The organism is Streptomyces sp. NPDC029674, from assembly GCF_044903205.1.
Classification (GTDB): domain Bacteria; phylum Actinomycetota; class Actinomycetes; order Streptomycetales; family Streptomycetaceae; genus Streptomyces.
On sequence record NZ_JBJDPY010000004.1, the window covers coordinates 411762 to 467853 of the forward strand.

At 70.0% G+C, this 56092-nt stretch carries 55 protein-coding genes and 2 pseudogenes (2 of these 57 only partly in view); 35 read left to right on the forward strand and 22 right to left on the reverse strand.

The annotated features are described in order from the left end of the window. Window positions 1–738, reverse strand: the 5' portion of a protein-coding gene (locus ACI2L3_RS12400) for an alpha/beta hydrolase family protein (RefSeq protein WP_404752285.1). 216 nt of this gene lie to the left of the window's left edge; the window shows 738 of its 954 coding nt (coding positions 1–738); it begins with the start codon at window positions 736–738; the stop codon falls past the left edge of the window. Between ACI2L3_RS12400 and ACI2L3_RS12405 the strand changes: the two genes are divergently transcribed. Then, complete coding sequence (locus ACI2L3_RS12405) at window positions 692–856, forward strand: hypothetical protein (RefSeq protein ID WP_404752523.1); 165 nt, start codon at window positions 692–694, stop codon at window positions 854–856. The two genes, ACI2L3_RS12400 and ACI2L3_RS12405, sit on opposite strands and share 47 nt — an antisense overlap. A gap of 244 nt (window positions 857–1100) precedes the next feature. Here ACI2L3_RS12405 and ACI2L3_RS12410 read toward each other — a convergent pair whose 3' ends face one another. Next, window positions 1101–2453 carry an ABC transporter substrate-binding protein gene (locus tag ACI2L3_RS12410; protein WP_404752286.1) on the reverse strand — a complete coding sequence of 451 codons (1353 nt, stop codon included), beginning with the start codon at window positions 2451–2453 and terminating at the stop codon, window positions 1101–1103. A 323-nt stretch (window positions 2454–2776) separates the two neighbouring features. Here ACI2L3_RS12410 and ACI2L3_RS12415 point away from each other — a divergent pair, with 323 nt between their 5' ends. Next, window positions 2777–4120, forward strand: coding sequence for a polysaccharide lyase family 1 protein (locus tag ACI2L3_RS12415; protein WP_404752287.1), 1344 nt, complete (start codon window positions 2777–2779; stop codon window positions 4118–4120). 112 nt (window positions 4121–4232) lie between these two features. Here ACI2L3_RS12415 and ACI2L3_RS12420 read toward each other — a convergent pair whose 3' ends face one another. From ACI2L3_RS12420 to ACI2L3_RS12430, 3 genes are all read right to left on the reverse strand, one after another. After that, window positions 4233–4787, reverse strand: a complete 555-nt coding sequence (locus ACI2L3_RS12420; RefSeq protein ID WP_404752288.1) for an AAA family ATPase — start codon at window positions 4785–4787, stop codon at window positions 4233–4235. A gap of 81 nt (window positions 4788–4868) precedes the next feature. Beyond that, window positions 4869–5777, reverse strand: coding sequence for a GlxA family transcriptional regulator (locus tag ACI2L3_RS12425; RefSeq protein WP_404752289.1), 909 nt, complete (start codon window positions 5775–5777; stop codon window positions 4869–4871). A 10-nt stretch (window positions 5778–5787) separates the two neighbouring features. After that, window positions 5788–6387 carry a cysteine hydrolase family protein gene (locus ACI2L3_RS12430; RefSeq protein ID WP_404752290.1) on the reverse strand — a complete coding sequence of 200 codons (600 nt, stop codon included), beginning with the start codon at window positions 6385–6387 and terminating at the stop codon, window positions 5788–5790. Between the two features lie 315 nt (window positions 6388–6702). On the opposite strand from ACI2L3_RS12430, the gene ACI2L3_RS12435 reads away from it, so the two are divergent. After that, on the forward strand, window positions 6703–6951 hold the full coding sequence (locus tag ACI2L3_RS12435) for a DUF6199 family natural product biosynthesis protein (RefSeq protein ID WP_404752291.1): 249 nt from the start codon (window positions 6703–6705) through the stop codon (window positions 6949–6951). A 28-nt stretch (window positions 6952–6979) separates the two neighbouring features. Here the strand turns inward: ACI2L3_RS12435 and ACI2L3_RS12440 are convergent. Beyond that, a pseudogene (locus ACI2L3_RS12440) lies at window positions 6980–7643 on the reverse strand (transposase). A 411-nt stretch (window positions 7644–8054) separates the two neighbouring features. Between ACI2L3_RS12440 and ACI2L3_RS12445 the strand changes: the two are divergent. Together ACI2L3_RS12445 and ACI2L3_RS12450 are read left to right on the forward strand one after the other, a co-directional pair. Then, a pseudogene (locus ACI2L3_RS12445) lies at window positions 8055–8234 on the forward strand (winged helix-turn-helix transcriptional regulator); the annotation flags it as partial. A 130-nt stretch (window positions 8235–8364) separates the two neighbouring features. Then, window positions 8365–9324: a threonine/serine dehydratase gene (locus ACI2L3_RS12450; protein WP_404752516.1), complete on the forward strand. Its 960-nt coding sequence runs from the start codon at window positions 8365–8367 to the stop codon at window positions 9322–9324. 88 nt (window positions 9325–9412) lie between these two features. On the opposite strand, the gene ACI2L3_RS12455 is transcribed toward ACI2L3_RS12450, so the two are convergent. Continuing rightward, entirely contained in the window at window positions 9413–9727 is a 315-nt protein-coding gene (locus ACI2L3_RS12455) for a hypothetical protein (protein ID WP_404752292.1), read from the reverse strand. A gap of 6 nt (window positions 9728–9733) precedes the next feature. Here ACI2L3_RS12455 and ACI2L3_RS12460 point away from each other — a divergent pair, with 6 nt between their 5' ends. Next, window positions 9734–10279 (forward strand): hypothetical protein, encoded by a 546-nt coding sequence (locus ACI2L3_RS12460; protein WP_404752293.1) that lies wholly within the window; start codon window positions 9734–9736, stop codon window positions 10277–10279. On the opposite strand, the gene ACI2L3_RS12465 is transcribed toward ACI2L3_RS12460, so the two are convergent. Next, window positions 10269–11081, reverse strand: a complete 813-nt coding sequence (locus tag ACI2L3_RS12465; RefSeq protein WP_404752294.1) for a polysaccharide deacetylase family protein — start codon at window positions 11079–11081, stop codon at window positions 10269–10271. The two genes, ACI2L3_RS12460 and ACI2L3_RS12465, sit on opposite strands and share 11 nt — an antisense overlap. Here ACI2L3_RS12465 and ACI2L3_RS12470 point away from each other — a divergent pair. After that, window positions 11076–11363 (forward strand): hypothetical protein, encoded by a 288-nt coding sequence (locus tag ACI2L3_RS12470; RefSeq protein WP_404752295.1) that lies wholly within the window; start codon window positions 11076–11078, stop codon window positions 11361–11363. The genes ACI2L3_RS12465 and ACI2L3_RS12470 overlap by 6 nt on opposite strands. A 431-nt stretch (window positions 11364–11794) precedes the next feature. On the opposite strand, the gene ACI2L3_RS12475 is transcribed toward ACI2L3_RS12470, so the two are convergent. Then, window positions 11795–12355: a hypothetical protein gene (locus ACI2L3_RS12475; RefSeq protein ID WP_404752296.1), complete on the reverse strand. Its 561-nt coding sequence runs from the start codon at window positions 12353–12355 to the stop codon at window positions 11795–11797. A 274-nt stretch (window positions 12356–12629) separates the two neighbouring features. On the opposite strand from ACI2L3_RS12475, the gene ACI2L3_RS12480 reads away from it, so the two are divergent. The 6 genes from ACI2L3_RS12480 to ACI2L3_RS12505 all read left to right on the forward strand — a co-directional run bounded on the left by ACI2L3_RS12480 (window position 12630) and on the right by ACI2L3_RS12505 (window position 18990). Next, on the forward strand, window positions 12630–12899 hold the full coding sequence (locus ACI2L3_RS12480) for an acyl carrier protein (RefSeq protein WP_404752297.1): 270 nt from the start codon (window positions 12630–12632) through the stop codon (window positions 12897–12899). After that, on the forward strand, window positions 12889–14112 hold the full coding sequence (locus ACI2L3_RS12485) for a beta-ketoacyl-[acyl-carrier-protein] synthase family protein (protein WP_404752298.1): 1224 nt from the start codon (window positions 12889–12891) through the stop codon (window positions 14110–14112). The genes ACI2L3_RS12480 and ACI2L3_RS12485 overlap by 11 nt, the downstream gene beginning before the upstream one ends. Before the next feature lie 49 nt (window positions 14113–14161). Beyond that, complete coding sequence (locus tag ACI2L3_RS12490; protein WP_404752299.1) at window positions 14162–16276, forward strand: MMPL family transporter; 2115 nt, start codon at window positions 14162–14164, stop codon at window positions 16274–16276. Beyond that, window positions 16276–17394, forward strand: a complete 1119-nt coding sequence (locus tag ACI2L3_RS12495; protein ID WP_404752300.1) for a type III polyketide synthase — start codon at window positions 16276–16278, stop codon at window positions 17392–17394. The genes ACI2L3_RS12490 and ACI2L3_RS12495 overlap by 1 nt, the downstream gene beginning before the upstream one ends. 57 nt (window positions 17395–17451) lie before the next feature. Then, complete coding sequence (locus ACI2L3_RS12500; protein ID WP_404752301.1) at window positions 17452–18384, forward strand: acyl-ACP desaturase; 933 nt, start codon at window positions 17452–17454, stop codon at window positions 18382–18384. A gap of 72 nt (window positions 18385–18456) precedes the next feature. Beyond that, on the forward strand, window positions 18457–18990 hold the full coding sequence (locus ACI2L3_RS12505; RefSeq protein ID WP_404752302.1) for an isoprenylcysteine carboxyl methyltransferase family protein: 534 nt from the start codon (window positions 18457–18459) through the stop codon (window positions 18988–18990). Here the strand turns inward: ACI2L3_RS12505 and ACI2L3_RS12510 are convergent, their stop codons facing one another. After that, window positions 18991–19839, reverse strand: a complete 849-nt coding sequence (locus ACI2L3_RS12510; RefSeq protein WP_404752303.1) for a helix-turn-helix transcriptional regulator — start codon at window positions 19837–19839, stop codon at window positions 18991–18993. It lies immediately after the preceding gene. A 139-nt stretch (window positions 19840–19978) separates the two neighbouring features. Here ACI2L3_RS12510 and ACI2L3_RS12515 point away from each other — a divergent pair, with 139 nt between their 5' ends. Genes ACI2L3_RS12515 through ACI2L3_RS12525 form a run of 3 tightly spaced genes read left to right on the forward strand, consistent with a single transcriptional unit; the run spans window position 19979 to window position 21891 of the window. Continuing rightward, a complete protein-coding gene (locus ACI2L3_RS12515; protein WP_404752304.1) occupies window positions 19979–20236 on the forward strand; it encodes an Atu4866 domain-containing protein in 258 nt (85 codons plus the stop codon). Between the two features lie 59 nt (window positions 20237–20295). Further along, window positions 20296–21054, forward strand: a complete 759-nt coding sequence (locus tag ACI2L3_RS12520; RefSeq protein ID WP_404752305.1) for an SDR family NAD(P)-dependent oxidoreductase — start codon at window positions 20296–20298, stop codon at window positions 21052–21054. 60 nt (window positions 21055–21114) lie between these two features. Beyond that, entirely contained in the window at window positions 21115–21891 is a 777-nt protein-coding gene (locus ACI2L3_RS12525) for an SDR family NAD(P)-dependent oxidoreductase (RefSeq protein WP_404752306.1), read from the forward strand. Between the two features lie 92 nt (window positions 21892–21983). Here the strand turns inward: ACI2L3_RS12525 and ACI2L3_RS12530 are convergent, their stop codons facing one another. Then, entirely contained in the window at window positions 21984–22289 is a 306-nt protein-coding gene (locus ACI2L3_RS12530; protein ID WP_404752307.1) for a helix-turn-helix domain-containing protein, read from the reverse strand. 64 nt (window positions 22290–22353) lie between these two features. Here ACI2L3_RS12530 and map point away from each other — a divergent pair, with 64 nt between their 5' ends. Next, window positions 22354–23130, forward strand: coding sequence for a type I methionyl aminopeptidase (gene map, locus ACI2L3_RS12535; protein WP_404752308.1), 777 nt, complete (start codon window positions 22354–22356; stop codon window positions 23128–23130). A gap of 157 nt (window positions 23131–23287) precedes the next feature. On the opposite strand, the gene ACI2L3_RS12540 is transcribed toward map, so the two are convergent. Further along, entirely contained in the window at window positions 23288–23902 is a 615-nt protein-coding gene (locus ACI2L3_RS12540; protein ID WP_404752309.1) for a class I SAM-dependent methyltransferase, read from the reverse strand. Window positions 23903–24103: 201 nt separating this feature from the next. After that, window positions 24104–24232 (reverse strand): hypothetical protein, encoded by a 129-nt coding sequence (locus ACI2L3_RS12545; RefSeq protein WP_404752310.1) that lies wholly within the window; start codon window positions 24230–24232, stop codon window positions 24104–24106. Window positions 24233–24380: 148 nt separating this feature from the next. Between ACI2L3_RS12545 and fxsT the strand changes: the two genes are divergently transcribed. Further along, window positions 24381–28091, forward strand: a complete 3711-nt coding sequence (gene fxsT, locus ACI2L3_RS12550; RefSeq protein WP_404752311.1) for an FxSxx-COOH system tetratricopeptide repeat protein — start codon at window positions 24381–24383, stop codon at window positions 28089–28091. 30 nt (window positions 28092–28121) lie between these two features. Here fxsT and ACI2L3_RS12555 read toward each other — a convergent pair whose 3' ends face one another. After that, window positions 28122–29024 (reverse strand): LysR family transcriptional regulator, encoded by a 903-nt coding sequence (locus tag ACI2L3_RS12555; protein WP_404752312.1) that lies wholly within the window; start codon window positions 29022–29024, stop codon window positions 28122–28124. A gap of 187 nt (window positions 29025–29211) precedes the next feature. Here ACI2L3_RS12555 and ACI2L3_RS12560 point away from each other — a divergent pair, with 187 nt between their 5' ends. Beyond that, the gene (locus tag ACI2L3_RS12560) at window positions 29212–29526 is read left to right on the forward strand and encodes a DUF1330 domain-containing protein (RefSeq protein WP_404752313.1); all 315 of its coding nucleotides are present in this window, start codon (window positions 29212–29214) and stop codon (window positions 29524–29526) included. Window positions 29527–29566: 40 nt separating this feature from the next. Here ACI2L3_RS12560 and ACI2L3_RS12565 read toward each other — a convergent pair whose 3' ends face one another. Continuing rightward, complete coding sequence (locus ACI2L3_RS12565; protein ID WP_404752314.1) at window positions 29567–30007, reverse strand: DUF6010 family protein; 441 nt, start codon at window positions 30005–30007, stop codon at window positions 29567–29569. A 94-nt stretch (window positions 30008–30101) separates the two neighbouring features. Beyond that, window positions 30102–30788, reverse strand: coding sequence for a DJ-1/PfpI family protein (locus tag ACI2L3_RS12570; RefSeq protein ID WP_404752315.1), 687 nt, complete (start codon window positions 30786–30788; stop codon window positions 30102–30104). A 201-nt stretch (window positions 30789–30989) separates the two neighbouring features. Here ACI2L3_RS12570 and ACI2L3_RS12575 point away from each other — a divergent pair, with 201 nt between their 5' ends. From ACI2L3_RS12575 to ACI2L3_RS12595, 5 genes are all read left to right on the forward strand, one after another. Then, the gene (locus ACI2L3_RS12575) at window positions 30990–31928 is read left to right on the forward strand and encodes a GlxA family transcriptional regulator (RefSeq protein ID WP_404752316.1); all 939 of its coding nucleotides are present in this window, start codon (window positions 30990–30992) and stop codon (window positions 31926–31928) included. Between the two features lie 243 nt (window positions 31929–32171). After that, window positions 32172–32990, forward strand: a complete 819-nt coding sequence (locus ACI2L3_RS12580; RefSeq protein WP_404752317.1) for an SDR family NAD(P)-dependent oxidoreductase — start codon at window positions 32172–32174, stop codon at window positions 32988–32990. 95 nt (window positions 32991–33085) lie between these two features. Next, the gene (locus tag ACI2L3_RS12585; protein WP_404752318.1) at window positions 33086–34321 is read left to right on the forward strand and encodes a cytochrome P450; all 1236 of its coding nucleotides are present in this window, start codon (window positions 33086–33088) and stop codon (window positions 34319–34321) included. A gap of 135 nt (window positions 34322–34456) precedes the next feature. After that, window positions 34457–35656, forward strand: a complete 1200-nt coding sequence (locus tag ACI2L3_RS12590) for a hypothetical protein (RefSeq protein ID WP_404752319.1) — start codon at window positions 34457–34459, stop codon at window positions 35654–35656. Between the two features lie 7 nt (window positions 35657–35663). Further along, entirely contained in the window at window positions 35664–36260 is a 597-nt protein-coding gene (locus tag ACI2L3_RS12595; RefSeq protein ID WP_404752320.1) for a hemerythrin domain-containing protein, read from the forward strand. A gap of 101 nt (window positions 36261–36361) precedes the next feature. Here the strand turns inward: ACI2L3_RS12595 and ctaD are convergent, their stop codons facing one another. After that, window positions 36362–38074: a cytochrome c oxidase subunit I gene (gene ctaD, locus ACI2L3_RS12600; RefSeq protein WP_404752321.1), complete on the reverse strand. Its 1713-nt coding sequence runs from the start codon at window positions 38072–38074 to the stop codon at window positions 36362–36364. A gap of 267 nt (window positions 38075–38341) precedes the next feature. Between ctaD and ACI2L3_RS12605 the strand changes: the two genes are divergently transcribed. The 11 genes from ACI2L3_RS12605 to ACI2L3_RS12655 all read left to right on the forward strand — a co-directional run bounded on the left by ACI2L3_RS12605 (window position 38342) and on the right by ACI2L3_RS12655 (window position 48957). Further along, a complete protein-coding gene (locus tag ACI2L3_RS12605) occupies window positions 38342–38788 on the forward strand; it encodes a DUF4383 domain-containing protein (protein ID WP_404752322.1) in 447 nt (148 codons plus the stop codon). 5 nt (window positions 38789–38793) lie between these two features. Then, a complete protein-coding gene (locus tag ACI2L3_RS12610; protein ID WP_404752323.1) occupies window positions 38794–39261 on the forward strand; it encodes a hypothetical protein in 468 nt (155 codons plus the stop codon). Then, window positions 39258–40433, forward strand: coding sequence for a zinc-dependent alcohol dehydrogenase (locus tag ACI2L3_RS12615; RefSeq protein ID WP_404752324.1), 1176 nt, complete (start codon window positions 39258–39260; stop codon window positions 40431–40433). Before ACI2L3_RS12610 ends, ACI2L3_RS12615 begins: the two co-directional genes overlap by 4 nt. A gap of 132 nt (window positions 40434–40565) precedes the next feature. Beyond that, window positions 40566–41660 carry a glutamate--cysteine ligase gene (locus ACI2L3_RS12620; protein WP_404752325.1) on the forward strand — a complete coding sequence of 365 codons (1095 nt, stop codon included), beginning with the start codon at window positions 40566–40568 and terminating at the stop codon, window positions 41658–41660. A 72-nt stretch (window positions 41661–41732) separates the two neighbouring features. Next, the gene (locus ACI2L3_RS12625; protein WP_404752326.1) at window positions 41733–42131 is read left to right on the forward strand and encodes a DUF2267 domain-containing protein; all 399 of its coding nucleotides are present in this window, start codon (window positions 41733–41735) and stop codon (window positions 42129–42131) included. 150 nt (window positions 42132–42281) lie between these two features. Further along, a complete protein-coding gene (locus ACI2L3_RS12630) occupies window positions 42282–42794 on the forward strand; it encodes a DUF6069 family protein (RefSeq protein WP_404752327.1) in 513 nt (170 codons plus the stop codon). A gap of 221 nt (window positions 42795–43015) precedes the next feature. Next, window positions 43016–44263: a sensor histidine kinase gene (locus ACI2L3_RS12635; protein ID WP_404752328.1), complete on the forward strand. Its 1248-nt coding sequence runs from the start codon at window positions 43016–43018 to the stop codon at window positions 44261–44263. Then, entirely contained in the window at window positions 44260–44925 is a 666-nt protein-coding gene (locus ACI2L3_RS12640; protein WP_404752329.1) for a response regulator, read from the forward strand. The genes ACI2L3_RS12635 and ACI2L3_RS12640 overlap by 4 nt, the downstream gene beginning before the upstream one ends. 219 nt (window positions 44926–45144) lie before the next feature. Beyond that, window positions 45145–46002: a cytochrome d ubiquinol oxidase subunit II gene (locus tag ACI2L3_RS12645; RefSeq protein ID WP_404752330.1), complete on the forward strand. Its 858-nt coding sequence runs from the start codon at window positions 45145–45147 to the stop codon at window positions 46000–46002. Then, window positions 45999–48380 (forward strand): MMPL family transporter, encoded by a 2382-nt coding sequence (locus tag ACI2L3_RS12650; RefSeq protein WP_404752331.1) that lies wholly within the window; start codon window positions 45999–46001, stop codon window positions 48378–48380. The genes ACI2L3_RS12645 and ACI2L3_RS12650 overlap by 4 nt, the downstream gene beginning before the upstream one ends. A 130-nt stretch (window positions 48381–48510) precedes the next feature. Next, entirely contained in the window at window positions 48511–48957 is a 447-nt protein-coding gene (locus ACI2L3_RS12655) for a nuclear transport factor 2 family protein (RefSeq protein ID WP_404752332.1), read from the forward strand. 4 nt (window positions 48958–48961) lie between these two features. Here the strand turns inward: ACI2L3_RS12655 and ACI2L3_RS12660 are convergent, their stop codons facing one another. The 5 genes from ACI2L3_RS12660 to ACI2L3_RS12680 form a co-directional block, all read right to left on the reverse strand. Next, window positions 48962–51247 (reverse strand): protein kinase, encoded by a 2286-nt coding sequence (locus ACI2L3_RS12660; RefSeq protein ID WP_404752333.1) that lies wholly within the window; start codon window positions 51245–51247, stop codon window positions 48962–48964. A gap of 18 nt (window positions 51248–51265) precedes the next feature. After that, window positions 51266–53806 carry a protein kinase gene (locus ACI2L3_RS12665; protein WP_404752334.1) on the reverse strand — a complete coding sequence of 847 codons (2541 nt, stop codon included), beginning with the start codon at window positions 53804–53806 and terminating at the stop codon, window positions 51266–51268. Window positions 53807–53940: 134 nt separating this feature from the next. Further along, window positions 53941–54753 carry an SAM-dependent methyltransferase gene (locus tag ACI2L3_RS12670; protein ID WP_404752335.1) on the reverse strand — a complete coding sequence of 271 codons (813 nt, stop codon included), beginning with the start codon at window positions 54751–54753 and terminating at the stop codon, window positions 53941–53943. Window positions 54754–54872: 119 nt separating this feature from the next. Further along, entirely contained in the window at window positions 54873–55454 is a 582-nt protein-coding gene (locus ACI2L3_RS12675; RefSeq protein WP_404752336.1) for a DUF6328 family protein, read from the reverse strand. A 253-nt stretch (window positions 55455–55707) separates the two neighbouring features. Further along, on the reverse strand, window positions 55708–56092 hold the 3' portion of the coding sequence (locus tag ACI2L3_RS12680; RefSeq protein WP_404752337.1) for a DUF3140 domain-containing protein. 14 nt of this gene lie beyond the right edge of the window; the window shows 385 of its 399 coding nt (coding positions 15–399); the start codon falls outside the window, past its right edge — the gene reads right to left on this strand; its stop codon occupies window positions 55708–55710.

The following is a 56092-nucleotide window of genomic DNA, read 5'->3' on the forward strand; positions in this document are numbered from 1 at the left end:
CTGGTAGAACGGCTCCGAGTGCGAGGAGACCGGGGCCACGGTGTCGCCGTCCGCTCCGATGACCAGTGTCGGAGTCCGCAGTTCGGGCCAGGTCTTGTCGAGGTTCCATCCCGTCAGCGGGATCGCGGCCCGCAGGGACGGCCGGCTCTTGGCGGCCTCCAGCGTTCCACCGCCGCCCATCGAGTGCCCCATCACGCCGAGCCGGGTGGCGTCGACCCGGTCGCGGACGCTGCTGTGCTGTGTCAGGTGGTCCAGCGCTGCCAGCAACTGGCGGCCACGGCTGGCCGGCTGGTCGTAGGTGCTGTTGGTGTCGATGGTGAAGACGACGAAGCCCTGGGAGGCCAGGCGCGGGCCGAGCCAGGCGATCGAGGACTGGCGTGCGGTGTAGCCGGGGGAGATGGCCACCGCCCCGAAACGGCCCTCGGCGGTAGTGGTCGGGTAGTAGATGGTGCCGCCGCCGAAGCCGGTGGCGGAGAACGAGGGGACGGTGGTGCGCGAGACGGTGTACGGGCCGCTCGCCGCCTCGATGCTCGCGGGGGTGGGGGCGGGGCCGCGCTCGTAGGGGTTCTCCGCGGCGCTCGCACCCGGTGACAGCAAGGCAGCAAATCCAACAAGAGTCACCACGCCGACCAGAGGGGTCTTCAGCGGGCCGAACCGGCGTCGGCGGTGCCGAGGGCGCTGGGGAGTTTCCGTGCTCGGCGAGGTCACGGATCTGCGGGCGAAGAGATTCACGAGCATTCCTTTCATCGTGGTGGACGGCAGCAGGCTTGGTGGCGGGACGCGAAAGGTGCCGCTGTTCCCGCAGGTTGACGCGCGTCACCAGCAGGGGCCGTCGTTCAACGGTTCGGGAATATAAGCGGAGGAGGGCAGCCGGGTCGCGTGCCTGTGGGTTTCCGCTCACCGGTTGATACGGGTCCGTGCCGAGCCAGGTGACCGCATGATCACCAACCGTGAACCGGTGCGGTGAATGGGTAGCGAGAGGCCCGGTTCACCCCGAAATCATCGTCGACTTCTGATGAAGTTCGTGGGATTCTGTGTGTTCCATTTCATACGTGGCGTCTCACGTGTTGGACGTCGCGCAGCCAGTGGTACGTCGTCCGTCAGCCGTTCCGTTGCTTCCAGTCGGCCTGCGCGGTGTTGAGCTGGTCGGCGAGGTCGTCCAGGAAGTCCTTCGCGCTGGTCTTTCCGAGCATGACCTTCTGGAAGGCGGGTTCGTTGTCGGCCTTGGAGATCGTGTTCCAGTCCGGCAGGTAGTACGGCAGTTGAACGATGGTGGTGGCGGGGGAGTTGAGCGCCTCGGCGGCCAGGCGTGTCGGCTCGGACTTGTCGACCCAGGCGTCCTTGGCCGCCGCGCTGTTGGCCGGGATCAGGCCCGCGGACTCGTTGAACTTGGAGCTCGCCTTGTGGGAGGAGGCGTACTCGATGAACTTCCAGGCGGCCTTCTTCTTGGTGCTGGTCTTGAAGATCGCCAGTCCGTCGATCGGGTTGGACACCTGGACGCGCTTGCCACCCGCGCCCTTCGGATTCGGGAGGCCGCGGAACTTTCCGGTGCCGAGGGCCTTCACATGGTCCTGGTAGGAGCCCAGGTTGTGGCTGAGCATGCCGATCTGGCCGCCGTCCCACTGGGCGACCATCTGCGTGAAGTTGTTGTTGAGGTCGGCGGCCGGCGTCGCCTTCTTGTAGAGGGCCGTGTACTTCTCGAGAGCGGCGACGTTCCTCGGGTCGTTGACGGTGGTCTTCGTCTCGTCGGCGTTCCAGAAGGACTTGATGCCGCTCTGCCCGTACATCGCGTCCAGGGCCTGGGCGATGGACCCCACGCCGCCGCGAATGGTGTAGCCGAACCGGTTCTTGTCCTTGGCGGTGAGGCGGTCCGCCGCCTCGTAGAACTTTTTCCAGGTGGTCGGCGCGTCCAGGCCGGCGGCCTTGAAGAGGTCGGTGCGGTAGTACATGACCCCGTTGTTCGCGGACGTCGGGACCATGAACAGCTGAGAGGTGCCGCCCGCCGAGGCCGTCGACTTGAGCATGCTCTCGCTGAGCTCGCCCTCCAGCGGGCTCTCGGCCAGCCGGTCCCGCAGCGGCTCCAGGGCGTCCTGCGCGGCGATCCCGGCGAGCATGGCGGCGCCGACGCCGCCGACGTCGGGCAGGCCGCCGCCCTGGATGGCTGTGTCGTACTTCGACTGGGCGTTCTCGGCGGGAACACCGACGTACTGGACCTTGATGTCGGGGTACTTCTTCTCGAAGTCCCTGATGATCTCCAGCCAGATGTCGCGGCGGACGGCCGTGTTGTTGTCCCAGAAGGTGATGGTCCCCTTGCCGGAGCCCTCGCCGCCCTCCCCACCCGCGATGGCGGAGCCGTTGTCACCGCACGCGGTGACGGTGAGGCCGAAGAGGGTGGTCAGGGTGATGACTGTCGGAGCGGATCGGCGGGTGCCCTTGCGGGTGCGGGAACGCATGATAGGTCCTCTTCTCCTCTGAACAGCCCCTGCCCAGGGCGGATGCGCGTTCGTGTACGGCATACCGCGTCTCATATATGACATATGAAACGTGGCGAGTTGAAGCTAGGAGCAGGTAGGTAGAACGTCAACGCATCTGACAAAACTCGTGAGTTCAACTTCGGCCCGTGAGGCGGGAGGGGACCGTTGATCCGTGGTTCAGCCCATGCGGCGTGGTGTGGGCGGGGGAGTGGAGGAAAAGGTTCCCCGTACGCGGCAACCTTTCACGGGCCGGCGGCCACTGATGGGACGTAACCCCCGTTCCTCCCCTGTAAGGAAGCCTCGTGGCTGCTCGTTCCCACCGCCGGTCCCTCCGCTCCCGTCGTGCCGCCGTCATCTGCGCGGCCGTCGTGGCCGCAGGCGTCGGCACCGGTGTCGTCGTGATGAACGCCAACGCCGGGACCGTCGACCTGTATCACCAGACGCTCACCGCCAAGGACGGCTGGGCGTCCTCCGGCACGGGGACCACCGGTGGCGCGAAGGCCGACGCCGCCCACACCTTCACCGTCTCCACCCGTGCGCAGCTCGTGAAGGCGCTGGGCTCGGTCTCGGACACCACGCCCCGCATCATCAAGATCAACGGCATGATCGACGCCAACACCGATGACAGCGGAAAGAAGCTGACCTGCGCCGACTACGCCGCCGGTACCGGCTACTCGCTGCCGGCCTACCTCAAGGCCTACGACCCGGCCGTCTACGGCCGCTCCAAGCTGCCCTCCGGCGCCCAGGAGAAGGCGCGAGCCGCCGCCCAGGCCAAGCAGGGCAAGAACATCGTCTTCAAGGTCCCCGCCAACACGACCATCGTGGGAGCCCCCGGCACGAACGCGGGCATCACCGGGGCCATGCTCCAGATTCAGAACGTGGACAACATCATCGTCCGCAATCTGACCTTCGCCGCCACCGAGGACTGCTTCCCGCAGTGGGACCCGACCGACGGCGACGACGGCAACTGGAACTCCAACTACGACTCGGTGTCCCTGCGCGGCGCGACCCACGTGTGGGCGGACCACAACACGTTCACCGACGCGCCGCACTACGACGGCGCCAACCCGAAGTACTTCGGCCGCGAGTACCAGATCCACGACGGCGCCCTCGACATCACCAAGGGATCCGACCTGGTGACCGTCTCACGCAACCAGTTCACCAACCACGACAAGACGATGCTGATCGGCAGCAGCGACACCGACAGCGGCGGCAAGCTGCGCGTCTCCATCCACCACAACGTGTGGAAGGGCATCATGCAGCGCGCCCCGCTGGCCCGCATAGGCCAGATCCACATCTACAACAACTACTACGACGTCACGCCCCTCAACGGGTACACGCCGCAGTACAGCATCAACTCCCGTGCCAAGGCCCAGGTCGTCGCGGAGAACAACTACTGGAAGCTGCCGTCCGGCGCGAAGGCCGCCAAGCTCCTCAGCGGCGACGGCACCGGTTCAGTCAAGGGCTCCGGCAACCTCGTCAACGGCACGGTGACCGACCTCGTCGCCGCCTACAACGCCGCCTCGTCCAAGGACCTGAAGACCACGGTCAACTGGACCCCGACCCTCACGACGGGACTGGAGGCCTCGGCGAGCAACCTGCCGGCGTCGCTGGCGACGACGACGGGGGCGGGCGTGCTCAAGTAACACCCGAGACACCCGAGGCACGCGAGGCACCCGAGGCACCTGAGGCACGCGAGGCACGCGAGGGTCGGGAAACCATGAACCCCGGCCCTCGCGTACCCATGCCGCGCCGCGGTCATGATCTGTGAGCGAGGTGGGGCCCGGCCCAACCGGTGGCGGCAACCACCTCCCGCGCGATGTCGACGACGAGCCGTCCGTCCGTCGCCACTCGCACGGTCTCCGCGGGGGCCCGCTGGTCCAGGAGCCGTGCCTTGCGGACACTCGCTTCCAGTTCTTGTTCCAGCTCTGAGCCGAGTTCTCGTCCGACCAGCCGTTCGCGGGCGGTGGCATCGGAGGCGGTGAGCAGGACTCGTGTCATCCCCACTCCGGCCCCCATGGCACGCTCGAACATGCCTGCCGTCTCCGGCAGCACACTCATGGTGTTCGTATAGATCAGGCGTCGGTAGCCGCGCCGGGCGAAGTTCGCCCACACGGCGGTCAGATTGCTCTCGGTGATCTCCGCGCGGTGAGGGTCTCCCTCGGGAGCCGGATGAACCTGCCCCATGAAGTCCCCATCGATGATCGCGTGAGCGACCGCCTCGGAACGTAGTAGAGCCGAAACCTCCCATCCCACCGTCGTCTTGCCGACACCGGCCCGTCCTCCAATGAGCACTACTTCCGCGTGATCCATGAGGGCAGCGTGCCAGCGGGCGACCACCTCACGCGATCCAGTATCGGTTCATAGGCGTTCGACCACCTGTTGCCGCCGACGTCAAGCCGTGCGGGCGCGAAGTCGGCGCAGCATGCGCGGGTCTTCGAAACCGACTGAGCGGGCGGCGACGTCGATCGTCGCGCCGTGGCTGATCAGGTGTTGGGCGCGTTCGAGGCGGAGAGTCTGCTGGTAGCGGAGCGGGGTCAGTCCGGTGGCGCGGCTGAAGAGGCGGGTGAGAGTGCGTTCGCTCACGCCGACGGCCGATGCCAGGGCGGGGAGCGGGAGCGACTGGTCGAAGCGGGCGTCGATGAGGTCCTGGGCGCGGTGCACGGTGTCGTCGAGATGGGACCGGTTCCGGAGCATCGCGCTGGACTGCGGCTCATGGCCGTTGCGGCGAGCGTAGACGACCATGTCGCGGGCCACCTGCGCGGCGACGGCCGGGCCGTGCCGGGTCGCGACCAGGTGCAGGGCCAGGTCGATGCCGCTGGCGATGCCCGCCGAGGTGATCACCCGGTCATCGGCGGTGAACAGGACGTCGCGGACGACCAGCGCCCCTGGGTGGCGCAGGGCCAGCTCGTCCTGCACGTCGTGATGGGTGGTGCAGTGGCGGCCGTTGAGCAGGCCGGCCTGGCCGAGTGCCTCGGCTCCGCTGCAGACGCTGGCCACGGTCCCGCCTGTGGCGTGGTGGTCCCGGAAGACCTGCAGCGGGGCGGCGCCGATGGCTGGGGCGTCGGCCAGGGCGGCTGCCCGCCAGCCGGGCACCACGATGAGATCCTCGGGCCCGAGCTCGGGCCAGTCGAGCTCGGCCACCAGCGGCAGCCCCTGGGCCGTGGAGACCTGTGGCTGCTCGGCGACGTACGAGAGCGTATAGGGATGCCCGAAGTCGGCGGCCGTGGAGAAGACCTGCGCGGGGCCGGCCAGGTCCAAGAGGTGGACTCCGGGCAGCAGGAAGAAGACGACGTGACTCACGATCCGGTCATCATGCCGGAATTCCTGCCACGGCCTCCAGCCGGTCGACCGTCGTGATGGTGGCGAACCGTCCGGCGAGGGCGTACTCGGTACGTCTGATGACCTCTTGGGCGGGCAGCGTGCGAGGGTCGGCCAGCAACTCGGCGACGCTCTGGTCGGCGGGAGCGGCGCGGTGCGGGATGGGATTGGTCGCGGTCGCGTCGATGGCGACGGTGACCCGGTAGCCGAGGTCGCTGGCGACGCGGGTGGTCGTCTCCACGCACTGCTCGGTGCGGATGCCGCACACGGTGAGGTCGCGGATGCCGCGCTCCGTGAGGAGTTGCTGCAGGTTGGTGGTGGTGAAGGCGTTGTGCGAGGTCTTGTGGATCAGTGGCTCCCCTTCCGCCCTTTCCAACTCCTCCATCAGCCGTACGTGGCCGAGGGCCGGGTCGAAGACGTCGCTGGTGCCGGGCTCGGAGTGCAGCACCCACACCACCAGGTCCCCGGCCTGACGGGAGAGCCGGACCAGTCGGTTCACCTGGTCAGTGATCTTCAGGTTGGAGGTGGTCGCCCAGAGTGGACGGGCGCGGAAGGACTCCTGGACATCGATGACGATCAGTGCTCGGGTCATGCCCCTAGCCTGAGCCGCCGGACGGGGCGGCAACAGGCCGCATCGAGTCCTGAAGCGGACCGATCCGGTCAGCGGGGAGGGGCGGGGAGGGGGGCGGGCAGGTGTACGGGCACCTGGTCGGTCTGGTCGAGTTCGAGGACGACCATCCTGTCGTAGGCGAACACCGAACCAGCTCAGCGGCTGCTGCGAAATGGCTTCGCGGTGCTCGCTCCGACTGCTGCTGCACACACATGATCCAGACGCTTATTGGAGCTGATATTTAACAGGACCGTTCACGGGCATACGGTTTATGCGGCCGGGGCTGGAGACGGCAAGGTGAGCCAGAACTGGAGATCGTTCATGGATGCCCTGAGTGTTATATTCTTATGCCTGTTCATAGCTGTTGGACTGGTTCAGGTTATTAAGCCACAACTGCTGTGGAGGATTAACCGGCCCCTCCAGGCGCCCTTCGTCAAAGATTACAATGCCACCGTGCCTTCTCCTGCTGGCTATGTGATGATGCGTGTTGTAGGTGGTCTGGTCTTGGCGGCCGGGCTGACGATGCTGGTTTTCGTCCTCCGTTAATCGCCCTGTAAGAGCTTCTGTCACGCCCTTAGAGGTCCTGGCAAAGGCGTTGGACATGGCGGTGGGTGATCAGGCAGACGACGGCGAGTGCGAGGAAGGCTTCGTGGAGGTCGTCGCGTCGTTCCCGGCGGATGCGCAGGCGGCGGAAGCCATGCAGCCAGGAGATGGTGCGTTCGACGACCCGGTGGAAGGTGCCCAGGCCGGAGCCGTGTGGCTGTCCTCGTTCGGCGAACGCCGGGCGGATGCCTCGCTCGCGCAGGAGCTGGCGGTACTTGCCGTGGTCGTAGCCGCGGTCCGCGAACAGCATGTCGGGTCGTCGAGGCGGCCTGCAGACAGCTCCGCCCTCGACCAGTCCAACTGGTTCTTCGACCGCGGCTTCTTCAGTAGCAGCGCGTGTAGTTGGTTCCAGACGCCGGCCTCGTTCCAGGCGGCCAGGCGCCGCCAGCACGTCATGCCCGAACCGAAGCCCAGCTCCGGGGGAGGTATTCCCACTGGATGCCGGTGTGCAGGACGAACAGGATGCCGCACAACGCCTGCCGGTTCGGCACCCGCGGCCGGCCCTCGACCCGTTTCGGCCCCGGCTTGGGCAGCAACGTCTCGATGAGCGGCCAAAGTTCACCTGAGATGATCCACGGCCGCGACTGTCTCTTCCTCACGGCCACACCAACGATCCGGCAGACCGACAGCCACATGATCAACGGCTTTTGTTAGAGCCAGTTAAGGCCTCCCTCAACGCGTGCGCCTCGATGTTCTCCGCCACCTCACGCTGAACTTTCGCGACAAGCTCCGTGACGCTGTCAGCAGGCAGGTCGATGACCCTGTCCGGGTCGTGGTAGGCGGGACCCCCGAACGTCCAGCCCATCGTCCCGGTGCCGTTCGGACGGGCATGAATATCTCGTTTCCACTGCAAGACAGTCCGATTCCCTTTACTGCTGTTGCAACTCCGGTATGCCGGGACGATGTTGGTGACGTCGTCCCGCCCGCCGCTGTCCAGAAGCGCATGCCGGCCACTCGCCGGCGCGCACGCGCGCCTCCACGATGGTGAGCACCTCGGGACCGCCCAGCGTCTCCTGGGCGATACGCGCACGACTCGCATGACTCGGGCCCCGCCCCGCGTCGAGTACGAGCTCACCGAACTCGGGGCGACACTGATTGATCCGATCCACGTGCTCACCGAGTGGGCGAGGGCGAATGGCGACGCACTGCTCGATGCGCTCGACGCCGACCGGGCGCAGCGGGGCCTCGCCGCCCGTGTCAGCCAGAGCACGGTCGGCGTAGGATGATCGAACTGCCGCGCGGTTGATCGCCGTGTGGGCGGCGCCCACGCGGTCGCCGCCCCTCTGCCGTGGAAGATGCGGAAGATACGGAACCCGACATCCCTGCGGCTCGAATCATCTGACGGAGGCGAATGTGCTGATCACTGTCGCGGACGTGGAAGCCGCAGCCGAGCGGATCACCGGGCACGTCATACGGACCCCGACGGTGCCGAGCCCCGGTCTGTCCGCGCTCCTGGGCGCGCAGGTCACCGCGAAGCTGGAACTTCTGCAGCGCACCGGCTCCTTCAAGGCACGCGGTGCGGCGGCGAAGCTCCTCACACTCACCGAGGCCGAACGGGCCGCTGGCGTCGTAGCCGTGAGCGGGGGCAACCACGCCATTGCGGTCGCGGTCATGGCCGGTGCGTTGGACATCAAGGCGACCGTCGTCATGCCACGGTCCGCCCCCAGCCGCGCCGTGGACATCGCCGAGGCCGCCGGAGCGAGCGTGACCGTCGCCGACACCATGGACGGCGCGTTCGCCCTCGTGGACGAGCTCCGGGCCAGGGGGCTCACCCTGGTCCATCCCTTCGACGACCCCGTCGTCATCGCCGCCCAGGGGACGGTCGGCCTGGAGTTCGCGGAGGATGCCGGGGACCTCACCGATGTGCTCGTCAGCATCGGCGGCGGTGGGTTGATCTCCGGGGTCGCCGCCGCGCTGCACGCGCGCCGTCCCGGCGTACGGATCTGGGGCGTGGAGACCGAAGGCGCGGGAGCGATGTCGGCGGCGCTGTCCTTCGGCGGACCGGTGCGGGCCGAACTCTCGTCCATCGTCTCAACATTGAGTGCCCCCAGCGCCTCACAACTCACCTACGAACACGTCTCGGCGCTGGTCACCGATGTCCTCACGGTGACCGACGCCGAGGCCGTGCAGGGCACTCTCGACCTGGCCGAACACGCGAAGGTCTGGGCCGAGCCGGCCGCCGGATGTCTGCTGCCCGCGGCACGCCAGGTGCTGGAGCGCGTCGGGGAAGGCGCCAGGCTCGGCCTGGTGGTCTGCGGTGGCAATTCGACGACTGCCGATGTGACTGCCTGGGCCGAGCGTTTCGGCCTGCGCTGACCGTGCCCCACCGTGCTGTGCCACCGTGCCCGCTGTCCCGTCTGCGCTGGGCCGTGCCAAGACGGTCAGATGTTTGCTGTCAGGGCTCTCATTGAAGGTGTGTTCCGCATTCGCTATGCGGTGATCTCAGGGTTCTGGTCAGGACGTCCTCTGTGGTCTGCCAGAGCCGGGGCAGGAAGCGGGTTACTTCTCCGGCCCGGCGGAGGAGGTCGTCGGTGGAGCTGATGCGGAGGTCGGCGAAGGCCGCCCGGAACGGCGGGGCGAGGGACTCCTGCAGGTGGGGAGCGTCGGTGGCGAGGGCTTCGCACGCGGCCGGGTAGCGCAGGCGGACGGTGGGGTTGCGCAGGGCGGCGGCGAGAAGCACGTGGCAGGTCACGCCCGTGGGGAACAGCCAGGCGGCCACCTGCTCGTGGAACGGTTCACCGCACGGCTGTATCCGAGGACATCCACCGGCCCCGGTACGTACGGGTTCCTGCTCGGGGACGCCGCCAACGCCATCCACTTCTGGCGGGGGCGCCCGTTCCGCGACGCGGACTTCGTCCGCCACGAGGCGGCCATGTCGATGCTCCAGTACCGGCACAAGAGCCGCGCTTGGAACTCCATGATCACTACGGATGAGCACGGGGTGACGCGAGCCATCAAGGACAAGATCCAGGAGAGCCTTTCGGAGTCCCTGGAGCAGGGGCGTGCCCTGGACCGGGACGCTGACCTCGAAGCGCTCATGCGGCAACTCCGGGCGATCCGCGACCGCTTGGCGCCCCGAGTCCCCGGCATGCCGGACGACGCGACGCTGCTGAAGCACCTGGACACGCTGCACAGTCAGACCCTGTACACCTTGGTCCGCAGCGGTGCGTGGGACACCCGGATCGTGGACGGCGAGGAGGTCGACATCGACATCTTCTACCCGGCGGAGCGGCTGGACCGTCCCCGGAGCGGCGAGTGGTTCAGGGCGTGAGCAGAGTGCGCAGGTCGACGACGCGGTAGCCGCGGGCGGTGATCGCGTCGAGGATATGGGGCAGGGCCTTGGTGTCGATGACCTCGGTGCGGCCCTGCGACGCGCCGACGTGCATCTGCAGGATCGCTCCCGGACGCAGGGCGTCCAGTGCCCTGCGCACTGCGCGGTCCACCGTCATGCCGCCTTCGGTCCCCTTCCATCCGTTGGTGTCGGTGGTGAACTCGATGTCCGCGAACCCGAGAGCGTTGACTTCCCTGATGTGAGCGGGACTGGTCTCGCCGTACGGGAACCGGAAGAACGGCGTCACCGCGTGGCCCGCCCCGGCCGTGCGAAGGGCCGCATCCGCCGCCACCACTTCACGCTGTCGTCCCGCCTCGTCCAGGTCCTTGAAGTAGGGGTGGCTGTAGGAGTGGTTGCCCAGCCCGTGGCCGGCTGCCGCGATCTTCCTCACCACCGCGGGGTGGCGGTCGGCGAAGTCGCCCGTCAGGAAGAACGTGGCGGGTGCGCGACGGCGGGCGAGGTTCCTGAGGATGCTGTCCAGGCCGGCGTCGTTCCAGGCCGCGTTGAAGGTTACGGCGATCACTCGCTCGCGCGTACGGATCACCCGGTTCTCCGATCCGAACAACGCTCGTAGCCCCTTGCTGTCCGCGGTCGCCGCCAAGTGCGGCGTGACGGCCTTGGCAGGCGGGGCCACTGGACTCTGCGCGAGGGCCCACAGCAGGACGGCGGACAGTCCGGCAACCGTCCCGAGCAGGCGTCGGGCGAGAGGGCGGCGATCCCTGATCGCAGAAAGTGAGTGCATGCCCCAGCCATCGGCCAACCACGTCGCGCCCTTGAGTGCTCACCGGGTCGGATCGGACAAGACGACTTCGCCGCCCAGACGCCGTGGCTGGAACAGGTCACATTCCAGTGCACGGTCGGAGCGCGCGTCATCCTCATCCCGGACGGCGACATGTTCAGCGCCCGCGCCGGTTTCCTGATCACCACCGGCTCCACGGCCGAGATCGCCCGGGCGCGAGCCGACGAGGCGCTGGGCCACCTGACCCTCTCCGTCGAACCCCAGTCGTCCGCACCCGCCGCGTAATCCGCGCGCGCTACCCCCTCTTTCCTTTTGCCCCGTCTGACGTCCCTCGCTGAAGAACCCCTTACCTACCCAAGTCGTCTTCGCGTCGAGCGCCACACTCGCGTCCTCGGCGATGTCGACCCCGCCGCCCCGACGGATGTGCCCACGACCGACAGCACCACGACCGAAGGAGACGTCTACGTCCCCCGTGCTGCCTCGCCGACCTCGGCCCCGCCTTCGAGCCCGTAGCGGGCTGGGAGCGCAAGCCGGTCGAGCGTGGCTGGGTCGAATTAGTTCGATGGCGCCGCGGAACATGCGGGCCAGCAGCGTGCGCAGGCCGTCGGGGAGTTTGGCGATGACGGGGCCGGCGGCGGCGTAGTCGGCCGAGGGTGTGAGGTCCTGTTCTGTTGCGGGGTGGTCGGGGCGGCCCAGGCGGATGTTCATCGCGGCGGTCACGGGCCAGCGCTGGAAGTCCTGGGTGAGCAGGGAGACGCGCTGGAAGACCTGGGTGCGGTCGAGGCCGGTGAGGTCCGCCTCGCCCCAGCGCAGCGTGCCGGAGGCGGGCAGCAGCATGCCCGAGAGGACGCCCCGCCGGCGGGCAGCGTCCGCCGGCCGGCCTCGGCGAGGAGGCGGCCGTGGTCGGCGAGGAGGCGGCCGTGGTCGCGGACGTAGAGGCTCTCCTCGTGGAGCTGGTTGATGTTCATGACCAGCGGGCCCAGGCTCGCCGAGCCGGTACGTCCGGTGATGACGGCGGTCCCGGCGACAGCCAGGCTCATGTGCCCGGCCGGCGCGACGATGCGGTTGCCTTCGACGGCGGCGGTACGGGCCAGCTCCAGCACCACACCGTTGTTGCCGTGCCCGCCGGTCATCTCCTTCCCGTCACACCCGTCACCGGCCCGCAGGCTCAGCAGGCACCGGAGCTGACTCAGCGGTACGAGCTGCTTCGACGCCTGGGCGTGCCCACCGTTGGCAGCGAGGACTTCGACGAGTTGGCCCGCGCCGTCAACTCGCACCTCGCGGGCGGGTCGGGACGGGCGGGTATGGCTGGCACGGCTTTACGGGTCCTAACGAGTGACAGATCGTTCCCCACGCCCCTCGTTGGTGTTTACACGGCGGCGCGCAGTTGAAGCTGGGTGCGGCCGGGCGGCCGGGCGGCAGGCGCAGGACCGGCTCGGTCGGCACGTGGAGTGGCTCGAGACGCGAGGTTCCCGCGTGCGTGGCCTTTGGACGGATGAACGCGGGCAGCGCCGCAGGGCCTCTCGCAGCGAGGAAACAGGAGACCCAGGCATGACGCAGGCGGCGGAAGACGCGATGGAGTCGGCCCTTCCCGAGGAGTTGGTGGCCCTGCTGACCGGCCACCTCAATGTCAAGGCGGATGCCGGTGAGTTCTCCGGCAGGACGACGTTCGAGAGTCTCGGTCTGGACTCGCTGTCGCTGATGGAGCTGGTGGTGGCGGCGGAGGAGGAGTACGGGATCGTCCTGCCCGAGAACACTCTGGACCTGCGCCCGTCCTCGACCCTGGGCGAGGCGGCTCGGGCGTTCGAGCATGCACGCTGAGATCGCGGTCACCGGGCTGGGCCTCGTGACTCCGGCCGGGCACACGGCGGAGGCGAACTGGACGGCCCTGTGCCGGGGACGCTCGCTGGCCGCGACGGATCCCGACCTGTCAGGGCTGCCGGTCGACTTCTCCTGCCGGGTGACGGACTTCGACGCCGAGACGGAACTCGGCCGGGCGTCGGCGCGGCGCGCAGACCGCTTCATCCAGTTCGCCCTCGTCGCCGCCCGGCGGGCCGTCGCGGACGCGGGCCTCGATCGTCGTACCTGGGAAGCGGAGCGGGTCGGTGTCGTACTGGGTGTGGGATCGAACAGTTTGAGTACGTACGTCACTGAGTTCGCTCACCTCGGCGCCGGGCGGCCGGAGCGGGTCTCGCCACTCGCGCTCCCGCGCAGCGTCCCGAGCATGGCCGCGGGCGAGGTCGCCATCGACCTGGGCGTGCGCGGCCCCAACTTCACCACCGCCAGTGCCTGCGCGTCGGGCGCCACCGCGATCGGAGTGGCCCGGGACCTGCTGCGGTCGGGCACCTGTGACGTCGTGCTGGCGGGCGGGAGCGAGTCGGCTCGCTCGCGCATGACGGCCACGTGCTTCACGCGGATGCGCGCGCTGTCCCGGCGCGGGGCTGAACCGGCCCTGGCCAGCCGGCCGTTCGACGCGCAACGCGACGGCTTCGTCCTGGGCGAGGGCGCCGGCATCCTCGTCCTCGAACGCGCCTGCGCGGCTCGGGCCCGCCGGGCTCCCGTCCTGGCGCTGCTGCGGGGTTACGGTGCCGGCGCCGACGCCCACCATCCCGTCGCCCCGCACCCGCGGGGCGACGGCGCGGCCCGCGCCATCCGCACCGCTCTCGCGGATGCCGGGTGCGGACCGGGGGACGTCGGCCACGTCAACGCGCACGGCACCTCCACCCCGCTGAACGACGCGGCCGAGGCACAAGCCCTCGTCCGCGTCTTCGGTGACGACGGGCCGCCGGTCACCGCGTCCAAGGGCGTGATCGGGCACGCGCTGGGGGCGGCCGGGGCGATCCAGGCGGCGTACACGGTTCTCGCGCTGCGCCATGCGGCCGTCCCGCCGGTGGCGAACTTCGACGGGCAGGACGGGGCCCACAAGCTGGACATCGTCGCCGGGCTTCCCCGCCCCACGCGCGGCGAGGCGGGGATCAGTTGCTCCTTCGGCTTCGGCGGCCAGAACGCCGTTCTGCTGTTCACGGCTTCCTAACGGGAGCCGGACGAAGCGCCCGGGTCGGATGCAAGACGGAGGCACACGGATGGATGCGGTGCGGCGCCGGGCCTGGCTTGTGGTGGTGAGTGCCCTGCTGGCGGCGGTGTGCGCGGGGGCGCTGGCCCCGGTTGCCTTCTCGGCGCTGAGCACGGGCGGCGCGGTTGCGACCGACACGGAGGCGACGCGCGCGAGGCGGCAGGCGGAGCGGCTCGGCGTGCCCTCGCCCGATCTGCTCCTGGCCGTTTCCCGGCGCACCGGCGATGCACGCGGGGCCCGCGTCCGGGACGGCACCACGGCGGTGACGGAGAAACTGGCCGGACAACGGGACGTCAAGGCCGTGTGGTCGGCACAGACCACCGGTGACACATGGCTGCGCTCCAAGGACGGACGGACCCAGCTGGTCGCCGTACGGCTGAAGGGGACGGACAAGGAACGTAAACAGGTGGCGCCCGGTGTGGTGGCGGCGGCCCGCTCGGCCGTGCCGGGGATGCGGGTGGAGCCCAGCGGCGAGGTGTGGGCCAACCGGGAGATCGACGAGGCCATCGAGCGCGATCTGAGCCGGGCCGAACTGCTGGCCGCGCCGGTCCTCTTCGTCGTCCTGGTCTTCGTCTACGGGTCCGTGGTGTCCGCGCTGCTGCCCGTGGTGGTGGCCGCGCTGGCCATCGGCTGCACCATCCCGGTCCTGGGCCTGCTGGCGCAGGTGGCCGACGTTTCCCGGGTGGCGGTGAACGCCGCCTCGACGATCGGTTTCGGCCTGGCCGTCGACTACAGCCTCTTCCTGCTGGCCCGCGTACGGGAGGAGACCTCGCGGGGCACGGACCTTCACACGGCGCTGGCGGCCGCCCGCCGCTCCAGCGGCCGTTCGGTCGCGTTCTCCGCCGCCGCCGTGACCGTATGCCTGGCCAGCGCCTTGCTGGTGCCGGTGCCGATGCTGCGGGCACTGTCCCTGGCGGGCATGATCGTCACCATGCTGGCGGCGGTTGTCGCCCTGACCGTGCTGCCCGCCTGTCTGCGGCTGCTCGGCGCCAAGGCTCAGGCGTGGGACCCGCTGGCGCGGTGGCGGCGTGCCCATACCGGGGACGTAAGTCGCTTCTGGCATCGCACGACGTCCACGGTCACCGCACGGCCCCTCCTGGCGGGCGGCCTGGCGGTGCTGCTGCTGACCCTGCTGGCCCTGCCCTTCACCCACGCCCGGCTCGGCATTGTGGACGAACGCACGCTGCCTCCGTCGGCTCCGGCCGCCGCCGCGGCCGAGCGTGTGCGCGCCGAGTTCACCGCGCCACCTGAGCGGCTCCTCTCCGTGGTCGTCACCGGGCCGCGGGCGACGGACGGTGCACCGGCGTACGGCGACCGACTCGCCCGTGTCCCGGGCATCACCGGCATCCGCGTGGTGCGTGCGGCTCCGTCCGGCGAGGCCCTCGTGCTGCTGGCGGCCACGTCCGCCGCTCCGGGCACGCCGGAGGCGCACACCGTGGTGCGCAAGGTACGGCAAACCCCCGCACCCGGGAGCGCGGCGGTAGGCGGGCGAGCCGCGGAGGTCGTCGACACGGCGGACGCCGTCCTCGGCGCCCTCCCGTGGTGCCTGTTGCTGCTGGCTGTGGGGCTCCTGGCCCTCCTCAGCGCCTTCACCCGCACCCTGGTCGCCCCCCTGAAAGCTTTGATCGTGGCCGCCGCCAGCCTCGGGGCGAGCCTCGGCGCGCTCGTCGTTCTCTTCCAGGACGGCCACGGCAGCGCGGTACTCGGCCACTTCACGGCGACGGGAACACTGGACGCTTCGACCCTGCTGTTCGTCCTGTTCATCACGCTCGCCCTGTCGGTGGACTACGAGGTCTTCCTGCTCGGCCGCATCCGGGAGGAGTACGACCGCTGCGGAGACAACCGCACCTCGATCATCGAGGGCGTCGCCCGCACCGGCCGGCTGATGACGTCCGCCGCGGCAGCCGTGGCGATCTCCACCGCGGCCATGGCCACTTCCCAGGTCGCCCTGCTCAAGTTCATCGGCATCGGCGTCGCACTCGGCGCGCTGGTGGACGCCGTCCTGGTGCGGGGAGTCCTGGTGCCCGCCGTGATGGCGGCCCTCGGTCCGGCGAACTGGTGGGCTCCGGCCCGCATCAGGTCCCCGTTGCTGATCACTACACCTGTGAAGAAAGGCGGAAGCTGATGCCGATGCGTCAGGCGACACATGACCGCACCCGGCAGTCGGCGGTCGCCGGCCCACAGGTGGTGGCGATCCGGACGGCCTTCCCGCCGTATCAATACCGGCAGGAAGAGATCCTGGCCGCCCTGGCCCGCACGACGCTGCTGGAGTCCGAGACGGGCGCTCTGGTACTCCGCAAGATCCGCGCCAGCTCGGGTGTGGAGACCCGCTCGCTGTCCCTGCCGTTGGAGAAGCTCGTCGATCTCGCCCACCGGGAGGACTTCACCGAGCAGAACCGCATCTGGCTCGACACCGCCATGGAGCTGGGGGAACAGGCGCTGACCGGCGCGCTGCGCACCGCAGGCGTCCGGCCCGAGGAGGTCGACGCGGTGATCAGCACCACCGTCACCGGTCTTGCCGTGCCGTCGCTGGAGGCTCGGCTCGCCCACCGGGTCGGGCTGCGGCCGGACGTCAAACGTATCCCGCTGTTCGGCAACGGCTGTGCCGGAGGCGCCGCAGGTCTGGCCCGGCTCCATGACTACCTGCGGGCCCACCCCGGCCAAGTGGCCGTCCTGCTCGCCGTGGAACTGTGCACACTGTCGCACCAGCGCAAGGACGGCTCCGTGGCGAACATCGTCGCCGGCAGCCTCTTCGGGGACGGTGCGGCCGCCGTCGTGGCCTTCGGAGCCCAGCGGGACGGCAGCCCCGCCGGGCCCGAGCTGGTGGACACCCACAGCCTGCTGGTCCCCGGCACCGAGGACGTTCTCGGCTGGGACATCGGCTCCCACGGCTTCCGGATCCTGCTGTCACCCGAGGTACCGACGCTCACGGAGAAGCACTTGCCCACGGCCGTCCGAGGGCTCCTCGCACGGCACGCACTGGCGCCGCACCAGATCGAGAGCTGGATCATCCACGGTGGCGGCCCGAAGGTCTTCACCGCTGTACAGCAGGCCCTTGACGTGCAGCCCAGCGCCTTGGCGCTCACCCGGCGCTCCGTGGCCGAGCGGGGCAACCTCTCGTCCGTCTCCGTGCTGGACATCCTGCACGCGGCCATGGAAACACCGCCTCCCGCCGACACACCCGGCCTGGTCGCCGCCATGGGGCCGGGGTTCGCCATCGAACTGGTCCTCCTCCGCTGGTAGGGCCGCCCGCCGTCACCGGAACCTGCCGACCGCATGACAAGGAAGGTGTCACGGGCCGTGCCCGCCATCCCCGCAGACGTACGCATCCTGATCGACCTCGAACCGGTGGTCACCGACGCCCTCGACACGCATTTCCGGACTACCGTCGACTGGTACCCGCACCAGTACGTCCCGTGGAGCCAGGGCCGTGACTACGACGGTCTCCTCGAAGGGGAGCCGTGGGACCCCTCCCAGCAGAAACTGAAGGCGGCCGCCCGGGACGGCCTCGTCTACAGTCTGCTCACCGAAGAAAACCTGCCCAGTTACCACCGGGTGATCGGGGAAATGCTGTCGCTGGACGGCCCTTGGGGTGTCTGGGTCAATCGATGGACCGTGGAGGAGGCCAGGCACGGCACCGCCATCCGTGACTACCTCGTGGTGACCCGCAGTGCCGATCCGGTGCTTCTGGAGGACGCCCGCGCCGCGCATGTGCAGCACGGCTACGACATCGACTACCGCGGCGACCTCATCGCCTCTTTGGTCTACGTCACCGTCCAGGAACTCGGCACCCGCGTCAGCTACCAGGGAATCCGCCGGCTGTGCGACGAGCCGGTGTGCGGGGCTCTGATGCAGCGCATCGCCCACGACGAGAACCGGCACATGCTCTTCTACCGGACCACCCTCCAGGCGTGTATGCGCATGCACCCCGACCGGACGCTTCAAGCTGTGGCGAAAGTCCTCAAGACATTCCGTCCGCCCGGCCACGCCGCGCCCGGCTTCGGCCGTCTGGTGAGCTCCCTGGCCAGGTCGGGCATCCTCTCACCGGAGACCTACTACAAGGACATCGCGCTTCCCTTCGTCCGCATGCTCGGCGCCCTCGACACCACCGGACTCACACCGGTCGGACAGCGCGCCCAGGAGGAGATCGGCGCGCACATGGAGGAATCAGCGGACCGTGCCGGCAGATTCCGCGTCCTGGCCGAACGCCTCAACCGGCTCGCGAACGCTTGAGACGAAAGAATCCGCCGCCGTCCGGGAGTGGGAAGGACGATTCGACATGTCAGTGGGTTGGGTGATGACCGGGTGACGATCCCCGTAAGTCTGTACGTTCTCGTGACCGCGGTGGCCGTCGTGCGCCTGGTCGAACTGACAACCGCCCGTCGCAACGCGCGATGGGCCATCGACCGCGGCGGCGTCGAGTACGGGCAACGCCACCACCCCGTCATGATCACCCTTCATGTCTGTCTGCTCGTCGGGACGGTTGCGGAGGTGGCCCTCACCGACCGTGCCTTCGTCCCTTTGATCGGCTGGCCGGCGCTGGCCGTCCTCGTCCTCGTGCAGGCAGGCCGCGCCTGGTGCATGAGGGCGCTCGGCCCCCGATGGAACACCCGCGTCATCGTCGTGCCCGGCCTGCCGCCGGTCACCACCGGGCCCTACCGCTGGATGCGGCACCCCAACTACCTCATCGTCCTGTTCGAAGGCATCGCCCTGCCCCTCGTCCACACCGCATGGATCACTGCCGTGCTCTTCACCATCGCCAACGCGCCTTGGCTCGCCGTCCGCGTCCGCACGGAGAACGCGGTGCTATGGCCTGCGTCTCCTTGCTCACCGCGTTGATCAGCAGTGGGGCCGAGGGGCGGGCCGGTGGCGGGTGGCGTGGATGGAACCGAGCAGGTTGAGGGACTGGGCGCTGGGGCTGCCCGGTTCGGCGTGGTAGATGACGAGCTGCTGGCCGGGAGCGTCGCGTACGTCGAAAGCCTGGTAGGTGAGGGTGAGAGGGCCGACGTCCGGGTGCAGGAAGTGCTTGGCGTCCTGGGTCTTGCCACGCACGGTGTGGGCGTTCCAGAGACGGTCGAAGTCCGCGCTGTCCTCGGTGAGGGTGCGGACGAGCTCGCGCAGCCGCGGGTTGTCCGGGTCAAAGCCGGTTGCCTCGCGGAGGTTGGCGACGGTGGCCTGTGCCGCCCGGTCCCAGTCCGTGTAGAAGGTGCGGCCTGCGGGGTCGAGGAAGGTCATGCGGGCCAAGTTGCCCGCCGGATCGAACGGGGCGTAGAGGGCATCGGCCAAGGCGTTGACGGCGAGGAGGTCCAAGGTCCGGTTCATGACGAACGCCGGAGTGTTCGGGTAGCCGTCCATCAGCTGTCGCAGCGCTGGGCTCACCTGCTCGGTGGCATGGGCGGAGGGCCGGTCGTTCGGCGTGGCCCCGGCCAGCCGGTACAGGTGCACGCGGGCCTCCGTGTCGAGGTGCAGTGCGCGGCTGAGTGCGTCGATCACCTGGGCTGAGGGGTTGCGCTCGCGGCCTTGTTCCAGGCGCGTGTAGTAGTCGGCGTTGACTCCGGCCAGGACGGCGACCTCCTCGCGGCGCAGTCCGGCGACTCTGCGGGGCCCGTGACTCACCATGCCGACGGCCTCCGGCCGCAGGTCGGCCCGGCGTGCGCGCAGGAAGTCTCCCAGGTGGTTGTCGTCCATGTGTTCAGGCTAGGGGAGCGCTCGATGTGCTGCCTGGGTGTGCCATGCCCAGGCAGCACGCGTCCTGGTTGATGGCCGGTGACCTGCCCAGACTCGGTGGAGCGGGAAGAACCGCATCGTACGAGGAGAGGGGTCCGCCATGGACGAAACCGTTGAGGGCGAGCAGGTCGACGTGGTCGGGGTGTGGGCGACCGCGGATGGACACATCCGGCAGGAGCTGCTGCCGGACGGCCGCTACGACGAAGCCCGCGGCGGGCGGGCCAGCGCGTACACCGGCCGCTACACGGTTGCCGGCAGCCACCTTGACTACGTCGACGACACCGGCTTCACCGCCACGGGCGACATCCGCGACGGAGTGCTCTATCACGAGCACCTCGTGCTCTACCGGGAGCAGTAGCGGTCGAAGTCCCGACGTAACAGTCAGTCAACAGCAACGAGAATTAGGGACCAATACCCATGACAGGAAAACGACTTGACGGCAAGGTCGCGCTGATCACCGGCGCGACCGGCGGCCTCGGCGCAGCGACCGCCGAGCTCTTCGCCAGGGAAGGCGCCCGGCTGGTGATCACCGATGTCGCCGAAGGCCCCCTGCGGGAGCTGTCCGACCGGATCGCGGCACGCGGTGCCGAGGTCGTCGCTGCCCGCCTCGATGTCTCCTCCGCACGGGAGTGGGACGAAGTGATCACCGTCGTACGCGACCGGTTCGGGACGCTGGACGTGCTCGTGAACCTCGCCGGCATCGTGGACTGGCCGGGCATCGAGGACACGCGGGAAGAAGCGTGGGACCGCGTCATCGACGTGAACCAGAAAGGCACATGGCTCGGCATGAAGGCGGCGATGCCGCTCCTGCGTGCGAGCGGCAATGCCTCAGTGATCAATACGTCGTCAGTACTCGGCCTGGTGGGAAGCGGTGCGGCTGCGGCCTACCAGGCGTCCAAGGGCGCCGTGCGCCTGTTGAGCAAGACCGCCGCGGTCGAGTACGCCCGGCAGGGAGTGCGGATCAACTCGGTGCATCCCGGGGTGATCGCCACACCGATGATCCAGGACCTCCTGGACGACCAGGGCGACCAGCAGCCGGACATCCGACGCACCCCCATGCGCCGGGCCGGCCGCGCCGACGAGGTCGCTCCCGCGATCCTTTTCCTGGCCTGCGACGACTCCTCGTTCGTCACCGGCACGGAGCTGGTGGTCGACGGTGGGCTCACCGCGCACTGAACGACCCGCAACCGGACCGTATGACGTCCACGCACACTCACCTTCTCCAGGGACCGCACCATGACACCTGCAGCCGCATCCGCCGCAACATCCGAATCCACCGAGTTCGCCGGGAAGACCGCCCTCGTCACCGGAGCCGCGCGAGGAGTGGGCCGAGAGACCGTGGCGCTCCTCCACGCCCGCGGCGCCCGGGTCGTCGCCCTCGACCTCCGCCCCGACGTCACGCACCTGGCGGAGGAATTCCCCGGCGTCGTCACGACCATCGGTGACATCACCCAGGAGGAGACCGCCCACCGCGCGGTGGCAAGGGCCCTGGACGCCTTCGGCGGCCTGGACATCCTCGTGAACAACGCCGGGCGCACCCAGAACAAGCCCGTCACCGAAACCACGGCCGAGGACTGGGACACCGTGATGGCGGTCAACGCCCGCGGCTCCTTCTTCTGCGCCCGCGAGGCATTCCGGGTCATGAAGAGCCGCGGCGGCGGCGCCATCGTGAGCACCGGCTCGTACGCCTCCACCGTCGCCCTGCCCGAAGGCGTCGCCTACAGTGCGTCGAAGGGCGCGCTGGCCCAACTGACCAAGGTGCTCGCCGTCGAGGGCGGCCCGCTGGGCATCCGCGCGAACCTCGTGGCCGCGGGCGTCATCGAGACGGACTTCCTCGACACGATCCGCCCCGACAGCCGCGCCTACCTGACGTCCTTCGCCGCCGCGCAGCCACTGGGACGTGTGGCGCAGCCCGAGGAGATCGCCGAGGTCCTGTGCTTCCTCGTCTCGCCCCGCTCCAGTTTCGTCACGGGAGCCGTGGTCGCTGCTGACGGTGGTTTCACCGCGATCTAACGATGCATCAGTCGGCGGTATTTACTTGGCGACCACGGCCCGCAGGCGCTGCTCCTCGGCACCGCGACCGTATGGGAGGCGACGTAGCGGATTTACGAGGCGAACAGCACGTGCCTGGCGGCGGGTGCGACCGCCCGGTCCTCGCCGACGCGCTCCGGTTGGCTGATCTCGGACCAGACCGCGTCGAGGGACAGCCCGAGGGTGTCGGCGATCGCGGCGATGGTCGGGAAGGCGGGGGTGGCCACGCGGCCGGATTCAATCTTGCGGAGGGTCTCCGGCGAGATACCCGCGGTGAGCGCGACGTCGATCATCGAGCGGCAGCCCCGGGCCTGGCGGAGCAGGGCGCCCAGGCGCTGTCCGCGTTCGACCTCGGCGGGAGTGAGCGGCAACCTGACCATGCACCCATTCTAATACCGGTATAGTTAGACCGGTATAGTTATTGGAAGCACGTGAGAGGCCCCCATGATTGAGATCCTGAACTCCACCCGGCTCGAGCGGGCGAAGGACACCGGAGCGCTGGTCGGCTACATCCTGCACACGCTGAAGCAGCGCAGCACGGCCGGCACGAACCTTCTGGAGATCGACCAGTGGGCCAAGGAAATGATCACTGAGGCGGGGGCGCAGTCCTGCTACGTCGACTATGCGCCGTCCTTCGGCCGCGGCCCGTTCGGTCACTACATCTGCACGGCCGTCAACGACGCCGTGCTCCACGGCCGGCCCCACAACTACACGCTCGCCGACGGCGATCTGCTGACCCTCGACCTGGCTGTCTCCCTGCGCGGAGTGGCCGCGGATGCCGCGATCAGTTTCCTCGTGGGCAACGCCCGGCCTGCGGAGAGCGTCGCGATGATCGAGACGACCGAACGCGCGCTGGCCGCGGGCATCGCCGCCGCCAAGCCGGGGGCACGCATCGGCGACCTCTCCCACGCCATCGGTACGGTCCTCGGCGAAGCCGGCTATCCGATCAACGTCGAGTTCGGCGGTCACGGCATCGGCTCGACCATGCATCAGGACCCCCATGTCGCGAACACGGGACGGCCCGGTCGGGGCTACAAGCTGCGCCCTGGACTGCTCCTGGCCCTGGAGCCCTGGGTCATGGCCGACACCGCCACGCTCGTCACCGATGCCGACGGCTGGACGCTGCGCAGCGCGACGGGCTGCCGGACGGCACACAGCGAGCACACCATCGCCATCACGGACGACGGAGCCGAAATCCTCACCCTGCCCCCGCGGGCGTAGCCGCCAGGGGCCGCGCCTACAGTTCCGCGTCCGCGCACTGCCATCCGTCGACGGGTCGGTGGACCACGGGTGGGAGCAGAGCACGGGCAGCACGGAGCTTGCCGCGGAGGTGGCAGGCCCCGTGCTCGTGCGCTGACGGTTCTCGGGCCGTTTCCTTTCAGCCGCGATGCGCCTGATGGACGCTGACGGCATAGCCGCCGCCCTCGTAGGGGTGGGCGTCCCACGTGGCGAAGCGGTCGACGAGGGTGAGGCCGGCCGCGGCGCAGTGGGCGTCGTACTCCGGCAGGGTGATGGTGGGCGATACCGGCAGGTGTGCTTCGTCCAGGCCGAATCCGGCGGCCATGAGGCCGCCCGGGCGCAGGCTCCCGGCCAAGCGGCTGACCACCGCCGCCTCCGTGCCCGCGGCAAGGAGCGGGAAGATGTTGCCGGCGGCCACCACGAGGTCGAAGTCCGCGCCACCATGAAGTTCAGCCGGGTCGAACGTGGCCAGATCGGCCTGGATCCAGGGCAGGTGGGGCGCCTGTTTGCGCGCCACGGCCAGCATGGAAGCGTCGAGGTCGACCCCGACACAGTCATACCCGAGCTCCGCCAACCGGATCATGACCCGGCCGGTACCGCACCCGGCATCCAGCACCCTCGCCCCGGCGGGCACCAGCGTGGCGCACAGCCGTGCCTCACCGTGCATATCCCTGCCGCTGCCGGCCAGGGCGGCAAACCGGGCGGCGTAGTCCTCTCCGGACGTCCCACCGGTCAGCTCTTCCCAACGGCTCATGAACGACAGCGTAGGCGAACAGCACGAATGCTCGCTCACGGCCGGGCACCGAGCAGGGCCCCGACGGACGTCCGCCCCTCTACGTGCACGGCGGCGGCCGCCATGTCGACGGCGGTGGCCTCCGGCCATGCCCGCACCCACCGGCGGGTCTGCCGCTGCGCCCCCGCTCCCGCAGGTGACGCCGGCCCGGCCGACCCGGCGTCACGGCCAGGGGATCGTGTCCAACAGCCATGCCAGCACGGCACCCACCGCTCCTGACACGGCTGCGGCGGCCACGGCGAGGACGGGGCGTGTGCTGCTCTCTTCCTGGGTCGGGCTCTTGCGGCTCAAACGTGGCATTCTGGAAGTCCCTTGGTGAGGTCGGCATTGTTGCCGGGTGTTTTCACTCTGCTCGCACTCTGCTCGGCGAACAGGTGTTGTGGGGTGCGCACGCGTTGCGAGTCGTGCCAACGCCGCGCGAGTCCGACGGGGGCGGGACGTGGACGAACTGGCGGAGCAGCCCGAGAACGCGGCAGGCGACGAGCTCGCGCCGGCGTTGTGGCAGGAGGACGGCGGGAGCGTCCTGAAACCGATTCCGCCTCATGTGGGGCCCGAGTGCCGCGAGTTGGCGGAAGCGCTGCGCAGCGTCTTCATCGGTCTGCGGATCTCGGTGCGCCGCTACGCGGTACGAGCGCACTACGACCCCGGCACGGTCTCGCGCTATCTCAACGGCACGGTGGTCGCTCCGGCGGAGTTCGTCGAACAGCTGCTGACCGATGCCGCCCAGGCCCTGCGACGATCCCTCTCCGTCCAGGTCACCGACCGGGTGAGGGTCCTGCAGCGAACCGCGCTGAAGGCCACGAGCAAGATGGGATACGAGTTACAGGTCCTCAAGGATCAGCTGGCCGACGCCGACCGGAAGCTTCAGTCGGCCGAGGCCAACGTCGAAGCGCTGTCGGACGTCCTGCTGGACAAGAAGCGCCGCATCGTCGAGCTGGACGCCGAGACGCAGCGGATGCAGCTGACGTTCACCCTCCAGCAGAGCGAAGGCAGGCGGGAGTTGGAGTCCCTGCACGCCGCGCACCACCAGTTGCTGGACGAGCGTGAGCATCTCCTGGGCGAGATCGCGCAGCTGCGACAGGCCCTGGATCAAGCACAACGCCAGGCCATCGAGGCGGAACGGCGGTGCGAGGTGCTGGAGCACCACATGCTGGCGGCGGAGGAGACCCTGGCCGCGGAGGCCGAGGCCCGCTCCGGGGTCGAGAGCGGCCGTTTCACCATCAGCTACGCGGGACCGGACCGGCCGTGGGCGGTGTGGATCAGGCACCGGCTGGAGACCATCGGTCACGACGCCGCCATCCAGAGCTGGGATCCGCCCGCCGGGCTGTGCCTGCAGGAGGCCCTACGGTCGCTGCTGGTGGTGGACGGCACTCACGTACTGCTCCTCAGTGAGGAGTTCGTACTGGCCGGTGGCCATGGCGAGGACGGCTGGGCGCAGGCCTTGCAGGCCTCCGCCGCCCTGATACAGGCGCGTCGGCTCACCGCGTTCACCCTCACTGAACGCGAGTTCCCCGCCCTGGCCGCCGTACTGCCCAGCACGCGCTTGCTCGGCGTCGACGTGGAGGACGACGAGCGCCGCGTTCTGCAGCGGCTGGCCATCGATCCGGGCCTGGGCGGCGTCAAAACCGGTGCGAGTGCTCCTCGGTACCCCGCCGAGCCGCCCCCGGTGTGGGGTGGGGTCCCTCGGCGGAATCCGCACTTCACCGGCAGGGACGCCGAGCTGGCACAGCTGCGCCATTGGCTGGACGACGCGCCCTCGGGCGCGGCCACGGCGGCTCTGGTCGGCATGCCGGCCATCGGCAAGACGCAGTTGGCCGCCGAGTACGCCCATCGGTTCGCCGCGCAGTACGACGTGGTGTGGTGGATCGCGGCGGGGACGCGAGAGGAGTTCCGCCAGGGGCTCGGAGACATCGCTCCGGCGCTGGGGGCGGACCTGCGGGGAGACCGGGTGGACACGGTGTGCAAAGCACTGCGCCGCGGCACCCCCTACGGTCGCTGGCTGCTGGTCCTCGACGGCGCAGACGATCCCGCGGACACCGCCGGATCCCTTCCCCACGGCCCGGGCCACGTACTGATCACCTCTCAGAACAGCGACTGGGCGGAGCACCAGGTGGAGATCATGCGGGTGCTCCCCCTCGAACGGCCGGAGAGCCTGCGGCTGATCCGCCGCAGGATCCACCGGATGACGCCACTTCAAGCCGACCGGCTGGCCGACCAACTCGGCGACCATCCCCTGGCCATCGCCCAGGCGCTCGCCTACCTCGATCACACCCGGATCGCCGTGGCGGAATACCTCGACCGGCTGCGTGACACCTCATGGGAAAGGGCGCCCCTGCGCGCCACGGGCGACTACCCCACGACGTTCTCCCGCGCCCTGCTGACCGTCCTCGGGCGGCTGCGCGCAACCTCCTTCGAAGCGGTGGACCTCCTGCACGTCTGCGTCCTGTTCGGGGACAGTGGGGCCCCGCTCGGCCTGCTCCGGCTCAGCCTCCCCGAACCCTTGCGCGGACAGTGCCTGGATTCGCTCCGCTGGCAGGAGATGGTCGGCACCCTCGTGGCGCACTCCCTGGCCGAGGTGGAGTCCAGCGAAGAGGGCGAAGAGCCTCTCGAGACACCCGGCGCCATCGTGCGCATGCACCCGCTGGTGCGCCGGGTGGTGCGCGACGACATGGCCGGCGGCTACCGTTCCACGCTCCTTCGGCGCGTGCGCCACGCTCTGGCCACCGCGGATCCGCGCGACCCCGAGAACGTCCGTGTGTGGCCCCAGTACGCCCAGATCGTGCCGCATCTGGAGCCTGCGGCGGCCCCGGGCGAAGCCCTCGCGGAGGATTCCGGACTGATCCTCAACTGCGCGCGCTACCTGCACCTGCGCGGCGAGTCCCGATCCGCGCTGGCCCTCCTCGAACGCCTCGAGCGCGCCTGGGCCAGTCTCCTGAGTGACGGCGACCCTCCCCAGGCGCACGTCCTGGCCGCTCGTCGCGGCGAAGTCCTCAGGGGGCTCGGCCACTACGGCCGGGCGCTGGAGGCCGACCGTCAGGAGCAGGCCAGGCTTCAGGCGGCCGAGGGCCCCGCGGACGCAGACCCGATCGAGACGACGGGTGGGGTGGCTGCGGATCTGCGCGGGCTCGGCCGCTACGAGGAGGCGCTGGAGCAAGCCCGCATGGCATGCGAAGGATGCGAGGAGCTGCACGGTCCGAGCCATCCGTGCACCCTCGAGGCGGTCGTCGGCGTGGCCGACTCGCTGCGGCTTCTCGGACGGTACTCCGATGCGCTGCTCCTGGACCGCCGGGCGATCACGGGATACCAGAGCCTGGCCGAGCCCCCTCACCTGGGCAGCCTGCTCGCGCAGGCACGACACGCGATGGACCTGCGTCTGCTGGGCCACTACGAGAACGCTCAGGCCCACCAGCTGCAGGCCACCCTCGGACACCGTGAACTGCTCGGCCCCGACAACCCCGCCACCTTGTGCGCTGAGCACCAACTGGCGCTCTGTGAGCTGCGCAATGACGCCGTGGGCGAGGGCCTGACCAGACTCAGGGAGGTGCGTCAGGCCGCCGACGAGCTCTGGGGACCCCATACTCCGCTCGCGCTCAGGGCCACCACGAGCCTTGCGGCCGCCGAGCGTTCGCACGGTGACCTCGACGCCGGGACGGCGCTGTGCCATGACGCGGCACACCGCTGCCGGTCGCTGCTCGGTCCCGAACACCCCTGCACAGCCGGGGCGTTGACGAACCTCGCGGTGGCCGTACGCATGGGAGGCGACGTACCGGGAGCGGTGGCCCTGGGCGAACAAGCCATGCGGTCCGCCGTGACCACCCTGGGGCCTTGTCACCCCTGGACCCTGGGCATCGCCTACAACCTCGCCTCGGACCTGGGTCACCACGGCCGGCATGCGTCGTCCCTGGCGCTGGCCAGGGACATTGCACGGGACACGGCCATGACGCTGGGGCCCCGCCATCCGCAGACGCTGCTGGCGCACGCGGCTCTCGCCGCGGACCTCGATGCGACCGGTGCGGCCAAGGAGGCCAGTGCGCTCCAGGCGCGCGCATTGGCAGACCTCACACAGACCCTCGGCGAGCAGCACCGCCTCACCGCAGCTGCCCACACCCGCAGCCGTCCCGTCTGGACCTTCGACCCGCTGCCGGCGTGATCTCGGGGTGGGCGAAGACGCCGCCGCGCGTCAGTCCGGCAGCCAGTGCAGCTCGTGCGCCAGGGATTTGGCGACTGCACGGACGCGGCGGTGCAGCGGCGACTGCTCGCGTGGGAGGACCAGGTGGATCGTCAGGCTGGGCGCGCCCCGCAGCGGTCGCCAGGTGAGACCGGCCGGTTGTGCCGTGGCGGCGGCTTCTCCGGCCGGGGCGAGGGTGACCCCGTCGTGCAGGTCGCGCTGAGACATGTCGAAAGAGACCGCGGGCGTGTGGAATCGGGGGTGTGGCCGGGTGCCTCGGAACAGTGCGGACAACTGGTCGTGGACCACGGGGTTGGCCGCACGGTCCGGGAGTCGCAGCGGATACGCGGCCGCGTCGGCGATCTCGATCTCCGGGTGTTCGGCCAGCGGATGGTGCTGCGCCAGCTGGACCCCGACGCGCATACGCCGCAGCAGGAACCGGCGCACGCCGCGGCCCGGCTGTTCACCGCGGGTGATCCCGGCATCGATGCGGCCGTCGGCGACCGCGGGGGAGATCTCCGGTGTCGCCATCGGGACTGCGCCGACCTCGAGCCCGCTGGTGCCGCGCATCAGCCTGTCCACCAGGGCCGGTGTCGTCTCGGCCCCGGCGCTGAGGCTGTATCCGATGCGCAGCGTGCCCAGTTCACCGGCCGCCGCGCTCCGGGCGGTGTCCCACGCCCGGTCCAGCGCCGCCAGCGCGGGCGGCGCGGACTCCACCAAAGCCGCACCGGCCGTGGTCAGTTCGACGCTACGCGTGTTGCGGACCAGCAGGGCCGTGCCGAGTTCCGCCTCCAGGCGGCGCATCCGGGCGCTGAGTGCGGGCTGTGCGATACCGATACGTGCGGCCGCGCGGGTGAAGTTCAACTCCTGCGCCAGCACCAGGAAGTACCGAAGGCTCACCGTATCCGGCGCCACGTGCCCCCCTGCCGATTGATAACGATCCGTTCTGAGCCTATCCCGTATTGATCTTTCCCCCGCCCCCACGTCAAGCCCTAACCTGCGCATATGACGAGCCGAGTGACCGCCGTACCCGTCGCCGGGATCGATCGATCCGAGTGTCGATTCGAAGTCGGACGTGTCCGGCCCAACACAGGAGGTTTCCATGGCTAAGGGCTACTGGGTCAGTGTCTACCCCGCCATTTCCGACCCCGAGATGCTGGCCGCCTACGACAAGCTGGCCGGTCCGGCCGTCCAGGCTGGGGGCGGGCGCGTGCTGTCCCGGATTCCGTCCCACGGCGGTCGAGTCGTCGCCCACGAGGCCGGAACCACCCAACGCGTCGTTCTGATCGAGTTCGACAGCTTTGAACAGGCTGTCGCGGCATACGAGAGCGAGGCATACCAGAAGGCGCTGGTGGCCCTCCCCGACGGCGTCGAGCGCGACTTCCGCATCATCGACGGCATCGACGGCATCGACTGACCGGGGGGCCCAGCCATCGCTGAGCACGGGTGCGGTCTGGTCAGGAGGGGGCAGAGGCGTGCTCGTGCGCGTGGTCTGCCGCCCGACCGGGCCTGAACCCGCGGCGGGCCAGCGCGATCAGGGAAGGTCCGCCACGGAAGCACCACAGGGCGATGACCGGATCACAGATGGCGCATGCCAGGGATGAGTCGTGGTAGAAGGGCAGGATCGGATTGCCCTTGAGGTGGTGGACCATGTCCCAGGCCGTGTGGAGCAGCCAGCCGATGCCGATGAAGGCCCAGGAGTCCAGGCCGCGGTAGGCGACGTAGGCCAGGAGCGCCACGAACGGGAGCTCCCACAGGCCGAAGCCGCCCCCGCTCAGATAGGCGGCGCCGGCTCCGCCCACCATGACCGCGTTGAAGCGGCGTCGGTGCGGTTCTTTGATCAGGGACATCAGCAGGCAGTAGATGATGCCGACGATCACCGGTGACACAAGGTGCATGAGGGGATGACTTCTTCCTCCAGGTAGGCCCAGCCGTGGGCGGGGCCCATCAAGGATGAGACGGGTGAGCGACTGATCCGCGAAGGGCCGGTGCTCAGAAGGCGGTGGGCGTCGGGCCCTGCGCGCGCCAGACGGTGCCGCGCCGCTCGTGGGAGAAGAGCTCTTCGACGGCGTGCGCGACGCGGGGTCCCACCTCGCGCTCCAGCAGGTACAGGCCCAGGTCGAGGCCGGAAGTCACGCCGGCGCCGGTGATCAGGTCGCCGTCGTCCACGATGCGGGCGCGGACCGCGTGGGCGCCGGTGGCGTTCAGCGTGTCGAGGCCCAGGTGGTGGGTGGTGGCGTGACGGCCCTCCAGCAGGCCGGCCATGGCCAGGACGAGTGAGCCGCCGCAGACGGTGGCGATGATGTCCGGGTCGTCCATCGCCTGTTTGAGGAGCGCGGGGAGTTCGGTGGTCAGCGTGCGGCCCAGCAGCACCGTGATGAACTCGTCTCTCCTCCACTCGCCGACGCCCGCCACTTCTTCGGGGGCCTCGCCGGGTTCGCCCACGCGGCCGGAGGCACCGGGCACCAGAAGCACGTCGGCGCGCTCCAGGTCGACGGCGCCGGCGGCGCGCAGCGTCAGTCCTCCGGTGCCGCTGACGACCTCACGAGGACCCTCCGCGGTGACCAGCTCGACGGTCACGGCGCCGTCCGATGCCGAGCCGCCGGCGTACAGCACCTCGTAGGGGGCGATGGCATCGAGCGGGTCGAAGCCGTCGAACAGGACGATCTGGATGTGCATGGATGTTCGTTCCTTTGGTGTCGACTTCCGTCGGGACGCTCCGAAGTCAACCGGCTTCCCGGGTGCTCGCCCAGTGGCACTAGTGACAGGTTTCAACGGGATATCGCCAACGCCTTCTCGAAGGGAGTGGGCTGCGATGACATGGAGATTCCGGAAGGGCGGCCAAGGTCCGGTGAGCCGATGGGAAGGTAGGTTCTGGCCATGCATACGGTTGCCGTGCTCGCGTTGGATCAGGTGATTCCGTTCGACCTGGCCACCCCGATCGAGGTCTTCTCCCGGACCCGCCTGCCCGACGGGCGGCCCGGCTACCAGGTCCGGGTGTGCGCCGAGCGCGACGAGGTCGACGCCGGAGCCTTCACCCTGCGTGCCCCCTGGGGTCTGGACGGCCTTCGGGGCGCGGACACGATCATCGTGCCGGGCGTCACCGATCCGGCTGCCTCGCTCCCTCCCGCCGTGCACGACGCGCTGCGGTCGGCGGCTGCCGACGGCACCCGGATCGCCTCCATCTGCGTGGGCACCTTCCCCCTGGCTGCCACCGGGCTCCTCGACGGGCTGCGCGCCACGACCCACTGGCGCGCGGCCGGGCTTCTGGCCGCCGCCCACCCGGACATCGACGTCGACCCGGACGTCCTCTACGTCGACAACGGCCAGTTGCTCACCTCGGCCGGCGCTGCGGCGGGCCTGGACCTGTGCCTGCACATGGTCCGCCGTGACTACGGCTCGGCCGTCGCCGCCGATGCCGCACGCCTGTCGGTGATGCCTCTCGAACGGGAGGGCGGACAGGCGCAGTTCATCGTCCACGACCACGCACCCACACCGCAGGGCTCCGAACTCGAGGCGCTGCTCACCTGGCTCCAGGAAAACCTGGCCCGCGACCTCACCCTCGCCGACATCGCCGAGCGGGCCGGGACCAGCACCCGAACCCTGATCCGACGCTTCCGCGACCAGACCGGCACCACCCCGCTCCAGTGGCTCCACCGGGCCCGCATCCGCCAGGCACAGCACTTGCTGGAAACCACGGAGCACTCCGTGGAACGCATCGGCGGCCAGGTCGGCTTCGGCTCACCCACCACCTTCCGTGACCGCTTCAAACGCACCACCGGCGTCAGCCCGCAGACCTACCGGCGCACGTTCAGCTGACCGCCTGTCTGTACCGGCGGACCGCTCAGCGGAGGCGTCCACCTTCGGTACGTACAGCAGTTGCGGTCGTGGTCGATCTGCCCCCAGGTCGGCCGCCGACCGCAAAGCTCCACCTGCCGTAACCCAAGCTGCGAGGTCGTATCCCTCGGGCCAGGGCTCCTCAGTCCACGGATCGGAACCCGCTGTCCGCGTTGACCCTTTTGCCCGAGGTATGGCACAGCCCGCGGCGGTTACTCATAAGGCATGACTGACACACGGCCACTCGCCCTGATCACCGGCGCGTCCAGCGGAATCGGCCACGAGCTGGCCCGGCAGTTCGCGCTCCACGGTTACGACCTCTTGGTGAACGCCGAGGACGAATCGCTGGAGTCCGCCGCGCGGGTCCTGCGGGAGTCGGGTGCGGAGGTACGCGCTGTACGTGCCGATCTCCGGACGCCCGAAGGACGGTTCCGGCTCCTGGACGCGCTCGACGGCGTGACGGTCGACGTCGCCGTCCTCAACGCCGGGGTGGGCCTGGGCGGCGCCTTCGTGGACACCGACCTCGCCGACGATCAGGAGGTCATCGACCTCAACGTCACCGCGACCGTGCGGCTGGCCAAGCCGCTGCTGCGGGCCATGGTGGCGCGCGGCGCGGGCCGGATCGCTTTCACCTCGTCCGTCGCCGCGACGATGCCCGGTTCCTTCCAGCCCGTGTACAACGTGTCCAAGTCGTTCGTGCAGTCCTTCGCCCAGGCACTGGCGGAGGAGGTGAAGGACACCGGGGTGACCGTCACCTCGTTCATGCCGGGCCCCACGGACACGGAATTCTTCGACCGGGCGGGCATGGCGGACGACACCCGGATCGGCACCATGAAGAAGGACGATCCCGCACAGGTGGCCGAGCGGGCGTTCGCAGCGATCGTGAAGGGCGAGAAGAAGGCCGTGACCGGGTCGCTGAAGGCCAAGGCGCAGGGCCTGGCCGGGAAGGTGCTGCCCGACGGGGTGAAGGCGGCGGCCCACCGGCGAATGGCGGAACCGGGCACTGGGACGGGCGCCGAAGAGGGCTCCAAGCGGCAGGAGTGACACGGGAGACGGTCTTGCGATTGCCGGATTGCGCCGGTGTCGCGCAGACCGCCAGGGGCACTCCGCAGTGCATGAGTTCACGCATGAGTTCCCGCATGAGTTCTCGCCGACTGCTGGTTCCCGAGTCCTTGGCCCTTGCGACGGAGGGCTACGCCTGGCTGCCCGACCTGATGCGCGCCCAGGACGACACGGCGCTGAGCCTCCGCGTCCTCGGCCACCCGGCCCTGGCCGTGCGGGGCCCGGACGCGGTCCGCTTCTTCTACGACGAGGAACACGTCCGGCGCCACGGGGCGCTCCCCGGCCCGGTCCTCAGCACCCTCTTCGGCCACGGCGCCGTCCACACCCTCGACGGCGACGACCACCGGCAGCGCAAGTCGCTCTTCCTGCCGCTGCTGGAGACCGACGTGGTGACGGCCGCGGCCGGGCATATCGCCGACGCCTGGGACGAGGCCGTACCGCGCTGGCGAGCACAGCCGGAGGTGGTGCTGTTCGACGAGGTGGGCCGCGTGATCACGCGCGGCGTCTGCCGGTGGGCCGGGGTTCCCCTCGCCGAGGACGAGGAGCAGTCGCTGGCCCGGGACCTGCTGGCCATGGTGGACGGTTTCGCCACGGCGGGTCCCCGGCATTGGAGGGCCAGGCGGGCCCGTACCCGGCAGGAGCAGCGGTTCGCCGCCCTCGTCACCGAAATGAGGGCCGACACGGCCCAGGCCGCCCCCGCCGGTTCCGTGCTGGACCGCGTCCGCGGACACCGCGACGCCTCCGGTACCGAGCTGACACCCCGGATCGCGGCGGTGGAACTGCTCAACGTCATCCGGCCGACCGCCGCGCTGAGCTGGTTCGTGGCCTTCGCCGCGCATGCCCTGCACCGTTGGCCCGAACACAGGGAGCGGCTCCGGTCGGACGGAGCCGTGTTCGCCACGGCGTTCGCCCACGAGGTCCGCCGGTTCTACCCCTTCGCCCCGTTCCTCGGCGGCCGGGCCGTCACCGAGCTGACCTGGCACGGCCACCGAGTGCCGGCCGGCGGCCTCGTCCTGCTGGACATCTACGGGCAGAACCACGACGAGCGGTTGTTCAAGGATTCGTACGCCTTCCGCCCCGAACGCTTCCTCGACCACCCGCCAGGCCGCGACGAGCTGATCCCTCAGGGCGGCGCGGACCCGCGGACGGGCCACCGCTGTCCCGGCGAGGTCATGGCCGTGGGCGTCCTGGAAATGCTCGCTCGGCGCCTGGCAGCCCTGGAGTACCGGATCCCGCCGCAGGACCTGGCCATCCCCCTGAACCGCATCCCCACTCGACCGCGCAGCGGAGTGCTCATCCGAACACTTCCGTAGTGGCTCGCGCTCAACGCGTCAGCGGTGGCCGAGAGTCGCCCATTGTGGACAGACGCGTGAGCGGGGCAGTGCTCGTCGTCGAAGACGGGGTACTGGGTGGCCCCACACACTGTCGTGCTGGAGGAGGCACCTCGCATGACGTTCAATCCGCTCGAACAGCGGGGCATCCCGCTGGACCGTCAACTCCGGAGCTGGCGGGAGCTCGACGTGGCCCCCATCGACCCGGACCACTGCGACCCGTACACCCGTTGTCGCATCATCGCGATGAACGGCATCGAGGTCGAGGCGATCATGTTCAGCCACCAGCTGGCGCGCCACACCACGGACCCGGACGTGAAGCGGACGCTCGCCGGCACCCGCTACATCGAGGCGCAGCAGCAGAAGGTCGTCAACTGGCTGCTGCCGGGAGTGTCGTCGGTGCTGGAGACGACCATCGCGTACGAGCAGGTGGCGGTGGACCTGACGGCCTGGGTGGCGCGGATGGAGCCGGACCCGTACCTGAAGCAGGCGTACCAGTTCGGCGTCCTGGAGGACTTCGACCACCTGTACCGGTACGCGAACCTGTACGAGATGATCGAGCACCGCAAGGCGGAGTCGATCGTCGAGGGGCTCACCGAGGTCATGCCGGGCCGGCCCACCCGGTTCCACCACCGCGACCCGGTGGACAACGTGCGCGATCCCTACGACAAGGCCGCCACGAACCCGCTGTCCAAGCTGCACGCGCTGACGATCATGTCGGCCGAGCAGCAGACCATGAACTTCTACATGAACACCGGCCCCACCTACATGGAGCCGATCGCCCGCCAGCTGTACCAGGAGATCGGGCTCATCGAGGAGGAGCACGTCACCCACTACGAGTCGCTCGTCGATCCCGGCGAGACCTGGTGGGAGCAGCTGGTCAATCACGAGTACAACGAGTGCTATCTGTACTACTCCTTCATGGAGCAGGAGAGCGACCCCAGGGTCAAGGCGATCTGGGAGCTGCACCTGAACATGGAGCTGGAGCACCTGCACATCGCCTGCGACCTGATGCGCCGCCACGACGGGCGTGAGCCGCAGGAGGTGCTGGCACCCGAGCTGCCGAACGTGCTGACCTTCGAGCCGAACAAGGCCTACGTGCGTGAGCTGCTCGACACCCAGATGGACCTGACCACGCTGGGCGCCGGCTACGTCCGCGAGGCCCATGAGCGGTTCGAGAAGATGCAGGAGCGGATCCACGGCGGAGAGGCGCCCCCGAGCGACCGCGTGATGGTCGAACACGGCGAGATGTTCGGGCGCGAGTACCGCCTGCAGACCGAGGGCGAGCACCCCGACCCCTCCCAGCGTGAGAAGTGAGGCGGACATGTCCACTCGCCACACCACACCCCAGGCCGGTGACGACCGGTCCGAGGACATCGACGTCGTCTCCCTGCTGATGCGTCAGCACGGCGACATCCGCAACCTCTTCGACGAGGTCGAGGCCTCGGAGGGGGAGGAGCGCCGCGACGCGTTCCGCCGTCTGGTGCGGCTGCTGGCCGTGCACGAGACGGCGGAGGAGGAAGTCGTCCACCCCTTCGCCCGGCGCGGCCTCACGGGCGGCAAGCAGGTCGTGGAGGACCGGCTCGCCGAGGAGAAGGCGGCCAAGGAGACCCTCGCCGCGCTCGACGACTACGACACCGACGACCCGAAGTTCATGCCCCAGCTCCTGAAGCTGCGCAAGGACGTACAGGAGCACGCGCGCGCCGAGGAACGGTACGAGTTCACGCACATCCGGCGCAGCACCGACGTCACGAACCTCGCCGCCATGGCCAAGGCCGTCAAGGCCGCCGAGGCCATCGCCCCCACCCGGCCGCACCCGGGCGTGGAGTCCGGCGCGGCCAACATGGCCCTCGGGCCGGTGGCCGCCCTCATGGACCGCACGAAGGACGCCGTCCGCAAGGCCATGGGCAAGGACGGCTGACACCGACCGCATCGCCATGGCGGCCCGGCACCCTGGAGGGCCGGGCCGCCAGTACGCGTCCTACCGGGCCTCGATGCGCGAACGGCGGTCGGCGCTCCCTCTCACGACCGGTCGCCCTCGTGCCCGTCGGCGTCGACGACGTCGCGCCGGCCCGTGTTCTCCTTCTGGTCGAGCTGGACGACCTCGGGGTGGTGCAGGTCGAAGGCGGGGGATTCGGAGCGGATCCTGGGGAGGGTGACGAAGTTGTGGCGGGGCGGCGGGCAGGAGGTGGCCCACTCCAGGGAGCGGCCGAAGCCCCACGGGTCGTCGACCTCGACCTTCTTGCCGTACTTGGCGGTCTTCCAGACGTTGTAGAGGAACGGCAGCGTGGACAGGCCGAGGAGGAAGGCGCCGATGGAGGAGATGGTGTTGAGGGCGGTGAAGCCGTCCGCGTCCAGGTAGTCGGCGTAGCGGCGGGGCATGCCTTCGGCGCCGAGCCAGTGCTGGACGAGGAAGGTGGTGTGGAAGCCGACGAACAGCGTCCAGAAGTGGATTTTCTCGAGGCGGGTGTCGAGCATGGTCCCGGTCATCTTCGGCCACCAGAAGCTGAATCCGCCGAACATCGCGAACACGATGGTGCCGAAGAGCACGTAGTGGAAGTGCGCGACGACGAAGTAGGTGTCGGTGACGTGCCAGTCCAGCGGCGGGGAACCGAGAATCACCCCGGTCAGTCCGCCGAACAGGAAGGTCACCAGAAAGCCGACCGCCCACAGCATCGGCGGCTCGAAGGAAAGCGAACCTTTCCACATCGTGCCGATCCAATTGAAAAACTTCACCCCGGTGGGCACCGCGATCAGATACGTCATGAAGGCGAAGAACGGCAGCAGCACCGCACCGGTCGCGAACATGTGGTGCGCCCACACGGTCACCGAAAGCCCCGTGATCGCGATGGTGGCGCCGATCAGCCCCATGTAGCCGAAGATGGGTTTGCGGGAGAACACCGGCAGGATCTCGGTGATCACACCGAAGAACGGCAGCGCGAGAATGTAGACCTCGGGGTGTCCGAAGAACCAGAACAGGTGCTGCCACAGAATGGCCCCGCCGTTCTCGGGGGCGAAGACCTGGGCGCCGAACCGCCGGTCGGCCTCGAGCACGAGCAGCGCCGCCGCCAGGACGGGGAAGGCGAGGAGCACCAGGACCGACGTGAGCAGCACGTTCCAGGTGAAGATCGGCATCCGGAACATGGTCATGCCCGGCGCGCGCATGCAGATGATGGTCGTGATGAAGTTGACCGCGCCGAGGATCGTGCCGAACCCGGACAGCGCCAGACCCATGATCCACAGGTCACCGCCGATGTACGGAGTGCGCTCACCACCGCTGAGTGGCGTATAGGCGGTCCAGCCGAAGTCGGCGGCGCCCTGGGGCGTCAGGAAGCTGCTGAGCACGATCAGCCCGCCGAAGAGGAACAGCCAGTAGGAGAGCATGTTCAGCCGGGGGAAGGCGACGTCCGGGGAACCGATCTGCAGCGGCATGATCGCGTTGGCGAAGCCCGCGAACGTCGGGGTGGCGAACAGCAGCAGCATGATCGTGCCGTGCAGCGTGAACGACTGGTTGTACTGCTCGGCCGAGAGCAACTGCATTCCCGGGCGGGCCAGCTCCGCCCGGATCGCCATGGCCAGCGCCCCACCGATCAGGAAGAACGCGAATGACGTGATGAGGTACAGATGGCCGATCTTTTTATGATCGGTCGTGGTGATCCAAGAGACGATCACTCGCCCCCTGCCACGCCGTCCTTCGGTCGGCACCAGCGTGACCGGATCCGTTTGAGCAGTCATCGGGTTCCTTACGTACAGGGCAAAGGCCGCGAGTCGCTATCTGGCTACCTGAAAACACAACAGGACGTCGCAGGACGCGCTGAGAAGCCCTGTGACAAAAGCCGAATCACCAGAACGGTGCGGCCCACACTGCCCTTCCCCCTTTTTTTTGCCGCTGCGCAAATGGCCGGTGTCGGAGATAGTGGGACGGGCAGCGCGGGTACTCGGCGGCGCGACGGCGTGTACAGGACGCGCCCTGACGAGAAGGCGACCACCATGAGCACACGTATGCGTGGGACGAGAGGCGCCCGAACGCCCGTCCAGCAGGCGGCGGGGCTGGTCGGCCTGGTATTCCTGCTGGTCGGGATACTGGGATTCATCCCCGGCGTCACCACGGACTACGACTCCATGAAGTTCGCGTCCCATGACTCCGGCGCCGAGCTGCTGGGGATCTTCCAGATCTCCGTCCTGCACAACCTCGTCCATCTGGCGTTCGGCGTCGCTGGGCTGGCGATGGCGAGGACCGCCGCCACCGCACGGACGTACCTGCTGGCCGGAGGCGCCGTCTACCTCGTGCTGTGGCTGTACGGGATGCTCGTCGGACACCACAGCAGCGCCAACTTCGTGCCGCTCAACACGGCGGACGACTGGCTGCACTTCGTCCTCGGCCTCGGCATGATCGCGCTGGGCGCCCTGCTCACCCGCAGGCCCGCCAGGGCCACCGCGAGGAGGTGACCCGGATGGCCTTCCGTACCTGGCTGTGGACGGCCGCCGCGGGCATCGCCACCGGGGCCGCCGTCGCACGGCGTCTGAAGCCGCGTACACAGGAACCCGACGCCGCGGACCGCTGGCTGACGGTGACGGTCAACCGGGAACCGGCCGACGTCCAGCCCGACAAGCTGCCCTCGCCCCTGCAGGAGTACGGCGAACGGATCGACGTGCGGGTCCGGCCCGCTCCCGGCGACCGCGGCACCGAACTGGCCGTACGCCTGAAGGAAGCACAGCCGGACATCTCCCGCTCCGTACCGGCCCGCCTCGCCGGAGCCGACCCGCGGCAGGAGCTGCGCCGGGCCCTGCGCGAGGCCAAGGCGCTGCTGGAAACGGGCGAGGTCATGCAGCCCGACGCGCCGCCCACCACCCGGGAGAAGCCCGGCGGGAAGCTGATCGGGCTGCTGAGCCGGCGCGCGGGCGGGGAGGGAGTGCTGTGAAGGCCCTGACCTGGGAAGGCGTCAACAAGCTGAGCGTGGAGCAGGTGCCCGATCCGATCCTGCGCAATGACCAGGATGTGATCGTACGGCTCATCGCGGGCACCACCTGCGGCTCCGACCTGCACCTCATCGGCGGTTACATCCCCTTCATGCGGTCCGGGGACGTCATCGGGCACGAGTTCGTCGGCGAGGTCGTCGAAGCCGGCTCCGCCGTACGCCGGCACGCGGTGGGGGACCGGGTGGTGGTCTGCTCGTTCGTCGGCTGCGGCCGCTGCTGGTACTGCGCCCACGACCTGTGGTCCCTGTGCGACAACACCAACACCAACCCGGGCATCGGTCAGGCACTCTTCGGCGACGACACCGGCGGCATCTTCGGCTACTCGCACGCCATGGGTGGTCTGCGCGGCAGCCACGCCGAATATGTGCGCGTGCCCTTCGCGGACTACGGCGCCTTTCCCGTCCCCGAGGGCGTCGACGACACGAGCGCGCTGTTCGTGTCCGACTCGGTGCCCACCGGCTGGATGGGCGCGGACCTGGCGGGCGTGAAACCCGGTGACGTCGTCGCCGTGTGGGGCTGCGGTGCCGTCGGGCAGATGGCGGCCCGCGCGGCGATGCTGCTCGGCGCGGAACGCGTGATCTCCATCGACCGAATCTCCGAGCGCCTGGCGATGACCGAACGGCACATCGGCAGCGAGGTCATCGACTACACGAGCACCGATGTCGGGGCGGAACTGCGCGAACGCACCGGCGGCCGGGGCCCGGACGTATGCATCGAAGCGGTCGGCATGGAGGCGCACAGCGACAGCCCCGTGCACCTCTACGACCAGGCCAAGCAGCAGCTGCGACTCCAGACGGACCGCCCCACCGCCGTCCGGCAGGCCGTCCACGCCTGCCGCAAGGGCGGCACGGTCTTCGTCCTCGGTGTGTTCGCCGGCGCGGTGGACAAGTTCCCGCTGGGCGCGGTGATCAACAAGGGGCTGACCGTGCGGGGTGCCCAGCAGCACGGCCAGCGCTACATCCCGATGCTCCTCGACCGCCTGGCGGCCGGTGAACTGAGCACCTCCCACCTGGCGACCCACACCCTCCCGCTGGACCGGGCCCCCACCGCCTATGACATGTTCAAGCACAAGACCGACGGCTGCGTCCGCGCGGTCATCCGTCCGGATGGATGACCAGCTGAAAGGCGGCCCGGCGTAAACCGGGCCGCCGGGGGAACGTGACGCCGATACCGGGGCCCCTCGGCTCCCCTGTCCCTCGCGCAGCCTTCGACAGATCAGTGCGGAGGCACGAAAGGTTTCCGCCGCATGCTCACAGTCGGTGTCGAAGAGGAGTACCTGCTGCTTGATCCGGTGACCGGGCTGCCGGTGCCGCGCGCGGAGGAGGTACGTGCCGCCGCCGGGCTCGGGCCCTTCGCCGAGGAGCGGGAGATGCAATCCGAACTCCTACAGGCGCAGGTGGAGGTCGCCACCCCGGTGTGCACGGAGCTGAAGGAGGTCAGCGGCCATCTGCTGCGGCTGCGTCTGGCGCTCGCGGCTGCCGCCGAATCCGCGGGCTGCCGCATCGCGGCCTGCGCGGCAGCACCCCGCCGGGCCCTCGCACCGGTGCCCGTCACCGACGAGGCCCGCTACCGCGCCATCCACGCCCAGGCCCCACAGCTGGTGGAGGAGCAGCTCATCAACGGAATGCACGTCCACGTGGCCGTGCCCACGCCCGAGGTGGGCGTGGCGGTGCTGAACCGCATCCGGATGTGGCTGCCTGTACTCAGCGCCATGTCGGCGAACTCGCCGCTGTGGGACGGGCACGACACCGGGTTCGCCAGCTGGCGAACCGTCGTCTTCGGGCGCTGGCCCGTCAGCGGACCGCCGCCGCGCTTCGCCGACCTGGCCGATTTCGAGGACCGCGTGCAGAGACTGCTCTCCTCCGGCGTGATCCAGGACATCGGCCAGCTGTACTGGCAGGCCCGCCCCTCCGGCCGCTACCCGACCGTCGAGGTGCGGTGCCTGGACGTGCAACTGCGCGTCGACGAGGCAGTCATGCTCACCGGGATCGTCCGCGGCCTGGTCACTACGGCCGTCACCGACATCAAGAACGGCGTCGAGGAGCCCGACTGCCTGCCCGAGCTGCTGCAGGCCTCCCACTGGCAGGCGGCCCGGCACGGCCTGAGCGGCTTCCTGCTGGACCCGGCCGAGGGCCGGCTGAGCGCAGGCGACGCGGTGGCCCGCCTCATGGACCACATCGAGCCCGCGCTCGACGCGACGGGCGACCTGCGCCAGGTCACGTCACTGGTCCACCGCCTCCTGCGGGAAGGCACACCGGCGGACCGGCAGCGCCACGCGTTCGCGGAAGGGGGCATGGCCGCGGTCACCGCCCTGATCACCGGCGAGACCGCGGCACCCTGAACGACCGATGCCCAACGTCATGGGGCGTGCCGCTCTCCGGGCACTCCAGGAAGAAACCATTCAGGAGGGGCAATGCGTATGCGATGGGACGCGTTCCTGGCTGCCGTCCAGGAGCGTGGCGAGTACTCCACGCAGGACGAGGCGGAGCGGGCGACCCGTGCCGTGCTCGCTCTGCTCGGCGCACATCTGGTCGGCGAGGTCCGGGCGGAGCTCGCCGACCGGCTACCGGAGACGTGCGCGCTGGTGCTGCTCAACCCTCTCCAGGCGTACGAGCCGATGTCACCGGAGAGGTTCGTCCGGGCGACCGCCGCCTGGATCGAGGGCGCGACCGAGAAGACCGCGATGTGGGACGTCAGTGCCGTACTGAGCGTCGTCGCCGATGTCACCCAAGCAGGCAGCCTCCTCGACCGGATACTGCTCCAACTTCCGCCCGGGTATGACCTGTTGTTCGGCCGGCCGGCGGCGAGCTGAGGGCTCCTCAGAGCGCCCTGTGGGACTCCAGGCACGACTTCCCTGCCGGCGTCGATGCGTCGGACCGGAGGTCGGGGGCACCCGGACGGCGAAGGCGCAAGCGTGGCTGTCCGCCGCGGCGCGGCCCGCCGCATCAAATGAGGTGATCCTGTGGCAAGCCCTTCTCCGTACGGTGACTACCAGGCTCATGACCCCGGCGACCGCCGATACCCACAGCCGGACACCCGCCCGTCGCCGGGGATCGCGGCGGGACGCCTGTGGGCGACCGGCGCCGCCACGGCCGTCGTCGCCGCTCTGGCCGCGGTGGTCGCGACATTGTTCATACGTGCGGTGCTGGACGTAGCGGTGTTCGCCCCGCACCGTGCCGGCGTCTGGGGCGACGCCACCACCGGCTACCTCGCCGCGATGGCCGTCGCCGCGGCCTTCGTCGCCACCGGACTGCTCCACCTGCTGCTCACGACGACCGCGCAACCACGTCTCTTCTTCACCTGGATCGCCGGGCTGGTGACGGTCGTCATGATGCTGCTGCCCTTCACCACCGACCTCGGCACCGCGGCCAAGATCGCCAGCGCCGCCGTCTTCCTCACCATCGGCGCCACCATCACCGGGTTGCTGTCGGCCACCTCCGGAAGCGTCATGCCTGCGCGCGAGGGCCGTTGGTGAGCGCCGTCTCGGCCGCGGCGGTGAGTTCGCCGTGCAGCTGCTCTCGTGCGGCGGGCGGGGTCTGACTTACGAAGGGCTCGCGTTTGAGTACGTCCCCGTCGACGCCACTGACACTCGGTGCTGAGCAGCGGGACGCCGGACATCGCGCGGTCCGGCCTCGTGCGGTCCGGCCTCGTGCGCGAGGGGTGCTGGTCGCGATCAGCTTGCGTACGCTTCCCCGCATGTCCCTGTCTCCACGAGCCGTGCTCGTCGGTGTGTCGGTCGCGGTCCTTGCGGTCGCGGTTCTCATCCTCGAAAGCTCGTCCGGCGATTCCGCGACCGTCACCGTCGTGTCCGGGGCGCTGACGCTGGCGGGCTTCGTCGCGCTCCACTGGCGGCGGCGCAGGCCGGTGTGGGTCGCGGTGTTCGTGCTTGCCTGCAGCATGGCGTACTTCCCGATCTCGGAACGCGATGTGCCGGTGCTGCTGGTGGCGTTCGCCTTCGCGCTGTTCACCGTCGCGGCCGAGGGCTATCTCCTCGCGGCCGCCACCCTCGCGGTGTCGACCATGTTGATCATCGCCGTCCCGGAGCGGATCGGCTCCTCGGACGGCCGCCACGTGGACGACACCTCGATCTTCCTGCTGCTCGGCTGGTTCGTCGGCCTGGTCGCGGCGGGCCACGCGTACAGCACCAGGCTGGCCTATCTGCGCGAGGTCGAGCAGCGTGCGCTGGCGGCGGAGCGGGAGCGCGACGTACGGGCACGGCAGTCGGCGATCGAGGAGCGGCTGCGGATCGCGCGCGAGCTGCACGACGTGCTCGGCCACAACATCTCACTGATCAACGTGCAGTCGAGCGCCGCCATGCACCGGCACGCCAAGGGCAAGGCCGGCGCGGCCGAGATGGTGCCCGCGATGGAGGCCATCCGGGACACCAGCCGCGAGGCGCTGCGTGAACTGCGCGCCACGCTCGGCGTGTTGCGGCAGGTGGACCAGGCGGCGCCGACCGCGCCCGCCGACGCCGGCCTGACGGAGATCGCCGGACTGGCGGACCGGGCGTCCACGGCCGGACTCTCGGTGCGTACGGTGATGGAGGTGCCGGACGAGGTGCCGCGGCTGCCGCCCCAGGTGGGGCTGGCGGCGTACCGGATCGTGCAGGAGTCGCTGACGAACATCGTGCGGCACGCGGAGGCGACGGAGGCGGTGGTCACGGTACGGCTGGAGCACGACGGCGCCGACGCCGGTGACGGCGGTGACGGCGGTGACACGAGCGTGCGCGTACGTATCGAGGACAACGGCAAGGGCGTGCCCGGCGCGCTCGACGGCGCGGGCCGGCACAGCGCCACGGACCTCGGCGGCAGCGGACTGGGCGGCATGGCCGAACGGGCACGGGCCCTCGGCGGCGAACTGACGGCGGAGAACATCCCGGGCCGCACCGGAGGCATCTCCGGCTTCCGGGTGGAGGCGCGGATTCCGGTGGAGGACACAAAATGATCAGGGTTGTGCTGGCCGATGACCAGAGACTCGTGCGGGCCGGGTTCCGGTCGATCCTCGAGGACGAGGACGACATTGAAGTCGTCGGCGAGGCCGCCAACGGTGTGGAGGCCGTACGCCTCGCCCGCGAACTGCGGCCGGACGTCGTCCTCATGGACATCCGGATGCCGGAGAAGGACGGTCTCGAAGCCACCGGCGAGATCGTCGGCGACCAGCGCCTTGAGGGCGTACGGGTGGTCATCCTCACCACCTTCGACGTGGACGACCACGTGTACGGGGCGTTGCGCGCCGGCGCATCGGGCTTCCTGGTCAAGGACACCGAACCGATGGAACTGCTGCACGGCGTACGGGTCGCCGCGCGCGGTGACGCGCTGATCGCCCCGACCGTGACGCGGCGCCTGATCGCGGAGTTCGCGGGCCGCGTCAAGCGCCCCGAGCCGGACACTCGGCTCAACGGCCTCACCCAGCGGGAGCGTGAGGTGATGGGCCTGGTGGGTGCGGGGCTGACCAACGACGAGATCGCCCAACGGCTCGTACTGAGTCCGGCGACGGCGAAGACCCATGTGAGCCGGGTGATGACGAAGCTCGGCGTCCGGGACCGCGCCCAACTCGTCGTCCTGGCCTACGAGTCCGGCATGATCACCCCCGGTTGGATGGGATAGCCCTGCCAGGTACAGGTACAGGTACAGGTACAGGCCCAGGCCCGAGTGAGATCGGACCCCAGGAAGCCGGTGGCTGCAACCCCGGTGGTACGGCGCCTCCCGCGCACGCAACTCCTGGGGTACGCCGGGTCGTGACCCCGGGCTGACGCGGCGCCCCATGTCGTCACCGCACTGTGTTCCCAGGTCGAGGGAGCGGGAGCACAGAAGGGGGTGACGGCGGTGGACACGTCGGTGCAGACGGTGGTCGGAACGCTTGCGATCGGGCTGCTCGGCTTCTTCACCGCCGGCTACTTCGTCGTCGTCGGGGCCGGGCTGGGCCTGGGCATGCTGCTGCCCTGGCTGGCCCGCGACCCGCGTGAACGACGGCAGGTGCTGGCCGCCTCGGCACGCGGCGGCGCCGCTTGGCTCGCCGCCGCGGCCGGGGTGCTCGTCACCTGCCTGCCGCAGCTGGCGGGGGAGTTGCTCCGGGAGCGCTGTCCCGCTCTCCTCGTGCTGCTGCTCGGCCTGGCCGTGCGCCGGACGGGCCTGCTGCGGGCCAACCAGGCGTCGGTGTACGGGTGCTGGCTGACGGTGCTCGGCTGGAGCTGGCTGCTGGCCGAGCTGATCACCGGCGGAAGGGCCGGTACGACCGCCGCCGGGACGGTGGCCGTCGTGGCACTCGTGGTGGCCCTGCTGTTCGCCCTGCACGGGTTGGGCTTCGGGGCTCTGCGGCTCACCGGCAGGCCCTTCGAGCGGGCCCGGCTGCTGGCGGGCCGCGGAGGATCGCGCGAGTCGTACGCGCTGACCGCCGTGGCGATGGCGGCGCTGCCGCTTACCTGCGGCCTCCAACTGCCGCTGTGGGAGGCGGCGGTGGACGGTCCGGTGGCCGGGTGGTTGGCATGGCTGCCGTGGGTGGTCGTGCCGCTGCTGACGACCGTCGCGGCGCTGCTTGTCACCGCGCTGACGCGGGCCCGGCGCACCTTCCCCGGCACTCTCCGCTCAGCGGATCGCGGATTCGCCGACGAAGACGACGTAGACGACGTAGATGACGAAGGCGACGAGACGAACATGCGTAAAGACACGGAGGAGCCGTCATGAGCAACGCACGGACCGGGCCGCGGGCCCACAGGGGCACGGCCGGAGGACGGCCGAAGAGGCCGGGGATCTTCGAGCGGATCGCCGCCTTCTCCTTCCGTCACAAGTGGCGGGCCCTGGTGCTGTGGGCCGCGGTGCTCATCGGCGTACAGGCGCTGTCCATGGTGGTGGGCAACGACTACCGCAACGACTTCTCCCTTCCCGGCACCGAGTCCCACCAGGCGCAGCAGACGATGGAGGACAAGGGCGCCGCGCAGGCCGGCGACAGCATCCAGATCGTCGTCCGGGACGAGGACGGCCTGCGGACCGCCGCGCACGAGAAGCGCGTCGCAGCGATGCTGAAAAAGGTCGCCGCACAGGACAGCGTCACCGCGGTGGTGAGCCCGTACGACGACAAGTCCGCCGTCTCCCGCGACGGCACCACCGGCTATGCGACCGTCACCCTGGACGGCCTGGCCGAGGAGGTACCCAAGGAGGAGCGGGTCCAACTGATAGACGTGGCCCAGAAGTTCGAGGGCGACGGGCTGCGGGTCGAGCTGGGCGGCGACGCCATCCGCAACGCGGAGGAAGGTGAGGGCGGCGCCGCCGAAGGTGCGGGCATGCTGGGCGCGCTGATCATCCTGGTCTTCCTGTTCGGCTCGGTGGTCGCGGCCGGACTGCCGGTGATCACGGCGCTGTTCGCGGTGGGCAGCACCATGGGGCTGATCGTGATGGCCTCGCACTTCGTGACGCTCGCGGACTTCACCCCGCCGCTGATGATGCTGGTCGGGCTGGGTGTCGGCATCGACTACGCGCTGCTGATCTTCTCCCGGTACCGCACGGAGCTGCTGGTCGAGGCGGCCGGGGACGGCTCCCTCGCAGGTGGTGGCGGTGCTGACGAGGGCAACGACCGGGCTGCCCGCAAGGCCGCCGACCGCGCAGGCCGCCCCGGACAGGAGCGGGCCGCGCGCGTCGCGCTGGACGCGGCCGGCCGTACCGTCTTCTTCGCGGGCTGCACGGTCATCATCGCGCTGCTCGGCATGTATGCGCTCGGTCTCGGTTCGCTCCAGGGCGTGGCCCTGGCGATGGCCCTGACCGTGCTGGTCACCATGATCGCCTCGCTGACGCTGCTCCCCGCGCTGCTGAGTACCTTCGGCGGCCGCATCCGCCGCAATGTGCTCAAGAGGGCACGCAAGCAGGCGGCCCGTGGCCGCAAGGAGGAGGGCACGGCGTGGCGCCGCTGGGGCGGCGGCGTGCAGCGGCATCCGTGGGCGGCGCTGCTGGTCGCCGTGGTGGCACTGGGCGCGCTGGCCGCACCCGCGCTGAACATGCGTCTCGGTTTCGCGGACGCCGGGAACGACGCGGAGTCCACCACCAGCCGTCAGGCGTACGACCTGCTTGCGGACGGCTTCGGGCCCGGCTTCAACGGCCCGCTGATCGTCGTCGCGGACGGCTCGGACACGGGCGGCCAGGAGAAGGGTGGGCCGGTCAAGGGCGCGGCGGGCACGCTCCGTACGACGCTCGAGGACACCACCGGCATCGCGGCCGTCTCCCCGGCCATCCCGACGAAGGACCCGTCGGTGGCGCTGCTCATCGCCTACCCGGCCTCCGCGCCGCAGGCCGAGGCGACCTCCGACCTGGTCAGTTCGCTGCGGGACGACATCCTGCCGCGCGTCGAGCGGGAGACCGGTACGCGGTTCCTGGTCGGCGGTGCGACGGCGGCGGCCGAGGACTTCTCGCTGAAGGTGCAGGACCGCATCCCGGTCTTCGTCGCCATCGTGGTCGGACTCTCGGCGTTGCTGTTGATGGCCGTGTTCCGCTCGCTGCTGATTCCGCTGAAGGCGGCACTGCTCAACCTGCTGAGCATCGGGGCCTCGCTGGGCGCGGTCACGCTGGTCTTCCAGGAAGGGTGGTTCGGGGCCCAGCAGGGACCGGTCGAGGCGTTCATACCGGTGATGATCTTCGCGATCGTCTTCGGTCTCTCCATGGACTACGAGGTGTTCCTGCTCTCCCGCATCCACGAGGAGTGGGAGAACACCAAGGACCCCTCGCACGCCGTACGGGAGGGTCTTGCGCACACCGGCAAGGTGATCACGGCCGCCGCGGCCATCATGATCGTGGTCTTCGCGGCCTTCATCCTCAGCCCGGAGCGCATGCTGCAGCAGTTCGGTCTGGGCCTGGCGGTGGCGATCCTGCTGGACGCGGTGCTGATCCGGTGTCTGATCGTGCCCGCCGTGATGCAGCTCCTCGGCCGCCGCGCCTGGTGGCTCCCGGCACCGCTGGCCAAGCTGCTGCCGAGGGTGGAGATCGAGCGCCACGAGCCGCGCGGGCCGGAGTCCGGCGCGGGTGCCCCCGAGGCGCCGGGCCAGGGCGACTACGCGGACGCGGGCCCACGCCGCTGACGTGGGCGGCGGCGCGCACAGCAGGGGACGCCGGGAGGAACACACCTCCTGGCGTCCCCTGTGTGGATGTCGATACGTCGACGTCCGTTTCCCGCCAGCACGGAAGGCCCGAAGCCAGGAGGCTGACGGCATGACCACCGAGCACACGGCTGCCGCCCAGGATTCGAAGACGGTCCTCACCGCGATGTACGAGGCGGAGTCCCGTTACTTCGCGGCGGGCGGCCCCAACAGGGCCTCGTTCGACCTGCTGGCCCCCTGTTTCGCCCCCGATGTGGTGATGCACCAGGCGAAGGCCCTTCCGTACGGCGGCACTTGGCGCGGCCACGACGGCATGGCCCGCTTCTTGCGCGCGATGGCGCAGACCTGGGAGTCCTTCGAGATCGGCGAGCAGGAGTTCTTGGCCACGGGCGAGACGGCGGTGGTCCACACCCAGGTCCACGCGAGGGCCCGCGCCACAGGGCGTGAACTCGCCTTCCCCGTACTGCAGTCGATCACCGTGCGGGGCGGACGGATCGTGGAGGTGCGGCCGTTCTACTGGGACACGGCGGCGATCGCCGAGGCGACGAAGGCTCGTTGAGGTGTCAGAGGGCGCGGCCGGAGACGAGGCGGCCTTCGATGGATTCCGCGAAGATCGCGCCGCCCAGGTAGAGCGGCGCCGTCAAGGTGGCCGACAGGCCGTCGATCGCCCTCGTGTCGGTCGTGGGAACGGTCCGCTGGGTGATGTTCTCCGCGTCACCGTCGAGGGGAACGGTACGGATCTCGTAGAAGCCCACGTACAGGAGCCGGTCACCGGAGAGGCCGAGGGCGCTGGGGGTGCCGCGGGCCGGGAGGTCCCAGAGCTCCTTGCCGGACTTCCAGTCGTACGCGGTCAGGCGGTCCTGGAGTTCGGCCTTCCTGTCGGTGTTCGCGATGACCAGAACGCCCTTCTTGCCGACGACCGGGGCGACGTCGGGCTTCTTCGTGGCCCCGATCGTGCGGCGGGAGGCAAGGGTGCCGTTGTCGAGCACGCGTACGCCCGTGTGCTCCATGGACCAGCACAGGATCGCGCCCGCGTAGCCGATGAGGTCGCTGCACGCGGGCTCCGAAACCCTGGCCTCCTCGTCGCCGTCCCGGGTGGAGAGGGAGATGACGCCGCCTCCCTCCACGGCCGTGTACAGCCTGTCGCCCTGCGCGAGCAGCGCGCCCCGGGGTCTGCCGTCGACGCTGGTCTTCCACAGTTGCCTGCCGGTGCTCGCGCGCCGGGCCCGCAGCACGGTGGTGCGCGGCTCGGGCGCGCTCCGGCTGTTGAACTCGGCGGTGTACACCACCCCTTGCGCGTACGCCACGGACACCATCCGTGCGTACGCCGGGACTTTGTGCCGCCAGACTTCGCCGCCCGTCGCCACGTCCAGACCGGTCACACCGAGTTCACTGGGGACGAAAACCCGCTTGCCGTCGGTCTCGGGAGGGTGCTCCTGGATGCCGGTCGGTTCCCCCGGGAAGCCGGGAGTCTTCCAGCGGTCCTTGCCGGTCGCCGCGTCCAGGGCGATCGCGGCGCCCCACCCGTCCCGGCACACGAGCGTGGACCGCGCGATGACGCAGCCCTTGCCCATGCTGTCCACGCCCTTCGGCTTCTTGCGCGACCACGGCCGCCAGCCATCGGGGAGCGCGGCCTCGCGCACGGCCGACGCGCCGAACTCACCTGAGTGGCCTTGGTTGCCCGAGGCGGTGACCACACCACCGGGCTTCGAGCCGGCATCCGGCCGTGGACTCGCGGTGGGAGTACGCGCTGGATCGTCCGCGAGGGTGTCCGGGAGTACCACCGCCGCCACGGTGACCACCACGGCGGCCGCGGCGGACGCCACGACCCACGGCAAACGGCGCCGCCTGAGGACCGGCGCGGGACCGAACGCCCCCAAGGCGGGCGCCGCCTGCGGCGGGGGAGGCGCGTCGGCCGCCCCCGACTGCTTGAACTCGGCCGGCTCGGACGCGGGTTGCCTGAATACGGCCGCGGCGGACCGGTACTCGGCGAACAGCGACAGCGCTTCGGAGGGCCAGGGGAACGGGGTGGCCGCGGTGCCGTCGGCCAGGCGCTCGGCGAGCTCGGTCGGCGTGGGGCGGCGGGCCGGATCGGTGGACAGGCACTCGGCGACGACGCCGCGCAGCTCGGCCGGCACACGGGACAGGTCCGCGTCGCCCTGGGAGATGCGGAAGACGACCGAGGCGAGCTCCGGGTCGTCGAAGGGGCCGCGGCCTGTCGCGGCGTGACACAGGACCGCGCCGAGTGAGAAGACGTCCGATGCGGGGACGACCGCGTGCGAGCCCTCGATCTGCTCCGGCGCCATGAAGCCCGGTGTGCCCACGAGCACGCCCGTCATCGTCAGGGTCGTCGCCTCGAAGGCCCGCGCGATACCGAAGTCGATCAGGCGGGGGCCTTCGGGCGTGAGCAGCACGTTGCCCGGCTTCAGGTCACGGTGCAGGACCTCGGCCGCGTGCACCGCGGTGAGCGCCCGAGCCAAGCCTGCCCCCAGTGCGCGGACCGACTCCACCGGGAACGGGCCACAGCGCGCGACGGCATCGGCGAGGGACGGCCCCGGTACGTACTCCGTTGCCAGCCAGGGGAGTTGGGCTTCCGCGTCGCCGTCCAGGAGAGCGGCGGTGAATGGTCCCGTGACCGCACGGGCGGCGGCCATCTCCCGCCGGAAGCGGACACGGAACGCGTCGTCCAGATCGCCGTCGAGTTCCTGCCGTACGGCTTTGACGGCGACGAGCTGTCCCTGCCCGCGACGGGCGAGGAACACCTCACCCATGCCGCCCGCACCGATCCTGGCCAGGAGACGGTAGGGGCCGATGTGGCGGGCGGCACCGGGCGGCAGAGGCGTGAGCATGCGAATCCGAATCCTCGACTACGGCAGTTCCACCGACGAGATCTTGCCCTCGTCGTAGACGATGTGGGCGACGCCGCCGAGGGCCAGGACGGTCGGCGCGCGCAGCATCTCGGAGATGACGGTGCCATTGACGTTCGGCGGGGGTTCGGGGCGGTCGCCCGGTGCTCCGGGCACGGGATGGCGTTTCGCCGTCCCGGTACCGGCGCTGAGCGGCAGTGTGTACAGCGCGTCGCTGTCCGCGTAGACGGCGCGACCGCCCAGCAGCAGCGGCGACGAGGCCGGCACGTTCCCCCTGGGCAGCTTCGCGGAACGCAGCACTTCTCCGTTTCCCCTGTCATTGACCTGGACGCTGTGCTTGCCGGGGTCCACGGAGACGGCGACGGCCCGGTTCACGGCCGTCGGGCCCGCGGCCGGTCCGTAACCCTCGGGCGCCGGGTAGAAGAGGGGCTCGTCCGCCTGCTTCAAGGTGCGCGGCTTCAGTTGCAGCACCTTGACGCGCGGCCGGGAGCCATCGCTCCTGGACGCGTTGTCGGTGGGCGTCGTGCACAGCACGTCCTCGCCGACGAGCACAGTCCTGCAGTCGCTCCCGGACCGCCCGAGCTCCTCGCCGGTCCGTGCGTCGTACGCTGCCAGGCTGTCCTTCTCGTCGGCGTAGACGACTCCGTCGCGCAGGGCACGCATCTGGTAGCGGTTGATGTCGACCTTGGCTTCCAGCGGGGTGCCGAGCTCCTCGTCCCACAGGGGGCGGCCGTCGTCGAGATCGTAGGCGTGCAAGGAGGCGATCGCCCCCTTCTTCACGTACGTACCCTCCGCGGTGACCAGGAGCGTGTCGTCGTCCATGAGCGGGCGCAGCGTGAACGCGCCCGCGCCGTCCGGGGCGGGAGCGTCCCAGATGACCTCACCGGTCGTGGAGTCGCGGACCTGCAGCACGCCGTCGCGGGCGATGACCGCCCTGCCGCCGCGCACCTGCGGTTCGAGTACGTCGCCGGGCCTGAAGTAGGCGCCGCTCGGGCCGATGTACGCCTCCTCCACACCGCCTTCCGGGTCGACCTCGCCGGACTTCCACAGCCGCTTCCCGTCGACCGCGCTCAGCGCCTCGTACGTGCCGTTGGTCAGCAGGCAGACGATGGCACGGGTGTCGGCGGCGCAGCTCATGGGGGAGTGGCTCAGACTGCCCCGCCACGCCTTCCACCCCTTGGGCCGCTGGGCGGCGACCTGGTCCACCACTCCGGACCGGTCGGCCGTGCCCTCCGCGTCGACGCCGGCCCGTGCGATCAGTTTCTCGACGGCGGCCGGGTCGGTGGGCCCCGGATCCACCTTGCCCGGCACGGCCGAGCCACCGGGCCGTGCGGCCTCCTGACCTTCGCCGCCGGACCCTTCCGACCAAGGCCCCCATACGGCGAGCGCCCCGCCCAGCGCGCCCGCCACCACGGCGACGGCGATCGTGGCGAGCAGCACGCGTGGCGCGCGACGGCGGGGGCGGGCCGCGGCCGGCGGCGGCGAGCCGCTCATCGTCGGCAGCTGATGCAAGCCGACGCCGGCGGGTGACGCGGGAGCACCGACCGCCGCCGACGCGGGGTACCCGGGTGCGGTGACCGGATGCCCCGGCGCTGTCGGCGGGCCCCCCTGAGCCGTGGCCGGGTGCCGCCCGGCCTCCGGCTCCGGCCAGAGCGGCACCGGCAGCAACGCCTGCCCCGAGGCGCACAGTTGCTCCACGTCCCGGCGCGCCTCGTCGACCGCCGCCCGTACCGTGTCCGGCCACTCGGCGTTCGTCGCCGCGTCCCGCAGCCGTACGAACCGTTCGGCGACCTCTGCCGCGCCGGGCCGCTCGGCCGGGTCCCGCGCCAGGCACGCCGCGAGGATGTCCCTCAACTCGTCCGGTACGGAGTCCAGTTCGGCCTCGGCCCGCGACACCCGGTACAGGACGGCGGCCATGGGCCCGTCCCCGAAGGGGTCCCGCCCCGTCACCGCGTACGTGAGCACCGACGCCAGGCAGAAGACGTCCGATGCCGCCACCACATGTTTGCCACCCGCCACATGCTCCGGTGACATGAAGCCCGGGGTGCCGACGAGCAGCCCCGACCGGGTCATGGTCGTGGCGTCCCGCACCCGTGCCACGCCGAAGTCGATCAGCTTGGGGCCGTCCTGGCCGAGCAGTACGTTGCCCGGCTTGAGGTCACGGTGCAGGGCGCCCGCCCCGTGCACCACGGTCAGCGCCTGGGCCACGCCCGCTCCGAGCGCGGCGACGGCACCTGCGGGCAGCGGACCGTGCCGGCGCACGGCCTCGGAGAGCGTCGGCCCGGCAACGTACTCCGTGGCGAGCCACGGCACTTCACCGTCGGCCTCGCTCGCCACGAGCCGCGCCACGAAGGGGCTGTCGACACGGGCCGCGACCTCCGCCTCGCGCCGGAAGCGCCGCCGGAAGACGTCGTCCGTCGCCAGTTCGTTCCGGATGGCCTTGACGGCGACGAGGTCACCGGGCCCGAACGCGTCCCTGTCACCGGGGCGCGCGAGGAAGACCTCGCCCATCCCGCCCGCCCCGAGGCGGGCCAGCGTCACATACGGCCCGAGTCGCCGAGGTGACGCATCCCGCAACTGGCCGATCATCCGCACCCGTCCCCCTGCCGACCCGTCCCCTGGCAACCGCCTTGCATCGGCGTCACGTTACCCGGTGGCCGATGGGCGGCGTACGGTCAGGGCTTCACGGCCACCGCGCCGAACTGGGGGAGTACCGCCGCGGATTCCGGCTCGGCGCGCCACTGCGAGCACGACACGAGACCGGGCTCGAGGAGGTCGAGGCCGTCGAAGAACGCGCTGACCTCCGCACGGCTCCGGGCGGTGATCGGGGGCGTGGCGTTCTCGTTCCAGAACCTCATGGCTTCGACGTTGCCCTCGCCCCCGAGGTCGGCGTCGGTGGTCGGGTGCGTCATGGCGAGGTAGCTGCCGGAGGGCACCGAGGCCATGATCCGGCGCACGATGTCCAGCGCCTGTTCCGTGTCGACGACGAAGTTGAGGATGCCCAGCATCATGACCGCGACGGGCCGGTCGAGGTCGAGAGTCGCTGAGGCGCCCTCGATGACGCTGTCCGGGTGGTGGGCGTCGGCATCGAGGTAGTCGGTGGCTCCCTGCGGGGTACCGACCAGCAGGGAGCGGGCGTGGACGAGCACGATGGGATCGTTGTCGACGTAGACGATCCGGGACTCGGGCGCGATCCGCTGGGCGATCTCGTGGGTGTTGTCCAGGGTCGGCAGCCCGGTGCCGATGTCCAGGAACTGCCGCACTCCGCAGTCGGCGGTCAGAAACCGGACCGCACGGCCCAGGAAGCCGCGGTCCGCACGGGCCACGTCCCGGATCACCGGGAACACCGTGGCCACGTGGTCACCGACCCGCTGGTCGACCTCGTAGTGGTCCTTCCCGCCGATCCAGTAGTTCCACACCCGCGCGTTGTGCGCGACCCCGGTGTTCAGCCTGCCCGACACGTCCGACGGGTGCTGGCTCACACTCACGTCTTCCCCTCTCCACGCGCACGCCTGTGGTGTCCCGGGTGCGCGACCACTGTGACGACAATGAACCGTGTTGCCATTGTCGTGGTCCCGGACCACGGTGTCCGGCGATACGGCGGAGGCTATGCGTCACCGCTTCGGGAGCGCCGAGCGGCGCGGCGCCGCAACCGCAGTGGCAGCGCGAACCAGCAGATGCCGAACCACAGCATGACGCCGCCGACGAGCGCTTCGGCGAGGGGCCCCGGCACGACGATGCGCAGGATCAGCAGGAGCGTGCAGCCGATGGTCAGCGCGAGGAGGACCATGCCGCACATCATCAGGCGGCCGGCGGTCTCCACGACCTCGTCCTTCATGCGCTGACCGGACAGGAAGCGGTGGATGGAGACGGGCGCTATCAGCGAGCCCGTGGCCGACGCGCCCAGGACCACGGTGACGACGTAGATGACGCGGTCGAACGTGTCCAGCTCGCGGAACAGGGGTGTGAACGCCACGCTGAGCAGGAATCCGAAGAGGATCTGTACGCCTGTCTGGGCGACCCGCGTCTCCTGGAGAATCTCGTGCCAGCGGCGATTGACGCGGTCGCGCGCGGACTCCGGCGCTTCGGCACCACAGCAGCCACTGCTCTGCGAGTCGTCACTGTCGTGCCGCGGGCAGTGGGCGGCGTCCTCGTCCGTCGGCCCGGCCGGCCGCTCCGTCATGGTCATGGCATCCTCCTGTTTCCAGGAAAACCGGATGCCCCGTCCGACCCCTTCCATGCGGGTTGGAGTGCGGAGGGCCGGGCCGGCCGCGGTCGACGGTGCCTGGTCCAGCCCTCAGAGCCTGTCTTTGAACCCCCGCCTGCGCCCCGACGCCCGGCACGCCCTCCCCCAAGCTCTCGGCTGCGCTCGAGCAGGGGGGACCCCAATCCGCCGCTGCGCCCGCGCTCCGCGCGGACGACGGGGGTTCAAAGACAGGCTCTCAGCGGTCCCGGGAGGCCCCCGCGTCGGAACCCAGGGGCTTCAGCGGGTCGTGCCCGAGGGTCATCAGGCGGTGGCGCCAGTTCGGCTGACCCGCCGTCGGCTCCATGTCCGCGCCCCGCTCGGACGTGACCGTGTCGACGACCTTCCGCATGACCCGGATGTCGTCGTCGCTGAGGTCCACACGGCGCTTGCCGAGGATCTCCAGTACCCGGCGGCCGTTCTCGGTGCCGGCCTGGTCCGGCAGCTCCTCGCTCTCCTCACCCGCGAAACGCGTCTTGAGCCAGTCGCTCAGCTCGCGCGAGGTCATGTTCACCACCGCGTGGAACTCGTTCCACAGCTCGTCCAGCTCCGGTGTCGAAATGTCCGCCATGGTCATCACTTCC

Coding starts and splice junctions, on each gene's coding strand:
- ACI2L3_RS12625 (WP_404752326.1), top strand. CDS start 41,733: ATGCGTATGCGATGGGACGCGTTCCTGGCTGCCGTCCAGGAGCGTGGC.
- ACI2L3_RS12620 (WP_404752325.1), top strand. CDS start 40,566: ATGCTCACAGTCGGTGTCGAAGAGGAGTACCTGCTGCTTGATCCGGTG.
- ACI2L3_RS12410 (WP_404752286.1), bottom strand. CDS start 2,453: ATGCGTTCCCGCACCCGCAAGGGCACCCGCCGATCCGCTCCGACAGTC.
- ACI2L3_RS12530 (WP_404752307.1), bottom strand. CDS start 22,289: ATGGTCAGGTTGCCGCTCACTCCCGCCGAGGTCGAACGCGGACAGCGC.
- ACI2L3_RS12485 (WP_404752298.1), top strand. CDS start 12,889: ATGCACGCTGAGATCGCGGTCACCGGGCTGGGCCTCGTGACTCCGGCC.
- ACI2L3_RS12675 (WP_404752336.1), bottom strand. CDS start 55,454: ATGACCATGACGGAGCGGCCGGCCGGGCCGACGGACGAGGACGCCGCC.
- ACI2L3_RS12570 (WP_404752315.1), bottom strand. CDS start 30,788: ATGCACATCCAGATCGTCCTGTTCGACGGCTTCGACCCGCTCGATGCC.
- ACI2L3_RS12580 (WP_404752317.1), top strand. CDS start 32,172: ATGACTGACACACGGCCACTCGCCCTGATCACCGGCGCGTCCAGCGGA.
- ACI2L3_RS12420 (WP_404752288.1), bottom strand. CDS start 4,787: ATGGATCACGCGGAAGTAGTGCTCATTGGAGGACGGGCCGGTGTCGGC.
- ACI2L3_RS12520 (WP_404752305.1), top strand. CDS start 20,296: ATGACAGGAAAACGACTTGACGGCAAGGTCGCGCTGATCACCGGCGCG.
- ACI2L3_RS12540 (WP_404752309.1), bottom strand. CDS start 23,902: ATGAGCCGTTGGGAAGAGCTGACCGGTGGGACGTCCGGAGAGGACTAC.
- ACI2L3_RS12575 (WP_404752316.1), top strand. CDS start 30,990: ATGCATACGGTTGCCGTGCTCGCGTTGGATCAGGTGATTCCGTTCGAC.
- ACI2L3_RS12660 (WP_404752333.1), bottom strand. CDS start 51,247: ATGCTCACGCCTCTGCCGCCCGGTGCCGCCCGCCACATCGGCCCCTAC.
- ACI2L3_RS12595 (WP_404752320.1), top strand. CDS start 35,664: ATGTCCACTCGCCACACCACACCCCAGGCCGGTGACGACCGGTCCGAG.
- ACI2L3_RS12610 (WP_404752323.1), top strand. CDS start 38,794: ATGGCCTTCCGTACCTGGCTGTGGACGGCCGCCGCGGGCATCGCCACC.
- ACI2L3_RS12430 (WP_404752290.1), bottom strand. CDS start 6,387: ATGACCCGAGCACTGATCGTCATCGATGTCCAGGAGTCCTTCCGCGCC.
- ACI2L3_RS12495 (WP_404752300.1), top strand. CDS start 16,276: ATGCCGATGCGTCAGGCGACACATGACCGCACCCGGCAGTCGGCGGTC.
- ACI2L3_RS12640 (WP_404752329.1), top strand. CDS start 44,260: ATGATCAGGGTTGTGCTGGCCGATGACCAGAGACTCGTGCGGGCCGGG.
- ACI2L3_RS12525 (WP_404752306.1), top strand. CDS start 21,115: ATGACACCTGCAGCCGCATCCGCCGCAACATCCGAATCCACCGAGTTC.
- map (WP_404752308.1), top strand. CDS start 22,354: ATGATTGAGATCCTGAACTCCACCCGGCTCGAGCGGGCGAAGGACACC.
- ACI2L3_RS12635 (WP_404752328.1), top strand. CDS start 43,016: ATGTCCCTGTCTCCACGAGCCGTGCTCGTCGGTGTGTCGGTCGCGGTC.
- ACI2L3_RS12510 (WP_404752303.1), bottom strand. CDS start 19,839: ATGGACGACAACCACCTGGGAGACTTCCTGCGCGCACGCCGGGCCGAC.
- ctaD (WP_404752321.1), bottom strand. CDS start 38,074: ATGACTGCTCAAACGGATCCGGTCACGCTGGTGCCGACCGAAGGACGG.
- ACI2L3_RS12605 (WP_404752322.1), top strand. CDS start 38,342: ATGCGTGGGACGAGAGGCGCCCGAACGCCCGTCCAGCAGGCGGCGGGG.
- ACI2L3_RS12655 (WP_404752332.1), top strand. CDS start 48,511: ATGACCACCGAGCACACGGCTGCCGCCCAGGATTCGAAGACGGTCCTC.
- ACI2L3_RS12650 (WP_404752331.1), top strand. CDS start 45,999: ATGAGCAACGCACGGACCGGGCCGCGGGCCCACAGGGGCACGGCCGGA.
- ACI2L3_RS12480 (WP_404752297.1), top strand. CDS start 12,630: ATGACGCAGGCGGCGGAAGACGCGATGGAGTCGGCCCTTCCCGAGGAG.
- ACI2L3_RS12560 (WP_404752313.1), top strand. CDS start 29,212: ATGGCTAAGGGCTACTGGGTCAGTGTCTACCCCGCCATTTCCGACCCC.
- ACI2L3_RS12490 (WP_404752299.1), top strand. CDS start 14,162: ATGGATGCGGTGCGGCGCCGGGCCTGGCTTGTGGTGGTGAGTGCCCTG.
- ACI2L3_RS12590 (WP_404752319.1), top strand. CDS start 34,457: ATGACGTTCAATCCGCTCGAACAGCGGGGCATCCCGCTGGACCGTCAA.
- ACI2L3_RS12465 (WP_404752294.1), bottom strand. CDS start 11,081: ATGCACTCACTTTCTGCGATCAGGGATCGCCGCCCTCTCGCCCGACGC.
- ACI2L3_RS12565 (WP_404752314.1), bottom strand. CDS start 30,007: ATGCACCTTGTGTCACCGGTGATCGTCGGCATCATCTACTGCCTGCTG.
- ACI2L3_RS12585 (WP_404752318.1), top strand. CDS start 33,086: ATGAGTTCTCGCCGACTGCTGGTTCCCGAGTCCTTGGCCCTTGCGACG.
- ACI2L3_RS12515 (WP_404752304.1), top strand. CDS start 19,979: ATGGACGAAACCGTTGAGGGCGAGCAGGTCGACGTGGTCGGGGTGTGG.